At 58.9% G+C, this 57,671-nt stretch carries 48 protein-coding genes (2 of these 48 running past the window's edge); 32 read left to right on the forward strand and 16 right to left on the reverse strand.

All coding sequences use genetic code 11. The features are described 5' to 3' along the window. The 16 genes from hyfB to DESU86_RS02245 all read left to right on the forward strand — a co-directional run. Positions 1-2, forward strand: partial view of a hydrogenase 4 subunit B gene (gene hyfB, locus DESU86_RS02175; protein WP_179979548.1) — a 2-nt sliver only. It extends 2,035 nt beyond the left edge of the window; a 2-nt sliver of its 2,037-nt coding sequence is all that appears in the window; its start codon lies beyond the left edge, outside the window; its stop codon straddles the left edge of the window (only 2 of its three bases are visible, at positions 1-2). An 8-nt stretch (positions 3-10) separates the two neighbouring features. Further along, positions 11-988, forward strand: a complete 978-nt coding sequence (locus DESU86_RS02180) for a respiratory chain complex I subunit 1 family protein (protein WP_269474301.1) — start codon at positions 11-13, stop codon at positions 986-988. An 18-nt stretch (positions 989-1,006) separates the two neighbouring features. After that, on the forward strand, positions 1,007-2,503 hold the full coding sequence (locus tag DESU86_RS02185; RefSeq protein WP_179979549.1) for a hydrogenase 4 subunit D: 1,497 nt from the start codon (positions 1,007-1,009) through the stop codon (positions 2,501-2,503). A 2-nt stretch (positions 2,504-2,505) separates the two neighbouring features. Further along, a complete protein-coding gene (gene hyfE / locus DESU86_RS02190; RefSeq protein ID WP_179979550.1) occupies positions 2,506-3,165 on the forward strand; it encodes a hydrogenase 4 membrane subunit in 660 nt (219 codons plus the stop codon). Between the two features lie 3 nt (positions 3,166-3,168). After that, complete coding sequence (locus DESU86_RS02195; RefSeq protein ID WP_197957528.1) at positions 3,169-4,800, forward strand: hydrogenase 4 subunit F; 1,632 nt, start codon at positions 3,169-3,171, stop codon at positions 4,798-4,800. 1 nt (position 4,801) lies between these two features. Beyond that, positions 4,802-6,541, forward strand: coding sequence for a hydrogenase large subunit (locus DESU86_RS02200; RefSeq protein WP_197957529.1), 1,740 nt, complete (start codon positions 4,802-4,804; stop codon positions 6,539-6,541). Between the two features lie 17 nt (positions 6,542-6,558). Next, positions 6,559-6,693 carry a hypothetical protein gene (locus tag DESU86_RS14595; RefSeq protein WP_269474302.1) on the forward strand — a complete coding sequence of 45 codons (135 nt, stop codon included), beginning with the start codon at positions 6,559-6,561 and terminating at the stop codon, positions 6,691-6,693. Next, positions 6,687-7,211 (forward strand): formate hydrogenlyase complex iron-sulfur subunit, encoded by a 525-nt coding sequence (locus DESU86_RS02205; protein ID WP_179979551.1) that lies wholly within the window; start codon positions 6,687-6,689, stop codon positions 7,209-7,211. The genes DESU86_RS14595 and DESU86_RS02205 overlap by 7 nt, the downstream gene beginning before the upstream one ends. Before the next feature lie 2 nt (positions 7,212-7,213). Continuing rightward, on the forward strand, positions 7,214-8,032 hold the full coding sequence (locus DESU86_RS02210) for an NADH-quinone oxidoreductase subunit B family protein (protein ID WP_179979552.1): 819 nt from the start codon (positions 7,214-7,216) through the stop codon (positions 8,030-8,032). Continuing rightward, positions 8,025-8,444: a formate hydrogenlyase maturation HycH family protein gene (locus DESU86_RS02215; RefSeq protein WP_179979553.1), complete on the forward strand. Its 420-nt coding sequence runs from the start codon at positions 8,025-8,027 to the stop codon at positions 8,442-8,444. The genes DESU86_RS02210 and DESU86_RS02215 overlap by 8 nt, the downstream gene beginning before the upstream one ends. Beyond that, complete coding sequence (gene hycI / locus DESU86_RS02220; RefSeq protein WP_179979554.1) at positions 8,441-8,914, forward strand: hydrogenase maturation peptidase HycI; 474 nt, start codon at positions 8,441-8,443, stop codon at positions 8,912-8,914. Before DESU86_RS02215 ends, hycI begins: the two co-directional genes overlap by 4 nt. A gap of 253 nt (positions 8,915-9,167) precedes the next feature. Beyond that, positions 9,168-9,674, forward strand: a complete 507-nt coding sequence (locus DESU86_RS02225) for a 4Fe-4S dicluster domain-containing protein (protein WP_179979555.1) — start codon at positions 9,168-9,170, stop codon at positions 9,672-9,674. 104 nt (positions 9,675-9,778) lie between these two features. Then, positions 9,779-11,977 (forward strand): formate dehydrogenase subunit alpha, encoded by a 2,199-nt coding sequence (gene fdhF, locus DESU86_RS02230; RefSeq protein ID WP_179979556.1) that lies wholly within the window; start codon positions 9,779-9,781, stop codon positions 11,975-11,977. A gap of 39 nt (positions 11,978-12,016) precedes the next feature. After that, positions 12,017-12,760: a formate dehydrogenase accessory sulfurtransferase FdhD gene (locus DESU86_RS02235; RefSeq protein WP_179979557.1), complete on the forward strand. Its 744-nt coding sequence runs from the start codon at positions 12,017-12,019 to the stop codon at positions 12,758-12,760. A 1-nt stretch (position 12,761) separates the two neighbouring features. Continuing rightward, complete coding sequence (locus DESU86_RS02240; protein WP_179979558.1) at positions 12,762-14,048, forward strand: molybdopterin molybdotransferase MoeA; 1,287 nt, start codon at positions 12,762-12,764, stop codon at positions 14,046-14,048. A 63-nt stretch (positions 14,049-14,111) separates the two neighbouring features. Beyond that, the gene (locus tag DESU86_RS02245) at positions 14,112-16,328 is read left to right on the forward strand and encodes a sigma 54-interacting transcriptional regulator (protein ID WP_197957530.1); all 2,217 of its coding nucleotides are present in this window, start codon (positions 14,112-14,114) and stop codon (positions 16,326-16,328) included. Positions 16,329-16,402: 74 nt separating this feature from the next. Here the strand turns inward: DESU86_RS02245 and DESU86_RS02250 are convergent, their stop codons facing one another. Next, the gene (locus DESU86_RS02250; RefSeq protein WP_179979559.1) at positions 16,403-16,756 is read right to left on the reverse strand and encodes a transposase; all 354 of its coding nucleotides are present in this window, start codon (positions 16,754-16,756) and stop codon (positions 16,403-16,405) included. Positions 16,757-16,838: 82 nt separating this feature from the next. Here DESU86_RS02250 and DESU86_RS14655 point away from each other — a divergent pair, with 82 nt between their 5' ends. Continuing rightward, the gene (locus DESU86_RS14655) at positions 16,839-17,246 is read left to right on the forward strand and encodes a molybdopterin-dependent oxidoreductase (RefSeq protein ID WP_332068194.1); all 408 of its coding nucleotides are present in this window, start codon (positions 16,839-16,841) and stop codon (positions 17,244-17,246) included. Here DESU86_RS14655 and grdA read toward each other — a convergent pair. The 9 genes from grdA to DESU86_RS02295 all read right to left on the reverse strand — a co-directional run bounded on the left by grdA (position 17,179) and on the right by DESU86_RS02295 (position 26,399). Then, entirely contained in the window at positions 17,179-17,655 is a 477-nt protein-coding gene (gene grdA / locus DESU86_RS02255; protein WP_179979560.1) for a glycine/sarcosine/betaine reductase complex selenoprotein A, read from the reverse strand. The two genes, DESU86_RS14655 and grdA, sit on opposite strands and share 68 nt — an antisense overlap. 102 nt (positions 17,656-17,757) lie before the next feature. Beyond that, positions 17,758-18,075, reverse strand: a complete 318-nt coding sequence (locus DESU86_RS02260) for a thioredoxin family protein (RefSeq protein WP_179979561.1) — start codon at positions 18,073-18,075, stop codon at positions 17,758-17,760. A gap of 43 nt (positions 18,076-18,118) precedes the next feature. After that, the gene (gene grdD, locus DESU86_RS02265) at positions 18,119-19,285 is read right to left on the reverse strand and encodes a glycine/sarcosine/betaine reductase complex component C subunit alpha (protein WP_179979562.1); all 1,167 of its coding nucleotides are present in this window, start codon (positions 19,283-19,285) and stop codon (positions 18,119-18,121) included. An 8-nt stretch (positions 19,286-19,293) separates the two neighbouring features. Next, positions 19,294-20,871 carry a glycine/sarcosine/betaine reductase complex component C subunit beta gene (gene grdC, locus DESU86_RS02270; RefSeq protein WP_332068183.1) on the reverse strand — a complete coding sequence of 526 codons (1,578 nt, stop codon included), beginning with the start codon at positions 20,869-20,871 and terminating at the stop codon, positions 19,294-19,296. Next, a complete protein-coding gene (gene trxB / locus DESU86_RS02275) occupies positions 20,852-21,766 on the reverse strand; it encodes a thioredoxin-disulfide reductase (protein ID WP_179979564.1) in 915 nt (304 codons plus the stop codon). Before trxB ends, grdC begins: the two co-directional genes overlap by 20 nt. Before the next feature lie 130 nt (positions 21,767-21,896). Then, on the reverse strand, positions 21,897-23,132 hold the full coding sequence (locus DESU86_RS02280) for an SLC13 family permease (protein WP_179979565.1): 1,236 nt from the start codon (positions 23,130-23,132) through the stop codon (positions 21,897-21,899). A gap of 79 nt (positions 23,133-23,211) precedes the next feature. Next, positions 23,212-24,495, reverse strand: a complete 1,284-nt coding sequence (locus tag DESU86_RS02285) for a glycine/betaine/sarcosine/D-proline family reductase selenoprotein B (RefSeq protein WP_179979566.1) — start codon at positions 24,493-24,495, stop codon at positions 23,212-23,214. A 125-nt stretch (positions 24,496-24,620) separates the two neighbouring features. Then, positions 24,621-25,868 (reverse strand): glycine/sarcosine/betaine reductase component B subunit, encoded by a 1,248-nt coding sequence (locus tag DESU86_RS02290; RefSeq protein WP_179979567.1) that lies wholly within the window; start codon positions 25,866-25,868, stop codon positions 24,621-24,623. 42 nt (positions 25,869-25,910) lie between these two features. Further along, complete coding sequence (locus DESU86_RS02295; protein WP_269474303.1) at positions 25,911-26,399, reverse strand: glycine/sarcosine/betaine reductase complex selenoprotein A; 489 nt, start codon at positions 26,397-26,399, stop codon at positions 25,911-25,913. A gap of 191 nt (positions 26,400-26,590) precedes the next feature. On the opposite strand from DESU86_RS02295, the gene DESU86_RS02305 reads away from it, so the two are divergent. Both DESU86_RS02305 and DESU86_RS02310 read left to right on the forward strand, forming a co-directional pair. Beyond that, positions 26,591-28,348 carry a sigma 54-interacting transcriptional regulator gene (locus DESU86_RS02305; RefSeq protein WP_179981687.1) on the forward strand — a complete coding sequence of 586 codons (1,758 nt, stop codon included), beginning with the start codon at positions 26,591-26,593 and terminating at the stop codon, positions 28,346-28,348. 15 nt (positions 28,349-28,363) lie between these two features. Then, positions 28,364-29,260, forward strand: coding sequence for an aldehyde dehydrogenase family protein (locus tag DESU86_RS02310; RefSeq protein WP_232088231.1), 897 nt, complete (start codon positions 28,364-28,366; stop codon positions 29,258-29,260). Between the two features lie 459 nt (positions 29,261-29,719). On the opposite strand, the gene DESU86_RS02315 is transcribed toward DESU86_RS02310, so the two are convergent. From DESU86_RS02315 to dsrO, 3 genes are read right to left on the reverse strand one after another with little or no spacing between them, the layout of a single operon-like run. After that, on the reverse strand, positions 29,720-32,842 hold the full coding sequence (locus tag DESU86_RS02315) for a molybdopterin dinucleotide binding domain-containing protein (protein WP_179979570.1): 3,123 nt from the start codon (positions 32,840-32,842) through the stop codon (positions 29,720-29,722). A gap of 12 nt (positions 32,843-32,854) precedes the next feature. After that, complete coding sequence (locus tag DESU86_RS02320; RefSeq protein ID WP_179979571.1) at positions 32,855-33,847, reverse strand: polysulfide reductase NrfD; 993 nt, start codon at positions 33,845-33,847, stop codon at positions 32,855-32,857. A gap of 1 nt (position 33,848) precedes the next feature. Continuing rightward, a complete protein-coding gene (gene dsrO, locus DESU86_RS02325; protein WP_179979572.1) occupies positions 33,849-34,562 on the reverse strand; it encodes a sulfate reduction electron transfer complex DsrMKJOP subunit DsrO in 714 nt (237 codons plus the stop codon). 819 nt (positions 34,563-35,381) lie between these two features. Between dsrO and kdpA the strand changes: the two genes are divergently transcribed. The 6 genes from kdpA (at position 35,382) to DESU86_RS02355 (ending at position 44,582) form a co-directional block, all read left to right on the forward strand. Next, complete coding sequence (gene kdpA / locus DESU86_RS02330) at positions 35,382-37,133, forward strand: potassium-transporting ATPase subunit KdpA (protein ID WP_179979573.1); 1,752 nt, start codon at positions 35,382-35,384, stop codon at positions 37,131-37,133. Positions 37,134-37,162: 29 nt separating this feature from the next. After that, on the forward strand, positions 37,163-39,250 hold the full coding sequence (gene kdpB / locus DESU86_RS02335) for a potassium-transporting ATPase subunit KdpB (protein ID WP_179979574.1): 2,088 nt from the start codon (positions 37,163-37,165) through the stop codon (positions 39,248-39,250). An 11-nt stretch (positions 39,251-39,261) separates the two neighbouring features. Continuing rightward, entirely contained in the window at positions 39,262-39,927 is a 666-nt protein-coding gene (locus DESU86_RS02340) for a potassium-transporting ATPase subunit C (protein ID WP_179979575.1), read from the forward strand. Positions 39,928-39,960: 33 nt separating this feature from the next. Then, the gene (locus DESU86_RS02345) at positions 39,961-42,864 is read left to right on the forward strand and encodes a sensor histidine kinase (protein WP_179979576.1); all 2,904 of its coding nucleotides are present in this window, start codon (positions 39,961-39,963) and stop codon (positions 42,862-42,864) included. A gap of 3 nt (positions 42,865-42,867) precedes the next feature. Further along, entirely contained in the window at positions 42,868-43,635 is a 768-nt protein-coding gene (locus tag DESU86_RS02350) for a response regulator transcription factor (RefSeq protein ID WP_179979577.1), read from the forward strand. A 650-nt stretch (positions 43,636-44,285) separates the two neighbouring features. After that, entirely contained in the window at positions 44,286-44,582 is a 297-nt protein-coding gene (locus DESU86_RS02355; RefSeq protein ID WP_179979578.1) for a pseudouridine synthase, read from the forward strand. A gap of 328 nt (positions 44,583-44,910) precedes the next feature. On the opposite strand, the gene DESU86_RS02360 is transcribed toward DESU86_RS02355, so the two are convergent. Then, positions 44,911-45,717: an exodeoxyribonuclease III gene (locus DESU86_RS02360; protein ID WP_179979579.1), complete on the reverse strand. Its 807-nt coding sequence runs from the start codon at positions 45,715-45,717 to the stop codon at positions 44,911-44,913. A 173-nt stretch (positions 45,718-45,890) separates the two neighbouring features. Here DESU86_RS02360 and DESU86_RS02365 point away from each other — a divergent pair, with 173 nt between their 5' ends. Continuing rightward, a complete protein-coding gene (locus DESU86_RS02365; RefSeq protein ID WP_179979580.1) occupies positions 45,891-46,481 on the forward strand; it encodes an IMP cyclohydrolase in 591 nt (196 codons plus the stop codon). A gap of 251 nt (positions 46,482-46,732) precedes the next feature. Further along, positions 46,733-48,259 carry a GTPase HflX gene (gene hflX, locus DESU86_RS02370; RefSeq protein ID WP_232088397.1) on the forward strand — a complete coding sequence of 509 codons (1,527 nt, stop codon included), beginning with the start codon at positions 46,733-46,735 and terminating at the stop codon, positions 48,257-48,259. Positions 48,260-48,499: 240 nt separating this feature from the next. Here hflX and DESU86_RS02375 read toward each other — a convergent pair whose 3' ends face one another. Further along, entirely contained in the window at positions 48,500-49,198 is a 699-nt protein-coding gene (locus tag DESU86_RS02375) for a hypothetical protein (RefSeq protein ID WP_179979582.1), read from the reverse strand. 787 nt (positions 49,199-49,985) lie between these two features. Here DESU86_RS02375 and rfbF point away from each other — a divergent pair. From rfbF to DESU86_RS02395, 4 genes are all read left to right on the forward strand, one after another. Then, entirely contained in the window at positions 49,986-50,750 is a 765-nt protein-coding gene (gene rfbF / locus DESU86_RS02380; RefSeq protein ID WP_179979583.1) for a glucose-1-phosphate cytidylyltransferase, read from the forward strand. Between the two features lie 96 nt (positions 50,751-50,846). Continuing rightward, positions 50,847-51,962 carry a CDP-glucose 4,6-dehydratase gene (gene rfbG, locus DESU86_RS02385; protein WP_179979584.1) on the forward strand — a complete coding sequence of 372 codons (1,116 nt, stop codon included), beginning with the start codon at positions 50,847-50,849 and terminating at the stop codon, positions 51,960-51,962. After that, positions 51,962-52,459 (forward strand): dTDP-4-dehydrorhamnose 3,5-epimerase family protein, encoded by a 498-nt coding sequence (locus DESU86_RS02390; RefSeq protein WP_179979585.1) that lies wholly within the window; start codon positions 51,962-51,964, stop codon positions 52,457-52,459. Before rfbG ends, DESU86_RS02390 begins: the two co-directional genes overlap by 1 nt. A gap of 2 nt (positions 52,460-52,461) precedes the next feature. After that, complete coding sequence (locus tag DESU86_RS02395) at positions 52,462-53,439, forward strand: prenyltransferase (protein WP_179979586.1); 978 nt, start codon at positions 52,462-52,464, stop codon at positions 53,437-53,439. A gap of 425 nt (positions 53,440-53,864) precedes the next feature. On the opposite strand, the gene DESU86_RS02400 is transcribed toward DESU86_RS02395, so the two are convergent. Then, positions 53,865-56,831: a diguanylate cyclase domain-containing protein gene (locus DESU86_RS02400; protein ID WP_179979587.1), complete on the reverse strand. Its 2,967-nt coding sequence runs from the start codon at positions 56,829-56,831 to the stop codon at positions 53,865-53,867. Between the two features lie 244 nt (positions 56,832-57,075). Here DESU86_RS02400 and DESU86_RS02405 point away from each other — a divergent pair, with 244 nt between their 5' ends. Then, positions 57,076-57,671 carry the 5' portion of an MBL fold metallo-hydrolase gene (locus DESU86_RS02405; protein WP_179979588.1) on the forward strand. The gene runs 31 nt beyond the window's last position, so only the first 596 of its 627 coding nucleotides appear in the window; it begins with the start codon at positions 57,076-57,078; its stop codon lies beyond the right edge, outside the window.

The following is a 57,671-nucleotide window of genomic DNA, read 5'->3' on the forward strand; positions in this document are numbered from 1 at the left end:
AGGGGGAACCATGTTTACCATGCAATCCTTGTCCTGGCCGGTATCCTTGCTGCTGGCCGCCGTGCAGACGCTGCTTCTGCTTTTGCTGGCCCCTCTGCTGTCCGGCATTTCCCGTAAAATCCGGGCCAGAATGCACTCGCGCCTTGGGCCTTTGGGCGCCGCAGGCGTGCTGCAGGATTACCGCGACCTGGCCAAGCTCATGACCCGGCAGGAAGTGACTCCTGCGCAATCGGGCATCATTTTCCGCATCATGCCCTTTGTGCTCATTGCCAGCGCTGCGGCCATAGCCATGACGCTTCCCGTGATCGTGACCGGTTCGCAGATGGCGAGCGCGGCGGATCTCATAACCCTGCTGTATCTTTTTGCTCTTTACCGTTTTTTCTTTGCCCTTTCCGGGCTGGATTCGGGCAGTCCCTATGCCGGTACGGGCGCAAGCCGTGAAATGCTGCTGGGCGTGCTGGTGGAGCCCGTGCTCATGCTGGCCCTGCTGGTGGCGGCCCTTATTGCGGGTTCGACCAACCTCGGCGTCATCAGCGAGGTGTTTCGCCAGAACTGGGGTGGATCCATGCCCACGGCGGCGGCACTGGCCATGGCGGCCTGCGCTTTTGCCGTATTTATTGAAATGGGCAAGATCCCCTTTGACTACCCCGAAGCGGAACAAGAACTTCAGGAAGGCCCGCTGACCGAGTATTCCGGCCCCGGCCTTGCTCTGGTCAGCCTGGGCGTAAAGTTCAAGCAGGCGGTCGTTGCCAGCGTGTTCATCAGCGTGTTTCTGCCCTTTGGCAATGCAACGCCGGAGAGCCTGAACGCTGTAACCTTGCTGGCCGCAGCCGTCGTCTTCGTTCTGAAGCTGCTGGTCATCTTTGTGCTGGCATCGCTGTACGAAAACAGCCTTGCCCGCGGACGCTTTCTGCTGACGCCGCGCGTCACGTGGTCCGGTTTTGGCGTGGCGGCCCTGGCATTCGTCTTTTACTTCAGCAAGCTCTAGGGCGTCGAGGAAGAAGTCATGGATAAAATTGCACTGGCAACAATCCTGATACCGTTCATCGGCGCGTTGCTCGCCGCCTGTCTGCCGTATCGCGCGGCACGGGCGCTGGCGCTGGTGGTTGCCCTTGCCGCTTCGGCGGGCAGCGCGGCCCTTGGCCTGGCATACCTCAATGCAGGCATGCCCGAAAACTGCACATTCAGCCTTGTAAGTTACAGCTCCACCCTACTTGGCGGCGCTGGACACACAGTGGAAATATTCGGCGTACTCATCGACAGGGTAAGCACGCTCATCTGTTTTGCCGTGGTTTTTCTCGGATTTCTGGTGGTGCTGTACTCCACAGCCTACCTGACCAAGGGCAACCGCGAGCATCCGCATGAGGGCACTACCCGTTTTTACGCCATCATGCTGGCCTTTATCGGCGCCATGGCCGGGCTTACGCTTTCCTCCACTCTCTTTGGTCAGTTGCTGTTCTTTGAAATCACCGGCGGCTGTTCCTGGGCGCTCATCGGCTACTACCAGACTCCCAAGGCGCTGCGCTCGGGCATGAAAGCCCTGCTGGTGACCCACCTTGGCGCGCTGGGCCTCTATGTGGCTGCAGCCTGGCTGTACCATGAGACCGGCTCCTTTGCCCTCTCCGGCATGGCCGGGCTTGGGGATACCGCCAAGATCATCATCGTGGGCGGCGTGCTCTTTGCGGCCTGGGGCAAATCGGCCCAGATTCCCATGCACATGTGGCTGCCCGACGCCATGGAAGCGCCCACCCCGGTGAGCGCCTACCTGCACGCGGCCTCCATGGTCAAGGTGGGCGTGTTCATTTTTGCCCGCGCCGTCATGGCCGCAGGAGACGTCCCCCCGGTTGTGGGTCATGTGGGCATGGTCATGGCCGTGATAACCCTCATCTACGGCTTTATCATGTACTTGCCGCAGACCGACATGAAACGCCTGCTGGCCTATTCCACCATTACCCAGCTCTCATACATCTTCTTTGCCATTTCGCTGGCCATCCTGTGCACGGATCCTGTTCTGCGCAACACGGTGCTGCTTTTTGGCGCAGTCGCCTACATTTTCAACCATGCCTTTGCAAAAAGCCTGTTTTTCCTCGTGGCTGGAGCGCTCAGCTACACCTGCGGCACGCGCACCCTCACCCAGTTGCAGGGAATCCTGTCACGCCTGCCTCTGCTTGGCATAGGCTTTTGTGTGGCGGCACTGGCCATCACCGGCGTACCGCCGCTCAACGGCTTTTTCAGCAAATACCCCATCTTCACCACAGGTTTTGCCCTTGGCTCGAGCCACTGGTTTGTGATGGTGCTGACCATACTGGTCATGATCGAATCCGTGGGCAGCTTTGCCTGGTTCCTCTACTGGTTCGGCAAGACTGTACCCGGCAAACCCTCTGAGGTTGTGGCGCAGGCGCAGCCTGTTCCCGCCGCCATGAAGCTGGTGCTGGCCATCCTTGTTTTCATGTCGTTCTCTTCCAGCATCATGGCCGTTTACTGGTTGAACCACGGAGGCTAAGCATGTTGAGTTCAAGCATAATCATCAACAATCTCGCTGGGCTTTTGGTGGTCACATCGCTGATGGTGGTCACCTGCAAAAAAGCCACCACATCCGCGCTGCTGTATGCCGTGCAGTCTGCCGTGCTGGTGCTCTCGTTCATTGCGCTGGCCGGCCTGATGCAGGCGCACGAGCTGTACACCTGGGCCGGAACCGCCGTTCTGACCAAGGTCATCCTTGTGCCGCTGATCATGTACAAGGCCCTTGGCGCCATGAACGACCCCGAAGCGCAGGGAATGGTCATTCCCACATCCGTGGTTGTCATTCTTGCCGCAGTTCTTCTGCTCCTGTGCCACTTTGTGGTGAGCACTGTGCAGGTGCCCATTATCACGCAGCACGGGCTTGAACCTGTACTGGCCGTATCGCTTGGGCATTTCATGATCGGCGTTATGTGCATTGTTGTGCAGCGCAACATCATCAAACAGATATTCGGCTATTGCCTGATGGAAAACGGCGCGCACATGACCCTGGCCCTGCTGGCCAATCAGGCCCCGCATCTTGTGGAAATAGGTATTTCCACAGACGCCATCTTCGCGGTCATCATCATGGTTTACATGGTACGCCGCATTTTCACCACCATGAACACGTTGCGCGCGCATGATCTTTCCGCGCTGAAGGGGTGAGCCATGAATGCCATGACCAACAGCAGCCCCATGCTTTTTTGCCTGCTGCTCGCAGCCCCATTGGTCACATCGCTGCTGTGCTTTGCCTGCGCCTTTTGCGGGCGCGGCATACGAACTGTGGTCAACATCATTAACACGGCAGGCTGTGCGGCCCTTCTGGCCACCGCTTTTGGACTGGTGAGCGCGGTCTACGAACATGGCCCGCTCTTTGCCGCCGGCAAGTGGATGTACCTCGACAGCCTCTCGGCCATCTTCCTTGCCGTACTTGGCGTGCTGGGGACGATCACAGGCCTGTACTCATACGGCTACATGAAGCAGGAAGTGGATCACGGCGAAGTTTCCGTAGCAACACTTTGCAACTATTACGGATTTTTTCACATGTTCATCTTCACTATGGTTTCGGTGATCACCACCAACAACCTCATCCTCATGTGGGCGGGCGTAGAAGCCACCACCCTGGCATCGGCATTTCTGGTGGGCATTTACGGCCAGAATTCTTCGCTCGAAGCAGCCTGGAAGTACATTATCATCTGCACCGTGGGCGTGGCCTTTGGCCTCTACGGCACAGTGCTGGTGTATTCCAACGCCTCCGCAGCCATGAGCGCCCAGGGGCTCGACCCCTCGGACGCCATTTTCTGGACGGAAGCCCTGCGCTATGCTGGCGGTCTTGACCAGACCCTCATGTATCTGGCCTTTGTATTCGTGCTTATCGGCTTTGGCACCAAGGCCGGGCTGTTCCCCATGCACGCATGGCTGCCCGATGCCCACAGCGAAGCCCCCAGCCCCACCAGCGCCCTGCTCTCCGCCGTGCTGCTCAAGGCGGCCATATTGGTCATCCTGCGGTACTACATACTTATCAGCCGCAGCATCTCAAGCACGGTGCCGCAAAACATGCTGCTGGCCCTTGGCCTGCTTTCCATACTTGTGGCCGCATTCAGCATGGTCTCGCAAAACGACATCAAACGCCGCTACGCCTATTGCAGTGTTGAAAACATGGGCATCATCGCCGTGGGCCTTGGCTTTGGCGGCCCGCTGGGCATCTTTGCCGCGCTGTTCCACGTTATCAGCCACAGCCTTGCCAAAGGCCTTGTGTTCTGCGTGTCGGGCAACGTGCTGCTCAAGTACAGCTCGCGCGACATGACCACCGTGCGCGGCATGCTCAAGATCATGCCTGTCTCCGCCGTGTTTCTTGCGGCAGGAACCCTGGCCCTGAGCGGCCTGCCGCCGTTCAGCGTATTTTTGAGCGAATTCATGGTGGTCGTTTCCGGCATCAGTTCCGGGCACATGTATCTGGTGGCGGCTCTGGCCGTGCTGCTCATGGTCGCCCTGGGCGCGCTGGTGCATCTGGTGGCGGTGACGCTCTCCGGCCCGCCGCCGGAATCCATCGCCAAAGGCGAACAGGGCTGCATGACCCTCATCCCCGCAGCCGCGTTGTTGGGCCTGCTGCTTGTCATGGGCACATGCACGCCAGCCCCGGTGGTGAACATGCTCAACGCAGCCACCAACATCGTGCTGGACAAGGATACCGCCACTGCCCAGGTACAGCCCGCCCTGCGTGAAATGGTGCGCACCGCCTCTCAGGAGGCTGTTGCAACCGACGCAGCCAGGCAAACTTCTTCCCGCCAGGAGATATAACGTGAGCACTACCACGAAACAGACCCAAAACCCCACCAGCGGCAACCGCGGCACGGGGTATGTGGCAAACGTGCGACAGCGCTTTCCCTACGCCGTCCTTGATGAAGAACGGCAGACCAGCAACCAGCTCACCCTCACGGTCAAGCTGGATGCCCTGCCCGACGTGGTTTCATATCTTTACTACGATCAGGGCGGCTGGCTGCCGGTGGTTTTTGCCAACGACGAACGCACGCTCAATGGCAGTTTTGCCATCTACTACGCCCTTTCCATGGAAGAAGGCGAAAAATGCTGGATTGTGGTGCGTGCCTTTGTGGATGCTGACCGGCAGGAGTTCCCTTCCGTAACGCCAAGGGTTCCCGCAGCCGTGTGGGGCGAGCGCGAAATTCGCGACATGTACGGCCTCACCCCCGTGGGTCTGCCCGACGCGCGCCGTCTGGTGCTGCCCGACGACTGGCCGGACAACCTGTACCCCCTGCGCAAGGACAGCATGGACTATCGCCAGCGTCCCGCGCCCACCACGGACACGGAAACCTACGATTTCATCAACGAACTGGGCAGCGGAAAAAACCGCATCCTGCCTCTTGGCCCCATGCACGTCACTTCTGACGAACCCGGCCACTTCCGGCTCTTTGTGGACGGCGAAAATATCGTAGATGCAGACTACCGCATGTTTTACGTGCATCGCGGCATGGAAAAAGCCGCCGAAGTGCGCTTGGGCTACAACGAAGTCACCTTTCTGGCCGAGCGTGTGTGCGGCATCTGCGGCTATGCCCACAGCATCGCCTATGCCAACTCGGTGGAAAACGCCCTTGCCATTGACGTGCCCATGCGCGCCCGCTGGATACGCACCCTGCTGCTGGAGACGGAGCGCCTGCACAGCCACCTGTTGAACCTCGGGCTTGTCTGTCACTTTACGGGCTTTGACGCGGGCTTTCAGCAATTCTTCCGCGTGCGTGAAAAATCCATGACCATTGCCGAACTGCTGACCGGCTCGCGCAAGACCTACGGCCTCAACCTCATTGGCGGCATCCGCAACGACATTCTGGCCGACGCGCGCAAAACCACCACAACCCTGCTCAATGCCATAGAAAAAGAAGTGGCCGAACTGGTGGACATGCTCCTCAGCACCACCAACTTTGACCAGCGCGCCAGGGGCGTGGGCATTCTTGATCGCAAGGTCGCCCGCGACTACAGCCCCGTAGGCCCCATGATCCGGGGCAGCGGCTTTGCCCGTGACGTGCGCGGCGACCATCCCTTTGAAGCCTACGGGCATATCCCGGTCAACGTTTTCTCCTTTGATGGCTGCGACATCTTTTCCCGTGCCCTTGTGCGGGTGAAGGAAGTGTTCGATTCCATCGCCCAGTGCCGCTACGTGCTGGACAACATGCCCGGCGGCCCGGTGCTGACCGAGGGTTTCACTTACACCCCCCACAAGTTCGCCCTGGGCTTTACCGAAGCGCCGCGCGGCGAAGACGTGCACTGGAGCATGACCGGCAACAACCAGAAGGTTTTCCGCTGGCGCTGCCGCGCGGCCACCTATGCCAACTGGCCGGTGCTGCGCTACGCCCTGCGCGGCAACACGATCTCCGACGCCGCCCTCATTATCGGCAGCCTTGACCCCTGCTACTCCTGCACCGACCGCGTAACCCTTGTGGATGTGCGCAAAAAGAAGGTCAAAACCGTGCCGTATCAGGAATTTGAGCAGTACGGCATTGACCGCAAACATTCCCCTCTGCCCTGAAGCATGTGGCAAAGCGTATGAAAACCATGAACTTTCACCAGAACCGCTCACAGCAGCGCAGCACGGTCTCTGCCGCCACGGCGTCCCGGCACAGCGCCGCTGCAACGGCCACGCATCTGCGCAACATGCTTGAGGAGGCGCTGTCATGCTGAAATTACTCAAAATAATCCGCGATGCGGGCGAGGTAACGATCAAGTATCCGTTCGCGCCTGCCGAGTTCACGCCCACATTCCGCGGCAAGCCGGAATACGATCCCAAGCGCTGCATTGCCTGTGGAGCCTGTGCCATCGCCTGCCCGCCCAATGCCCTGACCATCGAAACCGATCTGGAAAAGGGCGTGCGCACCTGGCAGTTCTCCGCCGGGCGCTGCATCTTTTGCGGCCGGTGCGAAGAGGTTTGCCCCACCAGGGCCTTGCATCTCTCGCAGGAATTTGAACTTGCCGTCATGCGCAAAGACGATCTGTACGAGCGCTGCACCTTCAGCCTGTGCCACTGCAGCCAGTGCGGCACGGCCTTTGCCCCGCAAAAGGAAGTGGACTACGCCCTGGCCCTGACCATGCAGGCGGACGGCATTACGGAAGAAGACCCCGACCAGCGGCGGCAGTTTGAAACCTGCCCACAGTGCAAACGCAAGCAGACCCTCGGCCTCAAGCCCCGGCAGGAGGTATAGCCATGTCCATTGTTCCCTATGCCTACGCGCCCGGTGTCTCGCACTACAAAACCGAGCCTGTCAGCGTGGAGGATTCCGTAGCGGCGCTCAAGGCGGCGCTTTTGCAGCGCATTCAGCGTTCCGCCTACGTCTACCGTATTGACTGCGGCGGCTGCAACGGCTGTGAAATTGAAATCTTCGCATCCATCACGTCCATCTTTGACGCGGAGCGCTTCGGCATCAAGGTGGTTCCCTCGCCCCGCCATGCAGACATTCTGCTGTTTACGGGCGCAGTGACCCGCGCCATGCGCATGCCCGCCCTGCGCGCCTTCCACAACGCGCCAGATCCCAAGATCTGCGTATCCTACGGCGCGTGCGGCTGCAGCGGCGGCATATTCCACGACATGTATTGCGTATGGGGCGGCAGCGACAAGATCGTGCCCATAGACGTGTACATTCCCGGCTGCCCACCCACCCCGCAGGCCACCATCTATGGCCTTGCCGTGGCCCTCGGTCTGCTGGACCAGAAGCTCAAGGAACGCAACCACGAGGAATCCGGCGCAGCAGCCCCCGCCCCCCTGCTGCCCGACGCTCCGCTGGACATCCGCGTGCGGATCGAACGCGAGGCGCGCCTGCTGGCGGGCTACCGTCAGGGCAGGGAAATCAGCGACCGCTTCTTCACCTGCCTGGAGGCGGGCAGCACGGCGGCCCTTGAAGGCAACCTGCAAAAATGGATTCGCGATGCCGATGACCCGCGCCTGACGGAGATTCTCTTCCGTCTGCGCGAGATGTTTTTCGACAGCCTGAACATGAGTCAGGATCAGGGGATCTGCCATGACTGAGATGGTCCGCTTTCACGCGCTGCGGCGAAAATTTCTGGATACCCAAAAGGATCTTCCCGAATCAGACGCCACAAAGCAGGTCATGTACTATTCCCTTGCCATCGGGCATCACGTGGGGGTTATCGACTGCCTCGTCAAGGTGCTGGAATGCCCCAAAGACGCCTATGAGACATGGGTGGGCCTGCTGCCGCAGGGCGAGGCCCGCCGCAAGATGTCGGGCTTGCTGACCTTTGGCGAAATACACATTGACGCGAACCATGCGGGCATGCTGGGCAAGGCTTTTGCCCAAGCCATGCCTGGCATGGACGAACCGTACAGGGGCTGGAGCGCCGCCCTTATGGAACAGCTGGCCGCCATTCAGCAAGAACCAGCACTCTACCTCATGGTGCAGTTGCCCCGGAGGATGGAATGACCGCTCCTGCACCCCAGACCTGCAGCGTGGTGCTGACAGTGGGCAACAGCCTGATGGGCGACGACGGCGCAGGCCCGCTTTTGTGCGAACGCCTGGAAGCCGCGCCCGTCCCGGGCTGGACTGTGGTAGACGGCGGTTCCATGCCCGAAAACGTCACGTATGCCGTCAAGGCCATGAAGCCGCAGCGCCTGCTTATTGTGGACGTTGCCGCACTGGGGCTGCCCCCCGGTGAAATGCGCTTTGTGGACAAGGAACGCATCCGGGTCATGGGCATAGCCAGCACACATAACATGCCGCTTTCATTCATTATGGATGAACTGAAACAGGAAATCGAGCAGGTTGTGTTTCTGGGCATTCAGCCACAGGAGGTGGGCTTTTGCCTGCCAGTGACCGATGCCGTGCAGCAGGCGGTGGATCGCATCCACGCGGGGCTGGCAGGTGGTCTTGCCGACATTCCCTGGCTGCCCTGATGTTTCGTCAAAAATGTCGAAACAGAAAAAGATTGCTAACTATCTGGTGTAATAACGATTGCCACAGCTTCCGCACCAACCTGCGCTGTGATGCTTCGTCAATTTTGACGAAGCAAAGACAACCGTACTTTGTACAACAATCGTAAGACAACAGAATACCAGACTATTTTTGCAAAACTCTGGCATCCTTGTTGCAAATTAACGAAAACCGCATGGCCACACGCCGTGTCGGACAAACAAGCAAGGGCTTTCCATGAAAAAACGCATAGCGGCCAACCCGGGGCGGTGCATAGGCTGCCGCACCTGTGAGATAGCCTGCGCCCTGGCGCACAGTGAACTGCGTATCGAAGACATGACCGCCTCTGACTTCAAAGCCAGAGTTGCCATCCTGAAGTACGAAGACATCAGCACGCCGGTGGCCTGCCGCCAGTGTGAGGACGCCCCCTGCGCCGCCGCCTGCCCCTGCGGAGCCATTGTGGTGAACAGCGAAAGCGTCACCGTGCTGCGTGAGAAGTGCATAGGCTGCAAGGCCTGCATCATGGCCTGTCCTTACGGGGTCATGCGGGTCACAAGCCACAGGGTACGCCGCACAGTTTGCGGCAAACCGCTGGGCTACAGCCAAAAGGCCCTGGCGCAAAAGTGCGACCTGTGCGCCAGCGTGCCCGAAGGTCCCTCCTGCGTGCGGGCCTGCCCCACCAACGTGCTGTTTGTGGTGGAGGATGAAACGGTGCAGCCCGCAGGAACTGTCGCATTTCAATGAAAACTTTTTGGGCGGCACGCCAGATTCGTGTTGCAGTGCGGCCCCACATGTCTGCCGGAGCAGCGGAGTGCCCGCCGCTGTTTAAATGAATACAAGAGGACATCATGAAAAAAGTAATAGAAGTCTGCCCCTACTGCGCTTCGGGCTGCAAGATCAACCTGCTGGTTGAAAACGGCAAGGTCGTGGGCGCTGAAGGCGCCAACGGCCTGACCAACCAGGGGGCTCTGTGTCTCAAGGGTCTGTATGGCTGGGACTTTATCAACGACACAAAAATCCTGACCCCAAGGGTCAAAAACCCCATGATCCGCCGCAAGCGCGGCGGCGAGTTTGAGGCTGTCTCGTGGGATACGGCCATCGACTACGCCGCATCGCGCCTCACGGCCATCAAAAATGACTTTGGCCCCGACTCCATCATGGTATCCGGGTCCTCGCGTTCCACCGGCAACGAAACCAATTACATAATGCAAAAATTCGCCCGCGCGGCTCTCGGCACCAATAATGTCGACTGCTGCGCGCGGGTCTGACACGGCCCATCGGTTGCAGGTCTGCAACAATCTGTCGGCAATGGCGCAATGAGCAACTCCATTGTGGAGATTGAAGATACCAAATGCATATTCATCTTTGGCTGGAATCCGGCAGATTCCCATCCAATCATCGCCCGCAGGGTGGTGAAAGCCAAAGAAAAAGGGGCGACCATCATTGTCTGTGACCCGCGCAAGATTGAAACTGCGCGCATCGCCGACCTGCATGTGCCCCTGAAAAACGGTTCCAACGTGGCCTTCGTCAATGCCCTGATGCACGTCATCATCCATGAAGATCTGGCCGACAAGGAGTTCATAGAAAAGCACACCACAGGTTTTGAGGAACTCAAGGCCATTGTGGACAACTATGCTCCCGAAACGGTCACGGAAATAACGGGCATTGACGCGGAAACCATTCGCAAGACCGCCCACATGTATGCCACTGCCCCCGATGGGGCGGGCATATACTGGGGCATGGGCGTATGCCAGTTCTATCAGGGCGTGGAAACCGTGCGGGCACTGACCTCCATGGCTCTGATTACCGGCAACCTGGGCAAACCCCACACCGGCGTTGCGCCGGTGCGCGGGCAAAACAACGTGCAGGGCGCCTGCGACATGGGCGCGCTGCCCAACGTGTTTGTGGGTTACCAAAGCGTGCTCGACCCTGCCATGCGCGAGAAATTCGCCAAGGCCTGGGGCGTTCCTGTGGAGCGCATGTCGTCAAAGGTTGGCCATTACCTGAGCGAAGTCGCCTCAAGCGCTGCCTCAGGCAGGCTCAAGGCCTTCTACTGCATGGGTGAAGACCCCTTGCAGACAGAACCTGACCTTCCCGGCGTGCGCAGTGGTTTCAGCAAGCTTGACCTGCTCATCGTGCAGGACTGCTTTATGACCAAGACCGCAGCCGTGGCCGACGTGATCTTTCCCACGACCACGTGGGGCGAACACGAAGGCGTGTATTCGGCTGCCGACCGTGGTTTCCAGCGCTTCTACAAGGCTGTGGAACCGCAGGGCGACGTAAAGGTGGACTGGGACATCATCTGCCGCCTGTCCACGGCCATGGGCTATCCCATGCGCTACAACAATACCAGGGAGATCTGGGACGAACTGATCTCGCTTTCGCCCAAGTATGCGGAAGCTACCTATGAAAAACTCGATGCAGACGGCGGGCTTGGCTACATTCAGTGGCCCTGCACCAAGGATGCCCCAAACGGCACCCAGGTGCTTTATGCCCAGCCTGACGGAAGCATCAGGTTTGAAACTGCCGACGGACTGGGACACCTGTTTACGGTGGACTGGGTTCCGCCTGTGGAAAAAACCAGCTCCGAGTTCCCTCTGGTGCTCTCTACAGTGCGCGAAGTGGGCCACTACTCCTGCCGCTCCATGACAGGCAACTGCAAGGCGCTGGCGGCACTGGCGGACGAACCCGGCTTTGTGCAGATGAACGACAAGGATGCGGAAGCCCTTGGCATCCGCGACCATGAACTTGTATGGGTGCAGTCGCACCACTCCAAGGTCATCACCCGGGCGCAGGTCAGCCCGCGCACCAACCAGGGCGCGGTGTACATGACCTACCAATGGTGGGTCGGCGCATGCAACGAATTGGTGGGCGAGGTGTTAAGCCCCATCACCAAAACGCCGGAATACAAGTATGTGCCTGTCCGTGTTGAAAAAATAGAGGATCAGACCTGGGCCGAAAGCTATGTTGTGCAGGTGTACAGCGAACTGAAGCAGCGCCTGCGCAAAGAAAAGGCCGACGGCTCAGCCCAGAAAGTCCCTGCCTGATTGATATAACCCTCAGCAATCCCCCGCGCGGATGCGGCCATGCCAAATCCGCGCGGGGGAACCACAACCATGAAGCAGCCCATTGCTCCTTCCATAAGCGTTGACCGTATCATCACCCGCATCGGGCCATTGGGCCGCCGCGAGGTTGTAGACGTGCTGCTGCGCGAAGAACGCTACGAACTTGTCTGCAATGGCATTGCCGTGGCCGAAATGCACTGTATGCCAAGCTTGCTGCGCGAACTGGCCGTGGGGCGGCTGCGCACTCTTGGCCTTTTGCATGAAATTTCTGCCTTGCAATCACTTGATATTGATGAAAAAAACTGTGTCATCGAGGTTTCGGTAGCAGCATGCCCCACGCCTGCCGCTGAAGCCTCCGGTGATGTGCGCCTTGCCCCGGCGCAGGTGCATGCCCTGCAACAGGCATTCAATGAACGCTGCGATCTTTTTCGCGCCACTGGCGCAGCCCACAGCTGCGCTCTGGCCACGCCCGACAGCCTGCTGCTTTTTTGCGAAGATATTGCCCGTCACAACGCGCTGGACAAGGTCATAGGGGCCATGTTGCTGCAAGGCCTGGACCCAAACGGCAAAATACTCATCTTCAGCGGGCGGCTCGCCTCGGACATGCTTTCAAAGGTTGTGGCCTGCGGGGTCAAGCTGCTCATCGCTCCGGGGGCCCCCTCGCTCACATCCGTGAACATGGCCGAAGTCTGCGGCATTACCCTGCTGGGCTTTGTGCGCCGCGACAACATCAATATTTACACGTGCCCGCAAAGGATATGCTGAGATGAACCGCACCCAGCAACTCTTTACGGCGGGTGGGCATGCCCAACTTGCCGCCTTTCAGCCAGAGCGGGAAAGTTTGCCGCTGGAAGAAGCCCTTGAGCTGCTTTTGCGGCACGCGCCCACAGTAACCGCGTCGGAAGAAGTACCCCTTTTTGATGCCGATGGCCGCATATGTTTTGCCCATGTGCGCGCCACGTTACCCCAGCCTCCTTACGACCGGGTTCAGGTGGATGGCTATGCCCTGCGCAGTGCCGACATTGCCGGCGCCTCGCCAGAACGCCCCGTTATCCTGCTGGTTACCCAGCATCTTTATGCCGGGGACGCGCCGGGGCTCCCCCTTGAACCCGGTCAGGCGGCACGGGTCACCACCGGGGCCGTGCTGCCGCAGGGTGCAGACTGCGTTGTATGGCAGGAGGACACCCTGGCCGACAGCCAGACCGTGGTTATTTCACGCAGCCTGGCCGCCCTGCGCAACTGCCGCATGCGCGGGCAGGACATGGAAGGCGGCAGCCTGCTTGCCGCGAGCGGCGATGTGCTGCACAGCGGTACGCTCAGCCTGCTGGCGGGTCAGGGGCATGCCCATGTGCGCGTTTTTTGCCGTCCCAGGGTCAGCCTGCTGGCAACGGGCAGCGAACTTGTTCTGCCCGGCGCGCCGCTGCCGCAGGGCGGCATTTACAACATCAGCAGCACCCTGCTGGGTCTGCGCCTGCGCAAAATGGGCGCGCGCATCGTGCGCATGGCGACAAGGGGCGACAACCGGATGGAATTGCAGGCATACCTGGCAGAAATGCTGGCCGGGAGCGATCTTGTTATCACCACCGGCGGTGCTTCGGTGGGGCCAAGAGATCTTGTGCCCGCCATAGCCGCAGAGCTTGCGGCGCAACAGGGCGGCAGCCTGCTGTTTCAGGGTTTGCGCCTCAAGCCTGGCTCCATGACGCTAGGCGCAGCCCTGCCGCAAACACTGCTGCTGGGGCTTTCGGGCAATCCTGTGGCGGCAGCCGCCACCTTTGGCTTGCTGGCTGTTCCGGTGCTGAAAAAAATCAGCGGCGCGACACGCTTTGCTCCGGTGCGGCAAAAGGCCGTGGCCCGCAACGACTTTGGCTCGTTCCGCAAAGACGAACGGCGCATCGTGCTGGCGCGCCTTGAGGGCAAGGACGTGTATTTTGCCAGAGACGCCCGGCGCATGGGGCAACCGGCCCTGTGCGACGACTGCAACTGCTTTGTGGATATTCCCGCCGGCAGCAACCCGGTGCGCAAAGGCATGGAGGTAGACATCATTTTGCCCTGATCCTCATAGGTACTGTCTGTAGACAGAGATATAATCATACCCTATGCTACATGGAGGAATGTTGTGGTTATCCCTTCCCCCGTCCCCCCCGGATACACACCTCCAGCAGGGTTCTTTACAGCCACCACCACTGAAATGGTAAAAAACACAGCCATTGTCTGGCAGGAAGCCCTGCTCGCCGCCAGCCGCACACTGCCCCTGCAAAAAGACATTCCCAGCCTTTTGCGCATGCTGAAACACTGCTGTGATTCGCTCATGGCCTTTCAGCGCATCCACATCGTCGTTGCAGCACCCATGCAGGAAAGAGCGCGGCTCTTTATGCTTGATGAAAGCGCTGGCCGCTCTGCCCTTTCAGAAGAAGACCTGATTCCCCAAAAGGGCCAGCGAGAATTCTGGAGCCAGACCGATGTGGTCTGCCTTGATGCGGAGCAGTTGCAGCGCGATTTTCCCGCCATTGCAAATCTTGACCAGTACCGTAATGCCAGCGGCTGTCTTTTTGTGCCCGTTTCCACACTGGGCGGCAGCCATTGCGTCATGGATTTTCTCAAAACGGACGGCAGCGTTTTCAGCCCTGATTCGCTTGTTTTTTTCCGGGTGCTGGCCGGGGTGGTCACGGCTTCTGTAACGTCCATTATCAACATGGAAAGCGTGCGTCTGGAAACAGAAAACTTGCGCCGCGAGCGGGACCACTTCAGCATTCTTGTGGACGTGACCAACACAGCCATCGGCACACTTGAAATGAATGACATGGTGGAAGTGGTCGCCAGCGAGATACGGCGATTTTTTGGCATACGCGACTTTGCCCTGCTGCTGCGCGAAGCCGACGACATGTTTTCCTTCCACTGCGCACGGCCGCCGTTGTCGAAGACTGCCCCCACAGCGCCCGCAGGAACGTTTCCGCTGCCGGGAAGCCTGTTCAACCGCTGTAACGACATCAACGAACCCCTGTTGGTGCGGCAGGGCGACATCGCAAAACTTTCACGCAAAGACCCGGCCTCGGACTTCATTCTTGGCAACGGCAACCAGGCGGCGGGACTTTTTCCCCTGTATTTTGGCCAGTACTGCCTAGGGGCCATGCTGTTGGCGCACAGCCACCCCGATGTTTTTACCCACGAATCGGTCAGCCTGCTGGGCCAGATAGCCTCGCGCGTGGCCATTGCCGTGCGCAACGCCCTCGACTATGCCACGGTTACTGTTCAAAAAAACTATCTTGTCCAAGAAAACCTGTATCTTTCAGAGCAGATACTGCACCAGTCGGATCCTGGCGTCATCATTGGGCAAAGCCCTGCCATCATGCGCGTGTTGCAACAGGTGGATATGGTGGCCGCCAGCGACAGCACCGTGCTGCTGCTGGGTGAAACCGGTACGGGCAAGGAACTTTTCGCCCAGGCTGTTCACAATCGCAGCCCGCGCAAATCCAAACGCATGGTCAAGATGAACTGCGCTGCGGTTCCTGCCGGTCTTTTAGAAAGTGAGCTTTTTGGGCACGAAAAAGGCGCTTTTACTGGTGCGGCCACGCAACGCAAGGGACGCTTTGAACTGGCCCACGGCAGCACTCTGATGCTGGATGAAGTGGGGGATATTCCGCTGGAATTGCAGCCCAAATTGCTGCGAGTGCTGCAATCGCGCGAAATTGAGCGCCTTGGCGGCCATAAGGTCATACCCGTGGATGTGCGCCTGGTGGCGGCCACCAACAGAAACCTTCAGGAGATGGTGCTCGACGGCACCTTCAGGGACGACCTGTTCTATCGCCTTAATGTTTTTCCCATCGCCATTCCGCCGCTGCGCGAGCGTCGCGAGGACATTCCCCTGCTGGCCAAGCACTTTACCCAGCAGATGGCGCGTCAAATGAAAAAGAATATCACAAATATTCCCTCAGCCGCTCTGCGCTGGCTTTGCGACCAGCCGTGGCCCGGCAACGTGCGCGAACTGGCCAATGTTATCGAGCGCGCCGTGATTCTTTCCAGTGGCCCCAACCTGAATATCTGCCCGCTGGAAGTTCCCGCCCCTGTTGCAGCGCATTTTCAGCGCAGACACGAGGCTTCTGCTCAGGTTGCGTCCGCGCATCCCATCCACCCTGCCCATACGGATACCCACCACCAACCTGGCGAGACCAGCAGCGAACGCGACCGTATTGTGGCCGCCATTCTGGCCTGCAACGGCGTCATGGCTGGTTCGCGAGGGGTAGCGGCCATGCTTGGCCTCAAACGCACAACCCTGCTCTCGCGCATGCAACGCATGGGCATTGATATCAAGGATGTGCTGGAAACACGCGGGTAAACGCAGCCCGTCTGACTCCGCATCGCCGCTTCCATATTTGAACTTCAGAAGGTGGCCGCCTGGCTGAACAGTGATTAAACTGAATCACTTGGCAAGCCCGCCGCGCAGAGTAGCCATGCCCAGTACGAATGTAATGCACGGCTTCCCTGTTGGCTGCGGGCTTCAAAAGTTTTTGAGAGCACATCCTTCAGGACGACAATATCAAGAGCCTGCTCGCCTACGAGTCTTTTCAGCCGGGCGTTCTCATCCGCCAACTGGCACAGCCGCTTTACATCAGAAATGTTCATCCCACCGAACTTGCTGCGCCATTTGTAAATGGTCGCATCCGAAATGCCATTCTGACGGCACAGATCGACAACGCGCACTCCAGCCTCGCCTTGCCGCAAGAACGCGATAATTTGTTCTTCGGTGAATCTGCTACGTTTCATTCTTGTGCTCCAATGTCAGGAACACTAACTTTTCAATGGCATACTTTTAGGGGGGAAGGTCAGAGCCATGTGCCCTAAAGGGATGACTATCGTCGAACTGGTCAACAGCCCCTATCGCATCACCGAACCCATGCGTCGAAAGCCTGATGGACAGTGGGAACGCATAACCTACAAGCAAGCCGCCGATATGGTAACCGAACGCATGCGGGCTGTGCTTGAACGCCATGGGGAAAAAGCTGGCGACCACGTTGCCCTGACCATGCCGCTTTGGGACTGTCGCGAAAGCAAAATAGCGGCGCTTATGGCCCTACGCACCGTGGGCAGCGTTCATGCCATGCCCCCGGGGGAATCCTGCGTTTCCAGCGCGTCAAAAATTGCTATCGCGGCATGGATCCGCTCCATGCCGCGATTTTTCCTACTGCCTACAATGCATATTTGCTGTTGGCGTCGCGCATTTTATGCACCGCTTCTGCCAGGGCGTCCACATTGAGCACCATTTCCATCATGCTGATCTGTTCTTCCCACTTGGCGGGGTCGGCCTCCGCCTTCATCTCGGGTTCAAGAACGTGATACACACAGAGTCCCAACGGGACTCCAGCCAGGGATCCAGCGTAGGTGGGGTCGCCCAGAGTGACGGTTTCGGCATAGATTTCCGCACCTTCAGGGTCGGATGAGCCGAGAATCACCACTATGTTCTCCGCACCACACTTTTCAGCCGCGTCCTTTACGCGTTGCTGATTTTCCAGATCCATGGCTCCGGCGGCAGTTCAAACAAAGCACTCGGTTGCCGAAAACAGGATTTCGGCTCCCGAGTTGGCGAAAACATCCGCCATTGCTGGCCCGGGGACACCGTCCCGTTCGCCCAGCAGTAAAAGTTTTTTCCCAGTAAGTTTGCTCATCATGTACTCCAAGATAGTTAAGCGGGTTCTCATGTGAAGGCTATGGAACCTGCTCTCGCAGGCCCGCAGCCAGCCCGGCACATGCGGGGCTGGCTGAGCGCATCACAACAATTTTTCCGTTTCGCTCTTGATGGCCTCAATTGACACATTGTCGCCCGAGAGGCGCGCCACAACCTCTTCCCCTTTATAAAAGAGGATGGTAGGCACGGCCATGACCCGTAAACTGATGACCAGACGACGATTTTCCGCAACATTGAGTTTGCAGAACTTGATCCGCCCTTCGTAGGCAGCTGCGAGCTTTTCTACTTCGGGCATGAGGGCCAGACATGGCCCGCACTGGGGCCCCCAGAGATCCACCACACAAGGTGTGCTGCTCTGCAGCACTTCCGCCTCAAACGTTTCCTTATCCACAACAATCATGATGCATCCCTTACTATTTTCTGCTGATGCCACATGCAGGTTTTTATAGATACCCGGACTCGGCCAAGATACTGTGCGCTTCGTCCGTACTGACGCCCGCCAGCTTGATGACGGGGCCGGTGCAGCCCATGGCGGCTTCCGCGTAGATGCCCCGCTTCCACAGGGCGCGTACCGCCACCTCCAAATCAAGCACATCTATGCCGTGTATTTCCGCGTCGGTTGGCACCACGGTCGGCGCGCGCACCTCTTCCGCATGAGCTGGTTTTGCCGCTGTAAGGATTGCCAGCTCCTCATCCAGTCCGGCCTTTTTGGCCAGACGCAGCTCGTTTGCCACCACCTCCGGCAGCCTGGCCCTCACACAAGCGGCTGTGTAGAGCAAAGCGTTGGATATGACCGAAGCGCCCGAAGCCCGGGAAACAATACACACCACTCTCTTCCAGCCAATTCCCACAGAGGGGCCGTACCCCCATCCGCTGGCTTCGTAAGAGCCGCCGGAAGTGAACGCTCCGAAGACCTTGATGAGCGCGTTGCCCGTCAGGGTGTCGGTGACGCACACGTCCACAACTCCGCGCAACAGGTCGTTGCCGCGCAGCAGCGAGCCGCCGTCCTTCCGTGAACTTGCCCCCAATTGCAATGGATATCCTTTTTCAACGAGGTGACAGAGCGCCCGCAACACCTGCGGGGCGCCATCCAGATTGAGAACCCCCACCCGGGGGGAAGCCGTACCCATTGCCCTGGCTACAGCTCCCCCCAGCACCGCATTGAGCAGCATGGCTTCGGCCCGGTGGGCAGCGCTCATGCCCGTGCAGGAAGCAACGAACATGGGCTTGCCCAGCGCGGGCGTTTGCATGCGCCCCACGGTTGTCACGCCCATCGGAAAGGGATAATGCAGGGCCACAGCCCCTTGAATGACGCCGGAATCCAGCGCATGTTCCATACCGGAGGCTAGTTCTCTGTCTTCACGACCGGTCTCTATCCACTCCATACCATCGGGAATCTGATTTATGGGCCGAGGGCCCACCCCCACGACAGTGAGCGCCGCATCCGCCTTCATGGCGGCCCTGGCTGCGGCCAGAAACTCCTCATCGCCGTGTTCGCCACCTGCGGCCATCAGGCCGACACGACACCCTTCGCGGCCAGCGCGGGCTCTTGCCACCAGGTTTTCAAGAGATTTGCCAATGACGGCGCGTCTGTTGTCTTGCGTACCCATAGCGCCCTCTAGTTCTTTTGCAGGTTGGCCGCCACATCGGAGAGCGCGGCAAGCAATTCCTCCAGAACCTCTCTCTTGCTCGCCATTTCCGCCGGATGCGTTTTTTCGCTGGGCATTTCCACCATAAAGGACGCGCCGTCGGCAAGATTTGTCAGGCGGCCCAAAAACAGGCTGCCCTTGCCGATAATCATGACCCGCCGCAAGGTTCCCGCCTTGAGCGCTTCCAGGGCATGCCCAATATAGGGCACTCCGGAAGGGATATGCCCCTGCGTGGGGACAAAGCCCGGCATTCCGCGCTCCGTCGCGAATTTGGGAATATCCGCCCTCTCCAACTGCCCTTTCATCACCGCAAGCGCCGCAATCATCTTGTAGTTGGCCTCGGGTACGTTGCCTGCACCAGCAGGCAACGTAATTTCGGCGTTGTGCAGTTCCGGCGCGTACTTGTCGATATCCGTCAGTTTGAGCCCGGCACGAGTCAGCGGCTCAAACGTCAGGGCCGAGGTTATGGCCTGCGGCGCCGCCCCTGCAGCCACAGAATGCTTGCCAAGGCAATCCAGACGGATGACCGGCGTCTGCCCATCATCGGGCGTAATCAGCAGGGCAAAGCTGCCGACGCAGTTTTCCAAGGCAGGCAATCCCTTTTTTACATGATCGCGTGAGTTCATGTAGAGTTTTGGCACAGACCCGCCACTCACCACCGCCACATTGGCGCGTGCGCCGCAAGCCACCATACTTGCGGCCACAATGGTTGACGCCACAGGCCCGGCGCAAAAACCGCGCACATCAAGCCCGCTGGCGTTGCCGCACTCAGCGATTTCGGCAATGGCCTTGGCCATGTTGCCGCCGCCGCGCTGCATGGCGTCGCCCACGGCTTCCTCTGAGCATTCAACTACAAAATCAATCTCTTCAGGTGACATCCCGGCATTTTTCATGAGATGCAGCAAAGCCAGGACGCCGCTGGCCTTGCAGGCGATATTTTCCAGCATTATGGACGCTTCAAGATTTTCATCCGTGTCGTGGGCGCGGCGGCAACACCCGACCACACGGTCTTCGTAATACAAAGGCAGGGCGTGGTGTTTTTCAATTGTTTCAGCCAGCTCAGCCGCAGGATGCCCTTTTTCCAGGCGGGCCAACTGCTTTTCACCCAATACGGGGCTTTGGGCCATCCTCGTCGCCACATGCTGCGCAAAGCCTTCTTCCAGCCATATGAGATCAAAAACATCGCAGATGTCCATAAGCCCGATGAATTCATCCTCGGGCATGATTTCTCCGAATTTGCCGAACCGGGTCGGGGTCCCGGCATGTTCCGTCCAGGGAGCGGGAACATTTACCAGTTCCTCAATACTCATGGCTCCGATATATGTTTTGTTTGGCGCATATGCCTGAGCCTGTGCAAAGGTTTGAGCGTGCCGGGGCAGCGCGCGAAGAAACTCGGAATCCCCCTTTGCCATACGTTCCTGTGCCGGGGTGCCCCCATGGTGCAATGCCAGCTCGGGTGCGAAATTCAGGCAATACGCTGCTGCTTTGATACCAGCGGTATTCATGACTGTGTTCTCCCTGATGCGCTTAATGATGCAGGTATGCATAGGCCGACATGGCCGCCCTGGCCCCATCGCCTGCCGCTGTGACCACCTGCCGCAACGAGGTGCTGCGCACGTCGCCAGCCGCGAAAATGCCGGGGACGGATGTTTGCAGATTTTCATCCGTGGCCAGCCAGCCGCCATCAACCCTTTTCAACAAACCGTTCACAAAGCCGTCATTGGGCAGCATGCCTATGAATATGAACACGCCGTTCAGGGGTATCTCGCTCCGGGTATCTGTTTTAACGTTACGCACCACTATTTTATCAACCATGTCGGCGCCTTCAATGGATTCCAGCACACTGTCCATAACTGGCACTATTCGCGGGTTGGCCAGGGCACGCTCCACAACCAGCTTGTCGGCGCGGAACTGGTCGCGGCGGTGCACCAGGTAAACCCTGGAAGCAAATCCTGTAAGATAACAGGCTTCCTCCACAGCGGTGTTGCCGCCGCCTATGACCGCCACGTCCATATCTTCAAAAAAGGCTGCATCGCATACCGCACAGTACGAAACCCCCATACCCGTGTACTTTCCCTCTCCCGGGCAGCCCTGCTTGCGAAAACTGGCCCCGCTGGCCACAATGACGGCTCCGGCCTCAAGCTCCGTGCCATCCCTGAAAATGACAATCTTGCTCTTGCCGCGAACTTCAACCTTATGCACAAAGGCTGTTCTGAACTCGGCCTTGAAAAACTCGGCATGAGCGCGAAAGGCGTCCGCCAAGCCAGATCCGGTACTTTCCAGAAGGCCGGGATAGTTTTCTATTCTGCTGGTGGTCAAAATCTGACCACCAGCACGTCCCTTTTCCAATACAAGCGTATCCATCCCGGCGCGCTTGGCGTAGATGGCAGCAGCGAGCCCGGCTGGCCCAGCGCCGATGATGATCAGTTCACGTTTTTCCATGTCTCTTCCTGCTGTTCTCCGGCATCCCCCCCAGGGCGTGCCAGACAAGTACGTTCTCCATCCCTGCGTGTTCTCCGTGACGTTTCAGAGATGCGCGCAGTCGCCCTCCTCTCCAAACATGCCTGCGCAATTACAACAGGAAGGTGATAAACGGCATAACGAGGGTGAGCCCCAAAACCCAGAACAAAAGCTGCTTGAACGTATGATCGTAGTCTTCCGCTTCAGACAGGATGAGAGCGCCGCCGATATGAAAAGGACTGGCGCACATGACCACCAGGCAGCCCGAGAGCACGCCCAGATAAATGCTGTTGGAAAGGATGGTTGTAACCCCGACCATGGATTTTACAGCCACGGGAATGACCAGCCCCAGAACGGCGATCGATGAGGATTCAAAGTTGGCCAGAATCGTACCCACGATGGTCACGCTGAACCGTACCAGCGAGGGGTGCTGTATGCTCACAAGGTAGTCGCCTATGGAGTGCAGCACGCCCAATTTTTCCAGTAAGCCCACATAGATCAGTACGCCAGCGATCATGATGGAAATGCCCCAGGGCAGTTTGCTCAGGGCCGCTTTGGATTTGATGCGGAAGGCAATTTGCAGGACCATGCCGATTGTAAAAGCGGTCAGACCGACATCATACTTGAAAAGCACCAGAACGATGAAGGCCACCATGCCCAGGAACGAGCAGATTTGGTATGGCGTAAGAACAGTTTTTTTAGAGGTTCCTTCACTTTCGGCCATGGTTGTGCTTATGGGACGGCGCAGCAGCTCCAGACCGCCAAAGATGAAAAAGGCCGCCACGGCCACGGCCACGGCAATGACGCCCTGAGCAAGGAAAAGATACAAAGCGTCCAGGGGGATGCCAGCCTTGGCGGCCTGCTCGGCCACGAGGTTGCCCCAAGGGTTAAAAGGCGTGAAGCCGCCTACGCACGATCCCTGAATAAGGATAATACCCATAAGTGTTGGGCTGATGCGTTCGCGTTTGGCTATTTCCAGCGCCACGGGAACAGTGATGGCAAAGGCGGCGGCAGGCAGGGCGCCCACAGCGCAGATGAAGGCCGCCAGCACGTGGATGATCCAGGGGAGGAGGTAGACCCTGCCTTTGGCCAACGCTACGGCTTTTTTAACGATAATTCCCGCAAAGCCGCTTTCCTGTACATGGTTCCACAAATACATGACCCCCAGCACCAGCAGCACCAGTTTGGCGGGAAAAGCGGAATACAGATCTTTGAGCGGAAGACCCGTGAACAGAACAAGGATGAAACTGGCCGGAATCATGATCAGGCCAAGGTTGATGTGCTGCCACAGACTCAGGCTAAACACAAAGGCAAGCCAGACAAGCGCGCAAATCTGAAGAGTTGTCATAAACACTACTCCTGATGGGATTGTAGTTTGTGATCATATTCATGATATTGGCACGGGAAGTGCTGCTTTGCTTACGGGGCTAGGCTGGCTCTCTGGCGACAGCCTCCAGCGCCTTGAGCACAATCTGTCTGCGCAGATTTTTTTCAGGAGCGGGCGTCAGTGAAGGATTGCCCACAGGGTGCGGAATGCCGACCCCTGGGACAATGCGCGACACGCCAATGGCCGAGGCTATGGAGGTTATGGTACAGATTTGCGCTGTGGGGATGCCACACCGCTCGATTTCTTTGGTGATCGTTGCACCGCAACGAGTTCCGGTTCCTCAGGTGGATGTGAGGATGACGCCTTGCACATTGTCGGCCAGCAGGGCCGAAGCAATAGCCGCGCCAAAGTTCTTGCTGTTCTGGTATGATGTGCCGTTGCCGGTGGTTGTAAAACAATACTCGGCCAATTCGCCAATAAGCCCCTCGCTCGCCAGGTCGCGGCAGACATCAAGGGGCACCAGCCTGTTGGGATCTTCGTTGACAAAAGCGTTATTGTAGCCACCGTGTACGGTCTGAAAGGCATCAGGAGACAGCGTCTGCAGGCCTTCCAGCGAAAGACGGAAAAACTTGCTGGCGCGGGAGGATTCCAAACCTTCAGGGTTCCCCTTATGCACCAGTCCGCCTTCCGTCACCAGCGCGATGCGCGCTTTGGACACATCCGCCACCGGGGCTGCGGGAGCCACCTCGTCAAAGACGGGCATGGGCAGTTCCGTTGGCACGTCCTTGCCATCAGTAACGGCAAGCAGCATCTCCACTGCACGCCGGGCTCCGGTCTCGGGACTCCAGATATTCTTGCGGAGGCCTGAGGGCAGGTAGCCGTCCACAGCGGCTGGCCCCAGTGGCTCGCCGGCAGCCAGTTTGCGCGCCAGAGCGCACATGGCGGCAATGGCCGGGCGCATGCCCGCCACGGAATTGCCCGTCTGCGCAATGAGCACCTTATGACGGTACATTTCCGCACCGGGGTTTTCTGAATACATTCCCGTAATAACAGGGATGTGCAGCTCTTCCGTCACTGCAGCGCAGATGGCTCCACAGGCGGGGCCATACCTGCCGGCATTGAATGCCGGGCCTGCCATGAACAGATCCGGCTTCTCGGAACGGATAAAGGTCAAGAGGCTTTCAATGGCCTTGTCCTGATTCTCGGCCATATAGTTGTCACCGCAGACCACAGTGGCGGATACGGTGCCAATGTCCTTCAACTGTACGGCAAAAGCCTGGGCTGGGCCGATGGGCTCATGCCTGATCAGCGGGGGAATGTCCGCCTTGTCTTCTCCACCGATCTGACCAAAAAACTGATTGAGATAGTGGACGATCTTCATCATCGCACTCCGTAGTGGTTGGAGTTTTATTTCCCATTTCGGTCTGTGGATGGCGTGTGCACACCCTCAGGGCGCTTTCAACAAAGCCGCGTTACTTTCTGGCAGAAGGCTTTTCACCCCACCGCGGTTCAGAACGCGGCGGCCTGCAACCTGTAAGCCCCGAGCTGGTTGGTGGCCGTATACATTCTGCCCAACGCCGTTTTGAACGACTGGGACGCATCGGGAACATTGAGCAGGGAAGCTCCCCCCAAAAGGGTGGACACAGGCGGCAGGACGACAACCTGATCATTGTTGCCTGTGCTGATCACATGTTTGGCCAGGGGCGTCGTATCCACCAGCGAGGGCTGATCACCTTCGGGTCCGGCAAGTTCATTGATGAGCATTACCGATGCAATGCCCTGGGCCGCGCACGCCTGGGTGCAGAACATGAGATCCGAATCGGCGTGGCCGCCGCCTTCCTGCGTCATGATTACGCCGTGGGCGCCCAACTGCCGGGCCAGTTTGGCGGCAAATTCCGCCGTGCGCTTTTTCTCGAAAAGCGTGCTGTGTTCGTTGGCGATGACCACACCGGCAAACTCAAGGGTTTTGCCGTGGTTGGCACACAGTTCCAGCACCACAGGATTGTTGAGGTGCAAATAGGTGGGATTTTTTTGGCAGGCGATAATGTAGTTGGCGCTAACAATGGCGCCATCCAGTACTTCATTGGGATGCAGCAAGGTGGGAAGCAGCGCGGTAACGTTTTCACCATACACAAAGGTGCTGCGTAACGGGCCCTGCGATTGGAGATAATAGATGTAAACGATTTTCTTCAGCGGCGTTTCAATGGGGGCGTCCATGCAAAAATGGCGGATCTTTTCCGGCTGCATACCCCGCGTGGTTTCACCGAGGTACAGGGCCGCCGCCACAAGAGCCTTGCGCGTGGCCTTGTCAAACTCCACATTTGAAACCTCACGCTCCGTGACGCAATTGAGGACAACATTATGGAGCGCGCTAAAAAGGGAATACTGCGCGCCGGGGCCGGACATATCAATGATGCCTTCCTGAATGCCCTGACGATTGCCAGTCTGCATGACGCTGACGCCCTCAAGCACGTGGGTGCGTCCACTGCCTGCCAGACTCATGGGCGAGAATACGCCCGGATAAGGGTTCAGGCCCGCGTCCTCCTTGATGCGGGGCTGCATCACATCCATGACATTGATGATCCGTGCGGATTCACCGGGCCGGACAACGTTTATCCGCACTTCTGAAAAAAACTGATCGTCATTGACCCGGCGGGCCATTTCCTCTCTGTCGATTGTAAGAACGGCACCCGACAATTCCGTCCGTGCTCCGAACCGAACCTCTTTAACTGGAAAGTCGCACAATTCAAGATTCATGAACAACTCCTCAATAAAGGTCTATGGTAACGCCGCCGATACTCAGCCATGCATAGGCCTGGGCTTGGACTGCACCATCTGCCCCCTCAATTCATGCATACGCTGTCGGATTGCCTCTGCATCCACAAGGGAGAGAAAAGGTTCGATATGCCGGGCAAAAGCCTCTTTTGAGAAAAACCCCCTGACTTCCGGCTCGGATACGTGGTGCACCTGCAGATAAAACTGGCTGTCGGTCAGCGGACCGGACAACGAAGGATCCCCGCTGGAGACGGTATCCCCCTGAATTTGGCTGCTTTCGGCGTCGGGGCAGCCGAGGAGCACATGAAGATTTTCATTGCCGAATTGCTTAACCACCGTCACCAATTTCCATTGATCTTCCAGATCCATGGCTCCTGCCATCATTCAGACAAAGAACTGGTTGATGGCAAAAACCACGGTGTGCCCGCTTTCTGTCAGGGCAGCGGAAATGGCTTCGGACGGTACGCCGTCCATGGCTCCGATCACGATGATTTTCCGGGCTGTAGTTTCCATATGTCATCCTCCGGTTGCACTTGTGATATTTATAGCAATAGGAATGCCACAACAATTTCTCATGTTTTTCAGACAATTATGATTCATTCTTTACAATTTGTATTAAATTTGAGACAGTATTTTTTAAGAATATTTAAATAATATTAAATATAAGTATGTTATAATTTTTCAAAAATAGGACACTTTTTCTCATGAATAATACACTCAATCCCAAAGCTCTGCTGTCCAGCCCGCAACTGCTGGACAACCTCGATGACGCGCTCTTCCTGCTCGACCGTCAGGGGGCCGCCATCCCCGGCAATACCGCCGGGCGAGCGGTGCTGACCCATGCGGGCGGGGCTGTGCGCAAACTGGCGGATTTTTTCTTCAACGAGCTTTCCCTTGGTGATATTTTTCTCAAAAAAGACGCAACTCCCATCCAACTCAGGAAGTTGAATGTCGGAGACCATGCCTATGTGGTGCGGGGATTTTTCAACGGGGACGATCTGATTCTCATTCTGTCGGAAATCACAGATCTCAAGCGGATGGCGCAGGATCTGAGCCTACAATTGACCCAGTTGCTGCGTTTCAAGATAGCCATGCAGTTTCTGGCCGACGGCATCGTCCTCACGGATGTCTTTGAGCGCATAGTGTTCATGAACAAAGCCATGTGCGAACTGCTCGCGGCCAGAAATGCCGGCGCCGATCTGGACAACCTGGAAAAACTGGAAAACCTGTTCGGACACTTGCCCACCACGGAAGCACCCGTCTGGGTCCTTGATGAGCATGAGGAAGGAACGGCAAAACCGGCTGACGGCATGCGCCTTGTAATCGAAAAACGCGCGCTGTTTTTGTCTGACAACAAACTTCACGGTTTTATGCTGCGCTTCTCAAGCGAGACCGAATCCGCCCAACACGCCGACGTTACAGACCACGGCATGAAAAAGGACGCCAGCGTCGGATCCGCAACATGGTTGCCAAGGACGGGCAAGTCCGAGACTGTGCGGCCCCAGCCTTCAAACCGGAAACAACTCGGGAGGGCCGCGTTACGAGACTTCGTTGGGCAAAGCAAGGCGGTGCTGCAAATCAAGGAAATCATCAAAAAAGTGGCCTCGTCATCGTCCACGGTACTGCTGCAGAGCGAAAGCGGCACGGGAAAAGAGTTGCTGGCCCGCTCTCTTCACGAACTCAGCGACCGCGCCAATGGGCCCTTCATCAAGCTCAATTGCGCCAGTTTGCCCGAATCCCTGCTGGAGGCCGAGGTGTTCGGCTATGACTCAGGCGCGTTCACCGGGGCCAAAAAAAGCGGAAATCCCGGGCTATTCGAACAGGCCCATACCGGCACTATCTTTCTAGATGAAATCGGCGAGATGTCGCTCCCCCTCCAGGCCAAGTTGCTGCGGATCATCCAGGAACGCGAAGTTCAGCGCATAGGCGGGCAGGCATTAAAACGGCTGGATGTGCGCGTGGTCTGCGCCACGAACCGCAATCTTCTGCACCTGGTGAAAGAGGGGCAATTTCGCAGTGACCTGCTGTTCAGGCTCAATGTGGTCTCCATCACCATTCCACCGCTCAGAGAGCGGAAAAGTGATATCAAGTCACTGATCATCCATTTTTTACGTGAATGTTCACACACATTTAAGAAAAACGTCAGTGGTGTTTCCAAGGATGTGTACTATCACTTTATGAATTATGACTGGCCGGGCAATGTACGAGAACTTGGAAACATCATTGAATACGCTTTTAACATCATAGATGGCGGAACCATAGAATGCAAACACCTTCCCCAATATTTTTTAGAATCATCATCTGATATTCGTAGTTATTCTGAAAAATTCAGCAATATTATCTCGGAATACAGCCGTAAAGTCGTCATGAACACTCTTGAGCAATATAATGGAAACAAACTTGCGGCTTGTGGCGCATTGGGAATATCGCGGTCAAAACTGTACAGAATCATTTCAGGATAAGATCCGAAGGCAGTAGTGAAAAACACTCCCGGCATGTCCACTTACTGCCATGCCTTGCCCCACTACGTGTTGCCGCAAATCCGCTCCTGTGGCCGGACATGGGAGGCATGGGGGACAGCCGCTCAGAACGTTCACCAGTGCCTGGGCGAAGCAAAAAACCATGCCCTTGTGCTTAATGATGCCGTGCTTGACCGCACGGCGGCAGGAATTATCAACGCCTTCTGCGGTTGCGCCGGCGAGCGCTGCATGGCTTTGCCAGTAATTGTGGCCCAGGAGGGCATTGCCGACGCCTTGGTACAGAAGCTGGTGGAAAAAGCCGGCGAACTCCGCATGGGGCCGGCATGGAACAAGGCAGACACGACGCTTGGACCGCTGGTCAACGCCCGCCAGAAAGAAAGCGTGCCCAAGTGGATTGAAACCGGCCTTGCGGAAGGTGCGGTTATGGTGCTGGATGGCCGGAACCCCTCGGTGGCCCCCGGCTGCGAAAACGGTTTCTTTGTCGGACCGACCATTCTTGACCACGTAAAGCCCGGTATGGCCGTGGGCGACCGCGAAGTGTTCGGCCCGGTGCTGTGCATCAAGCGCGTCAAGACCTTTGAAAAAGGCCTGGCCGTCATGAACGCCAACCCCTTTGCCAACAGGTCTGTGATCTGCACCTCGTCGGGCTATTATGCGCGCCAGTTTGCACGCGACACCGATGGCGGCCAGGTTGGCATCAACGTCGGCATTCCCGTGCCTGTCTGCTGCTTTGGCTTTACCGGGCACAAGCGGAGCTTCATCGGCGATCTGCACGTGATGAGTTCCGACGGCGTTCGGTTCTACACCGAATCCAAAAACGTCACGTCCACCTGGTTTTTGCCTGACCACCAGGGTAGCGTGGACACATGGGACGGCATGCTCTCTATCCATTAGAGCCATTTCGCTAGAGTGATAATCATTGAGAATGCATATTCTCAATGATCGGGCCGCGCCCGTTGCGGCATACACAGTGCTGGCATACCGCGCGCACTCCTCCACGCGAACGCAACCCGCGCAGTGGCCAGAGCAATTCCATAGCGGGATTGCTCTGGCCGCCACAGCGTGGCAGCCCACCGCACACCACCGCTTGATGTACGGCGCTCTCCCTCCTGCAATATCCGATTTGAAACTGAAAGTAGGGATGGACTGTTGCTTACTTGACAGGTTCAATCATATCAAAACTCTTATGGTGTTACAGTGTGCTACAAAGAGTTTTCTGACCGGAAGCGCGGGGAGTTGCAGAACCAGAGATGTAAGGCATCACGCCATTTCAACGTTACCCTGAACAGTAAAAGCCCCAACGGTCGCCGGTTTGGCAGCCGTTGGGGCTTTACGCTTTTATGAGCAGGGCAATCAGGCCAGTTTTTCAATACGCAGGGGGATGCCCTGGCGCACGGCACTGCCTGTGTCGCTTTCCGTCAAGGCAGAAAAGCCCTTGCGACTGGGGTCGTCCGGCACAAGATCATTGAGGTTGATGCCCGCCGCAGCCCCTTTGAGCGCGACAATGCGCTCGCCGTCCACCACGATGTCGCCAGCGCCAAGAGCCTTGTGCCCAAAGCCATGCTCAACCCCCACAACGCCGCGCATGATGCCGTCCGACACGGTGGCCTGCGCTGTTTCCGCGCCGCCGGGCGTGACCAGGCGCACCATGTCGCCATGGGCAATACCCAGCGCATGGGCGTCGTCCTTGTTGACCATCACCATATTGACCGGCTTGATGGAACGCAGACGCGGCGAAATGATGGCGTAGGAGTTAATGAGGTTGGACTTGAAGGACACCATGAGCAAGGGATACTCCTTGTCCGTCCAGCGCGCGCGCAAGGGCGTTCCGTCCGTGAACTCCGCATCGCGCAGTCGCGGAATGCCGCTGTAGTGCCTGCCAGTCTGCGAATGCACCGCCGTGGCCGCTTCTTCATTATAAATGCACATGGCCCGCGTCCAGCGGCTCTTGGTCGTATCGCCCTCATAACTGTCGGCAGCAGGCTCGTAGCGCCCGCCACGGCTGTAAAGATAAGCCACAGGCCCCTGCTCTTCGGGCTCAAGCACCTTGATAATGTCGGCCATTATGCGGCCGATGCCCGAAAGCTTCACGTCCTGATCCGTGGGTGAAGGCAGGGTTTTGCCTTTGAAAAAGGCCATGTTCGCGGCAAGGCGCAGATAGTAATCCTGAGGCGTGTGCAGCGGGTGCAGTTCGCCTGAGGCATCAGGAATGGCCTTGTCGCCAAAGCCGGGCAAATTCATGCGCTTGGCGGCCTCGATCAAAAAAAGCTCCATGCACACGGGCTGCCCGGAGGCCGACTTTTGCTGGCGCGGCTCAATGGCGGGCCAGCGCGCCGTGGACATGCGGGTCAGCACGCCGCTCCATGCTTCGGCAAAGCCGCCCCATACCTCGTACAGACAGGGGTCTGGCACAAGATAGTCCGCATAGGCGTTGGTTTCGTTATGAAAAGCGTCGATGCCCACAATGAGGGGCAGATCCTTGGGGTCTTTCAGCTTGGCGTCCAGCGCCCGCTTGAGTCCGCCATGGCCGTAAATCACGTTGCCTGTCCAGTTGATCCAGCACTTGAAGGTAAAGGGATACCCGTTGGCGTGGCCCAGCAGATGCTCGGCGGGCAGATTGGGCGCAGTGAGCGGAAACCACGGCATTGCGGCGGGATACGGGGATTCCCCGGCCTCAACCTTCTGCTTGTAGGCAGTGGATTTTTCGTACGCCGCCTTGCAGCGGTTGGCCGGAAAGCCCTTGGGTTCCTTTTTGCCGGGAAAATCCGCCAGATTGTAGCGCGGACCGGGAAAAGCCGGGTTGTGGAAATTGCCGGGCGCGACGCACAAGCCCCCCTTGGCGTTGAGATTGCCAATAAGCGTATTGAGGGTCAGCACGGCAAAGGTGGCGTTCATGCCAGTGGCGGTCATCATGCCGCCGTGAGCGTCCGCCGCCGCTTTTTTGCCGTGGGCCGTGAACTCCCGCGCCAGATCAATCATGGTCTCGCTGGCAACGCCGCACAGGGCCGCATATTCCTCCAGCGTGTGCGCCAGGGCTTCTTCCTTGAGCAACTGCAGGGTCGTGGCGGCCTGAACCCGCGCGCCGTCCGGCAGCGTCACTTCACCGTTGAAAAACAGCGCCGCTTCCGCGCATTTGTCCGCAGGCAGCAACGCGCCAGAGGGCGAAAGCACAAGCGCTTCACCGGGCAGGGGTTTTCCGTCCGGACCCTTGCTCCCGGCCTGCGGCGGCATGCGCAGTATCTTGCCCTGTTCAGGGCCGGAAAGACACACAAGGTGCGTGGCGTTGGAAAAAGCGGCCTCTCCGGCATCCGTGGCCGCCTTGAGCGTGGGCCGGCAGAGAAAGTGCGCGTCGTAACGCTCGTTTTCCAGTATCCAGCGGATCATACCCAGAGCCAGGGCCACATCCATATCGGGCCGTACAGGAATCCAGCGGGCCTTGTCGCGCACGGCATCGGTGGTGGAAAGCCGCAGTACCGGGTCCACCACGGCATAGTGCAGCTTGCCGTTGGTGCGGGCCTCCGCCACCATGCGGGCCGAATGCTTGAAGGGATTGCCCGCCTGCGCGGGCGCTGTGCCCCAGAACAGGGCAAACTCGCAATTTTCAAAATCCGGTTTTGCGTGCGTGTTGGTAGCCATGTCATTCAGCACAAGGCCGGAGCCCATGCGGAACGACAGCCCGCAATACGCGCCGTGCTTGCCGAAATTGCGCGTACCGTACGACTGCACGCCAAAACGCTGAAAGAAAAAGCGTTCGCGGCCATCGTCCAGAGCATAGGTCAGCAGCAGCCGGTTGGAGTGCGGCCCGAATTCCGGGTTCTGGGGACTGGCCGGGCCGGGGGTTTCGCGGATGGCCCGCAGCCCGTCCACATGGCCTTCGCCAAAAAGGTCGCCGCCCTCAACCACTTCTTCAACAAGCTGCTCAAAGGGAATGGTCTTCCAGCGGCCTTCACCGCGCTTGCCCACCCGCTTGAGGCAGTGGGTAACGCGAAAAGGGCTTGCCGAGGCGTCAATCATGGCAGCGCCGCGCCCGCAAACGGTCGAGCGGCGTTCATGCCCCGTGGACTCTTCGTCGTCCGGCCCTCTGGCGGAAAGCCCGACGAGCGCCTCGCGCACAGGCATGCTCATGGGCACGGCGTGTGACGCGGAAAGGGGGTTGTACGGATTGCCCGCCACGCGAACGACCTTGTCCTGCGCCTCGTCAATGTGCAGGCGCACGCCGCACATGGTGCAGCAGCCCCAGCAATGGTTAAAGGCCACGCGACTGCCCTTGCTCAGAGCCACAGCGCCGTCTTCGGCCACCGTAAATTCCGGCTGCAGGGCGTTTTTGTTGATGGGGTCGCGCACCGGCTCACCGGCGGTGCCGTTCACGATGCCATTAATAATTTTTTTGCCGGCGCCCGCAGTGGCGGCGGCCACCGCGCCCGCGCCAAGAATCACCGCGCCTGCGCCCAAAAGTTTACGTTTTTTGGTATCCATCAGTATATCCGTCTAAATTTGTTTGGCCTTGGAGGAGGAAGGCAGCAGGAAGGGCAGAACCGTCGCCAGAACAACCATCAGACCAACAGTGCCGCCAAAAGCGGCCAGCGCGTCCAGCGTGAGGAGGTCGGCAAAGGCTTCGCGCGCGGGATACAGGGAAGCGTTGCGCCCGAATATTTCGCCCATGTGAATGATCTTCCACAGCAGCAGTACGGCGGAAAGCAGCGCAAACGAACCTCTGGCCGCAAGGCGGGCCAGAGTGCCGCTGCCCAGCAGCAGAGTGCAGAGGGCCAGCAGGGCCGACAGAATCTCCGGCGCGTGCCACCACACGCCCACAAAGGCGGCATACCCTTGCGGAGCGCGCACCAGCAGGGTCAGCACAGCGCACAGCATTTGCAACACCAGGCACAGGCCGCCAAGCTTCAGTAATGGCGCAGCATGACTGCCCGCGCGATCGAAATCGTCAAGACGCAGGCGCAGCCAGATCAGCAAAACCAGTCCGCTGGCAGCCGTAATCCCGGCGGCAATCAACTCCACCGACGACCAGTACCCGGCCCAGAGAACCCGGCCAACGCAGGCCCGAACTTCGCCCGTGGCATAGGCCAGGGCCAAAATGCCCAGGGCTGCCGCAGCCAGGGCCACGGCGCGATTGACGGTCTGTTCCTTGCCGCTCTGCCAGAGCACCGCCAGAACGCACACAAGGCACAGGGGAAGAATATAGGCTCCCCAGGCTGTCCAGGAACTGAATGAAGGATGTGCGGCAAACTCCCACACGCGGAAGGGCTGCTCAAGCGGCACAAATACGCCCATAATCCCGCAGGCCAGAGCAATGCAGCTTGCCAGCGCCAGCACATGCACCATAAAGGGCTTTGCGCCACGCAGGGCGGCCAGCCCCGCGCCAAAAGCGCTTACGCCGCCCGCAAGGATCATGATCAGGGCCAGCGGTTCCCACGCGCCCCACTCCGGCCTGTTGACAAAGGGCACAAGGTCAAGAATGTCGTGCATGCTACGTCCTCTCCAGCGGTGTGATAGGCATTGGCTGCGGAATGGAGTCCGAGCGGGTAAAGAACCTGTCCAACCCGAGATAAAACACATGAGGATCGGTAGATTTTTCGGGATACAAAACGACAACCTTGCCCTTGTAGGCTGCCAGCATTTTGCTGGCAGAACTTTTGGGATCGCGCAGATCGCCAAAAATTCGCGCGCCGCCAACACAGTTTTCCACACAGGCGGGCAGAAGCCCGGCGGCAGTCCGGTGCGCGCAAAAGGTGCACTTGTCTGCGGTGTGGGTTTCCCGGTTCAGGAAGCGGGCGTCGTACGGGCAGGCCTGCACGCAGAACCCGCAGCCGATACAGGTTGTGGCGTCGATCAAGACAAGGCCGTCTGCCCGCTTGAACGTGGCCCCCACAGGACACACGGGCACGCACGGGGGATTTTCGCAATGGTTGCACAGGCGGGGAATGACCGCCACCGAGGGCTCTTTGTGCTCAGAGGGCGCGCCGCCCATGGCGTATTCGCTCACTGTGGTGCGAAAGTTCCCCAGCGGCACGGCGTTTTCCGCCCCGCACGAAACCGTGCAGGACTGACAGCCCACACAGCGCCTCAAATCAATCAGCATGGCGTATCGGGATTTACTCTCACCTGCCTCAGCTAACGCGCGGCCCGGAAGCAGCGAGGCCGCGCTGACGCAGCAGAGAGAAAGAAATGTTCGACGTTGCATCAAGCCTCCAGTTTTTAACACAAGATATGCTTTGTCAGGCAAGTCGCTATGATATACGCGAACCCAGCCTGACGCATAAGAGTATAGCCTAGTCTTGTATGGAGAGGGGGTTGCCGTGTCAACATTGGTATTTTGTGCACAATCATGAGGCTGCAGGCGTCACCACGGCGTCACCCTCACTCAGGTGGTCATAAAATACAGACCTGCCTATGCGCTTACGATGGCTTCATAAATATTTTATCTGTATTCCCAGGTGGATATAAACAGTGCGAAGTACAACTGACGATGGGACCATGATGCCGACAACAATATTTTTCTTGTGACGTTGCTCGCGAGCAGTGGCATGCCTTATTCTTTTTGACGGATTTTTTTGTGATGGGACGAGGCTCCCGCCACATCCAGTCTCCACTCTGGCCGCCGCTCTGAACGCCGCTCTGGCCACCACTCTGGCCGCAGATTCACGTTGCAGCCACCACACCATTTTCCCCCGCCTGCAACCCCACAGGTTGACATTTTTATCACTGCATCCCCTTTCCTTCATTCGACTTGTTGTTGCGGGACAATCCGGGCTTTACCGTTTTGAGGACGGGTAGGCAGCTTTTTGGAAGAGCACAATCAGCGCTGGTTCAAGGTACCGTTCCAGAGCCTCCGCTTGGGTCAGGCTGGTATCCGCCGAAATCTAAGCTCTCCATTGGTGGTGCGGGGACCGCCTGCAATTTAAGACAGATTTAATACCATCTGCCCAAATTTAACACCAATTTCATGCTGTTTTTCATACCGTGCTTCTGCGGGAACGGTTCACTACCGCAGGAGGATTTTATGGAAAATGTCATTCTTCAATGCGCATTGTACCTTTTATTATTGGCCGTGCTTGCATGGCCCCTGGGAATATACATGGGCAAGGTCATGGACGGGGAACCGCTTGGCATCCTTGCCGTCCTTGTGCCCTGTGAACGCGCGTTGTACCGGATTCTGGGGGTGAACCCCACAGAACAGCTGGGCTGGAAGCGGTATCTGGGCTGCGTGCTGGCCTTTAGCGCTGTCAGCACCGTGATTCTTGTTCTTCTCCTTATGGTGCAGCACACGCTGCCCCTGAATCCGCAAGGCATACCCGACACAAGCTGGGATCTTGCCCTGAATACCGCCGTGAGCTTTGTCACCAACACTAACTGGCAGGCATACTCCGGCGAGAGTTCCATGAGCTATCTGGCGCAGATGGCAGGGCTTACAGTGCAGAACTTCGCTTCTGCCGCTGTGGGCATTGCCGTCCTGTTTGCGTTAATACGGGGCTTGCGATCTTCGGGCACTGCGGCATTGGGGAACTTTTGGGCTGATGCCACCAGGGGCACGCTGTATATCCTTTTGCCGTTTTCTCTTGTGCTGTCGCTTCTGCTTGTGTGGCAGGGCGTGCCGCAGAATTTCTCAGACTACAAAACTGTTGCCCTGCTGGAGCCGCTTTCCACAGAAGACGGAACAGCCGTTACCGGGCAAATGGTTCCCATGGGGCCGCAGGCTTCGCAGGTAGCGCCCAAACAGCTGGGCACCAATGGCGGCGGTTACAACGGCGTCAACTCTGCCCACCCGCACGAAAACCCCACTCCCCTGTCGAATATGCTGGAAATGTTGAGTCTTTTGCTCATTCCCGCCGGGTTGTGCTTCACCTTTGGCCAGAAAGTAGGCGACATGCGCCAGGGCTTCGCCGTGTTTGCCGCCATGTTTCTGCTGCTGGCAATGGCTGAAGGTTTCACGGTGTGGGCCGAGCAGGAAGCGACGCCGCAGCTTGTCCAAGGCGGACTGATAAATCTGTCCCCGCAAGGCGGCTCCATTGCCCAGCCCGGCGGCAATATGGAAGGCAAGGAAGCGCGTTTCGGCATAGTTAACAGCGCCGTATGGGCGGCCGCCACCACAGCCGCGTCCAACGGCGCGGTCAATGCCATGCACGACAGCTTCACGCCCATGGGCGGTCTTGTGCCCATGGTGCTCATGCAACTGGGAGAAGTGGTGTACGGCGGCGTGGGCAGCGGACTGTACGGCATGTTGGCCTTTGTATTGCTGACCGTGTTCCTGGCCGGACTTATGGTGGGCCGTACCCCGGAATACCTGGGCAAGAAAGTTGAACCTTTTGAAATGAAGATGGCTGCAGTGGTTTGCCTGGCGACTCCTGTGATCATCCTGATCGGCAGCGGCGTCATGTGCCTTGCGCCGCAGGTTGTGGAAAGCCTCAACAACCCTCTGCCGCACGGATTCAGCGAAATCCTCTACGCAGCCACATCCGCCGGAGCCAACAACGGCTCGGCGTTTGCCGGATTGAACGCCAACACGCCGTTCCTCAATGTTCTGCTCAGCGCGCTCATGCTGGCCAGCCGGTTTGTGCCCATTGCCGCTATTCTCGCGGTCGCGGAAAGCCTGGCACGCAAAAAAAAGATGGCCGCCAGCGCTGGCACGCTTTCGACCAGCAACGGCATATTTGTTTTCCTGCTGGTTTTTGTGGTGCTGCTTGTGGGCGCACTGAGCTTTTTTCCCGCGCTGGCTCTCGGGCCTGTGGCCGAACATTTACAAATGGCGCGGTAGCCTGAATATCGCGCATCAAGGATACTGGTATGTCCACAAAATCAGAACAAACCACGAATGGCAGCCGCATGCTGCAAGCGGCGTTGGCAAGCTCGTTCGCCAAGCTGGCCCCGCGCTCCCAGGCCCGGAACTTTGTCATGTTTACCGTGTACCTTTCCGCCATCATGACCACGCTTCTGGCCGTTCTTGCCGTTCTGGGCGGTCCGGGCGCAATTTCGGCCCGCACCGTGCAAGCCGGATTTGCTGGCGCTGTGGCCGTCATCTTGTGGTTCACGGTACTGTTCGCCAACTTTGCCGAGGCCATAGCCGAAGGGCGGGGCAAGGCGCAGGCAGACAGCTTGCGCAAAGCGCGTAAAAACGTCACCGCCCGTCGGTTGCCGAATCCCGCCACGCGCGATTCGCACGTCATGACGCCATCCACCGACCTGAAGCCCGGCGACTATGTGCTGGTGTACGCCGGAGAGCAGATCCCCGCTGACGGCGATGTTACGGAAGGCGCGGCTTCGGTGGACGAAAGCGCCATCACGGGGGAATCCGCCCCTGTCATCCGTGAAAGCGGCGGGGACCGCAGCGCCGTTACCGGCGGCACCACGGTTCTTTCCGACTGGCTTGTGATCCGCGTTACCAGCGAGGTGGGCCGCAGCTTTCTGGACAGGATGATCGCCATGGTTGAAGGGGCCGCCCGGCAAAAAACCCCCAACGAAATAGCCCTGAACATTCTGCTGGTGGCGCTCACCATTATTTTTCTGCTGGTTACGGGTTCTCTGTGGTGCTTCGCGCGCTTTGCTGCGGAACAGGGGCACGCCGCCAACCCTGCTGACCTTACTTCGCTGGTGGCGCTGTATGTGTGTCTGGCCCCGACCACTATCGGCGCGCTGCTTTCGTCCATAGGGATTGCGGGCATGAGTCGTCTGAACCGGGCAAATGTTCTCGCCATGAGCGGACGCGCCATTGAAGCGGCGGGCGATGTGGATGTGCTTCTGCTGGACAAAACGGGCACCATCACTCTTGGCAACCGGCAGGCCGTGGCTTTCAAACCCGTGGATGGGCACAGCGAACAGGAACTAGCCCACGCGGCGCAGCTTGCCTCGTTGGCGGACGAAACCCCCGAAGGGCGCAGCATTGTGCAGCTTGCCGAAACCATGTCGCCCCGGCGCACCACAGAGCACAATGACGGCCAGATGATTTTTGTGCCTTTTACAGCCCAAACCCGCATGAGCGGCGTTGACGTGCAGAATTCTTCCATCCGCAAAGGAGCGGCCGATGCTGTTGGACGCTTTGTTGAGGGCATGGGCGGCTACATCAGCGAGCGCTGCGCGGAAGAAGTCAGCGCCATTGCCCGTCAGGGCGGAACGCCGCTGGTGGTGGCCCGTGACGCTGCGGTGCTTGGCGTTGTCCATCTCAAAGACGTCATCAAGGACGGCGTCCGGGAAAAATTTGGCGAACTGCGCCGCATGGGCATAAAAACGGTCATGATTACCGGCGACAATCCGCTTACAGCGGCTGCCATTGCCGCAGAGGCCGGTGTGGACGACTTTTTGGCCGAAGCCACCCCGGAAGCCAAACTGGCGCTCATCCGTGAGTTTCAGGCAAAAGGCCATCTGGTGGCCATGACCGGCGACGGGACCAACGACGCCCCGGCTCTGGCGCAGGCGGATGTGGCTGTTGCCATGAATACGGGAACCCAGGCGGCCAAGGAAGCGGGCAATATGGTGGACCTTGATTCGTCGCCCACAAAGCTGCTGGACATCGTGCGCATCGGCAAGCAGCTGCTCATGACGCGCGGCAGCCTCACAACCTTTTCCCTGGCCAACGACGCGGCCAAATATTTTGCCATCATCCCTGCCCTGTTTATGGGATTATACCCCGGCCTGGGCGCGCTCAACATCATGGGTCTGCACAGTCCGCACAGCGCCATTCTTGCTGCCACCATTTACAATGCGCTTATCATTGTGGCGCTTATCCCCTTGGCCCTGCGGGGCGTGAAGTACCGTGAGGAGTGTTCCGAGCACCTGCTGCGCCGTAACCTTTTTATTTACGGGTTGGGGGGATTGGCCGCACCCTTTGTGGCCATCAAGCTTATTGATTTGTGCCTGGTCGGCCTTGGGCTGGCTTGAGGAGAATACACATGCACACCTTGACAGTACTACGCCGCGCTGTGGTTTTTCTGGCGCTTCTGACCATTCTTACATGTGCCTACACCGTGATTGTCACGGCTGCAGGCAAGGCTCTTTTTCCCTTTCAGGTCGGGGGCAGCATCATAACAATCAACGGCAAGGCATACAGCACCCTGCTGGGCCAGCCCTTCAACGCCCCCAACCACTTGTGGGGCCGCCCCGTCAGTGTGGACGTTTCCACATATTCCGCCAACAGCAAGCCGCTGCTCTATGCCGGGCCCAGCAACAAAAGCCCTGCCACCGCAGAATACGCGGCAAATCTGCAAACCCGGCTTGACCATGTCAGGAACGCCCACCCGGAAAAAGCGGGCACGCCTGTGCCGGTCGATCTCGTGACGGAATCTGCCAGCGGCCTTGACCCGCATATTTCGCCCGCAGCGGCAGAATACCAGGCGGAAAGGCTGGCCCGCGCCACGGGCTTTACGCTTGTTGAGGTACGCCGTACCATTGCCATGTATACTGAAGGACGAACCCTGGGGCTGTTGGGTGAACCCAGGGTGAATGTGCTCAAGGTCAATCTGGCGCTTGACGGGCTGCTGCCCAGTGGGCGCGCCGCTTCCCGCGATGGCGGTACTTCGCCGCAAACCGGGGCCAGGGCGACGGCGGTTGCGCGCTAACCCTTTCACCCTTCAGCCAGTTACGGAAAAGTCATGGCAGAAAGCTATTCCCGTCCATCTCCAGACGCATTGCTGGCGCAGTTGCGACAAGCGGAACCCGGCAACACCCCGCTTACAGCGGATGCTGCGCGGCCTGGAGGCGCTTTTCCGCCACGCGGCACGCTCAAGATATTTTTCGGCTACGCGGCAGGGGTGGGCAAAACATACGCCATGCTCCGGGCGGCCCACACCGCCGCAGAACAAGGGCAAAACGTGGCTGTGGGATACGTCGAGCCGCATCCCCGGCCTGAAACTGCGGCCCTGCTGGATGGGCTGAAAAGTGTTCCGCCGCTGGTTCTGCCTTACCGGAATATGTCGCTCAACGAGTTGGACGTGGACGCAGTGCTGTCCCTCAGGCCAGAAATAGCCCTCGTGGACGAACTCGCGCACTCCAATGCCGAAGGTTGCCGCAACCGCAAACGGCATCAGGATGTGGAAGAGCTGCTGCAAGCGGGCATATCCGTCTGGACAACCGTCAACGTGCAGCATCTGGAAAGCCTCAATGATGTGGTGGCCGCCATGACCGGCGTTATGGTGCGCGAACGCGTGCCCGACAGCGTGTTTGACGGCGCTGACCATGTGGAACTGGTGGATCTGGAGCCAGACGAGCTCATGGCCCGGCTGCGCAGAGGCAAGATCTATGCTGAATCTCAGGTGCAGCGCGCGCTGGGGCACTTTTTTCTGCCCGCGAACCTCATAGCCCTGCGTGAACTGGCGCTGCGGCGCATGGCCGACCGCATCAACCGGCGCGCACTGCCCGCCGACATCAACGGTGGCGGGGCAAAACGGCAGATCAAGGAACATATTCTCATCTGTCTTTCGGGCGCGCCCAGCAACGCCCGCGTCATTCGCACCGCCGCGCGCATGGTGGAGGCTTTTCACGCCGATTTTACCGCCCTGTTCGTGCAAAACGAATCCGCAAACCGTGACAGCGCCAAAAGCCGAAAGACCCTGCGAGAAAACACCCGTCTGGCCGAAGATCTGGGCGCGGCCATCGTCACCTTGCAGGGTGAGGACATTCCAACGCAAATTGCCGAATACGCCCGCTTGAGCGGCGTGAGCAAAATTGTGGTGGGCCGTTCACCCACCGGAGGCTGGCCCCCACGCAAGGGGAAAACCCTGGTGGAACGCCTGGCCGAACTCGCCCCGGAAATGGAAACCTATATTATTCCCGACGCAAAAACTGCCGGGGACGGGCGGCAGCACAACAGCCCCATGGGTGCGGCCCTGCGCACCCTGCGGAACACCATTCCGCTTTCGTGGCGGCAATGGGCGATTACCGCGCTCCTGCTTTCTGTATGCACCTGCGCCGGATTTTTGATGTTTTCATTGGACATGCCCAATTCCGGTATCGCAGGACTGTATATGCTGGGCGTGCTGGGCGTTTCCATTCTTACTTCTGGCCCATGGTACGGTGTGGCCGCATCCATTGCTGGCGTGGCCCTGTTTGATTTTCTGTTTGTAGCGCCACGGTTCAGTTTTACCGTGTATGACGTGGACTATCTGAGCCTCTTCATAGCCACGCTCATGGTTTCGGTGGCGACCAGCGCCATTACCACCCGAGCCAGAAGTCAGGCCCGGCGCAGCGCGGCCAGGGCACTGCATACAGAACTGCTCCTGGGCAATAGCCGCAGACTGCAAAAAGCGGCCAATGAAGAAGACATCCTTGCGGAAGCCGCCCGTCAGTTCAGCACCCTGCTTGCTTGCGAGGCAACCATATACCCCGTCCGCAATGGCCGCCTGGAACCAGGAATCAACTTTTCACATGGCATGAATGCAGGTCCGTACCTTGAAAAAAAAGCGCTCGTGGCTGGTAAAAAACGCCGTGATGACAGAGTGGTAAGCGCCGATAAAAGCCCGACGTACGGCAAGGATGAGCGAGCCGTGGCGGAATGGGTTGCCAAAAACGGACGCCCTGCAGGGGCAGGAACGGATTCCCTGCCTGGCGCGCAACGGAGTTTTGTTCCCATCCGCAGTCAGACGGAGGTTCTTGCCGTCGCCGCACTGGATTTCCACGCGAACCATCCGGGATCACTGGCGGATGCGGCCAGCAAGAATCTTGTCCTGGCATTGGCGGGCGAATGCGCCATGGCCCTGGAAAAAGAGCGCCTTGGCCGCGCCAATGCCCAAATAGCCGCCCACGCCCAGCAGGAGAAGCTGCGGGCGGATGTGCTGCGTTCCATTTCGCACGATCTGCGCACGCCTTTGACCAGTATTTGCGGCAACGCGGCTATTCTGGCGGGACGCGACAGCCTTGCGGAAAACCCGGAACAACGCGCGCAACTGGCAACGGCCATTGAGGAGGACGCCCGCTATCTGGTGGGCATGGTGGAAAACCTGCTGGCTCTGACACGCCTTGAACAACAGGGCTTTACCTTGCGCCTTGAGCCGGAACTGCTTGAGGACGTTATCTGCGAGGCCATGAATATAACAAACCGCCGCGCCGCTCGGCACGTTCTACGGGCGGAAATCCCCGACACGCTGCTCATGGCCCGCATGGATGCGCGACTTATGGTGCAGGTGCTCGTCAACCTGCTGGACAACGCGGTCAAATACACCCCTGAGGGCACTGCCATACATGTACGCGCTCTGGCCGACGGGCCATGGGCACGCGTGGCAGTGGCTGATGACGGGCCGGGCATTTCCAATGAAGAAAAAAATCGTATCTTTGACATGTTCCATGCCGCAGCAGTAAAAAAAGGCGACGGCAGGCGGGGCATGGGGCTTGGGCTGGCCTTGTGCCGCAGCATTGTCCGGGCCCACGGCGGCGACATACAGGTGTTCGACAATACGCCCCGTGGCGCCGTGTTTTCGCTGACGCTGCCAAGAGAGACGGGCTACGGCGAACAAACGACAAATTCCGCTCCACCGCTTGCAACAGAACCCAAACAGGGCTGACCCATGCCGCACGATTCGCCTTTTCAGACTACCCCAAACGCGCAACAGGCCATTGAAATTCCAGAACGTATCCTTGTGGTGGAAGACGACAAGGCCATTCGCGCTCTTGTGACGGCCACCCTTGAAAGCCACGGCATGTCCTTTCTTGCCGCCGCAACGGGACGCGAAGCCCTTGCAGCAGCTTCTGCCTCGAATCCCGATGTAATCCTGCTTGACCTGGGGCTGCCCGATATGGATGGCGTGGATATTATTCGCGCCGTGCGGCAGTGGACCATGACGCCCATCATTGTTCTCAGCGCCCGCAGCGAAGACGACGACAAAGTGGCCGCGCTGGATGCCGGCGCCGACGACTACCTGACAAAACCTTTCAGTGTTGATGAACTGCTGGCGCGACTTCGGGCCGCCCTGCGCCGCATCCGCTATGAACGCGGCAACATGAACCGCGATCAAAGCATCTTTGAAAACGGCCCCCTGCGCATTGACTTCGCGGCGGGCTGTGTGACCGTTGACGGACAGGACGTGCGCCTTGCCCCCATGGAGTACAAACTCTTGTGCCTGCTTGCCCATAACGCGGGCAAGGTGCTGACGCACAGAACAATCCTCCAGGCCGTCTGGGGCTCCACCCTGCCCCAGAATTTACCTTCCCTGCGCGTATTCATGGCTACCTTGCGCAAAAAGCTGGAAGCTGTCTCTCCGCAGTGCAACTGCATTCATACCCATGTTGGGGTTGGCTACCGCATGGGACGCCTTGAAGCCCCACCGGAAGTGTAGCTGTCCAGCGGGTAAGACTGTCGCCAGCAACATCGCACCCCCATTTGACGGCATTCCGAAGGCATTGTGCAACCTTGCTATGCTGCGCTGCCTGTTCATGCCAAAATTCTCGGCCACCATTGATGTAGAAGCCTTTGGCATGCATGCGGCGGCACAGGGTATGCGCCCACGCAGATCAAACGCCGCGCGAACAAATTGACAGTTCCGCGCTTTTCGGCTGGTCGTAGGTGTACATTCCAACAGGCAGATCACTCTACAAATCCTGGAGCTTGAAGAGGCTCAACGCGTTGCCGCGCTGCATCAAAGCAGGGCGGTTTTTTTGCGTAAAAAAATTGGCGCGTTAGCGTCAGGCGCGTTTTCCCTCACAGGATAACAGCGCCGTCGTAACGCCCCGCGCTGCCCTGTCCTCTCCAGCGCGTCTTGCGACAAACGGCCGCTCCGTCCCGCGCGTCTTGCGACAAACGGCCGCTCCGTCCCGCGTCGCAGACGCCGTGGCGTTCCACAGCCCCGTGGTGGGCATGCTTGCGATATCCTTCAAGGCACAAATTTTGCTTAAAAAGCTGCGCACGACCCCGAAGGGTCAATTTTGCCGCCCATCGTTTCCGCACTACCCCGACAGAACAGGAAACGCCAGCATAAGGAGAAAGCCTGTGGAACTGGAATTCCGTTTTCGCAATAATGACATGGGAATGTTGTTCCCCACATTTCAGGAAAGGGTGAACGCCATGCTGCCCGCCCAAAAGGCCGAGGCCGGAACCGAAGCATCCGCTGCGCCCGAGTTGAAGCCCCCGGTCACGGAAACGCCGCACATGCTCAACAATGAAGAAATGACCCAGGCCCTTGCCCAGGTGGAAGAAGAAGCCGCCCAGCACAGCCAGGAACTGATGCAGGCGCACTCCGGCCTCAATGAGCAGCGCGTGGCGCGGCTTCTGGGGCTGCTCGACTAGAGCGGATTCCCTTTGAGATGCTTCACATTTCAAAGGCAGTCTTGCTTAGAGCATTTTTACTTTGAAAAAGTGCAAATGCTCTAACGCTGTACGAAAGTACAGCGCGCCACAACGTGGCGTGGATTCAGCCGGAAATCGCATTTTTCGGCTGAATGAAAACTTTGAAATGTGAAGCATTTCAAAGTTAATCTGCTATAGAAGTCCATTATTTTGACGGTGCGTTTCTCTTTGCCCAGAACGCAAGAACCGCCTTTGCCTCCCCTTTCGTACAGGAGAACAAAGGCGGTTCTTGCGTTCTGGGCGGTGTTATACGCCCTTGCGGGCAGCCCTACACCTCAAGGCTCAGGCCCACAGGGCAATGGTCCGAGCCGTACACGTCCTGCTCGATCCAGGCGTCGCGGATGGCGGGCGCAAGCTCCTGCGACACGAAAAAGTAGTCAATGCGCCAGCCCACGTTCTTTTCGCGCGCTCGGCTCTTGTACGACCACCAAGAATAGTTGTCGGGCGCGTCGCCGTGCACATGACGGAACGTGTCCACATAGCCCATGGCAAGAAAACGATCCATAAAGGCCCGTTCTTCGGGCAGAAAGCCCGTATTTTTTTCATTCTGCCTGGGGCGGGCCAGATCAATGGGCCGGTGCGCGATGTTGAAATCGCCGCAGACCACAATGGGTTTTGTTTTACGGCATTCTTCGGCATAGGCCAGAAACGCCTCGAAATAGCCCATTTTGTAGGACACCCGCTTGAATGCGCCTGTGGGTTTGCCGTTTTCGTCCAGCTCTTCAGCGCCGCCGTTGGGGAAATAACCGTTAAAAAAATGAAATGCCGGGTATTCCAGATGCAGCAGACGCCCCTCACCCTGATATTCGGGCTGCGGCAGTTCCGCGCTGCACGACAAAAAAGGTCTGCGGCTGTATACGGCCACGCCGGAATAGCCCTTTTTTACACTGCTGGACGCCCAGCGGGATTCCCAGCCCGCAGGCTCGCGCACGGTCTCGTCCAGTTGTTCGGGGTGGGCCTTGGTTTCTTGCAGGGCCACCACATCCGCATCGGTCTGCGTGAACCAGTCCCATTCAGCCTTGGCGGATACCGCACGCAGGCCGTTGACGTTCCAGGATACAAGTTTGAACTGCATAAAACCTCCGGCCAAAGCATAGCCTTGCTGGGCCGACCCCGCAAGCTCGCCGGAAACGGATACAGTGTTGCCGATTGCGCAAAAAGAAGCTTTGCTGTAGTAATAAGCCTGGGTTGCATCACGCAGCGCCGGGCTTTCCGGCGCATGAGCCCATGAAATTTAGGAGTCGCTTCATGGAAATTTTGCCCATCAGACGCGCCATATTGAGCGTCACGGACAAAAGCGGCCTTGTGGAATTCGCCACTTTTCTGACAGCCCGCGGCGTGGAGCTTATCTCCACCGGCGGCACCCAGAAAGTGCTGGAGGCGGCGGGGCTGCCCGTCACCGCGGTAAGCACGGTAACCGGTTTCCCCGAAATTCTCGGCGGCCGGGTAAAGACCCTGCACCCCAAGATTCACGCAGGCATTCTAGCCAACAAGGACGAAGAATCCCACATGCAGACCCTGACCGAAAAGGGCATACGTCCTTTTGACCTTGTCTGCGTCAACCTCTACGACTTTGCGGGCGCGGTGGAGCGGCACCTTTCGCTTGAAGAAGCCGTGGAAGAAATCGACATCGGCGGCCCGTGTATGCTGCGGGCTGCGGCTAAGAACTTTCACAGCGTTCTTGTGCTGTCCTCGCCCCAGTGGTACCCAGTGGCCATGGACGAAATGCGCGCTCACAATAACGGCGTTAGCCTGGAATTTCGCCAGATTATGGCTTCCAGGGCCTTTGAGGCCACTTCGCGCTACGACGCCCTCATCACATCCTACCTTCGTCCCTAACCGTCATGCCACGGGGCGGCCCCGCCGCCCCGTTTTTTCCAAGCCACGGCCGCCGAACCAGTCCTCCGGCCGCAGGAAATGCAAAAACACACGCCCGTCAGGAGCCGACCATTCCAAAACCAGAAGGCAATGTACAGGGGCTGAAACCGAGCCAGCTTACCGCCCTCAACCGTTTGTTCAACCGCCGTTTTCCGGCGGAAGACGTCTATACGGTGGAGCAGGCGCGTGAACTGGCCCTGCTTTCACGCGCCGTGGGACGGCAGGTTGGCCTGCTCATAGACCGCAAGGGCCGCGTGCAGATGGTCATTGTGGGCGAGCCGGGCAGCATATTGATTCCCGAACTGCCCAGAGGCCGCAGCGGCAATGAACGCCTGCGCGGCCTGCGTCTCCTGCACACGCACCTGACCCCCGGCGGCATCAGCCAGGAAGACCTCATGGACATGCTCTTCCTGCGGCTGGACGCCGTCATCGCGCTTACGGTCAATCCCGTGGGCGACCCAGTGCAGTGGCAGGCGGCGCACCTCCTGCCCTCCAGCGTCAACGGCCAGGCCTATCACCTTGACCAGCCCCGCCCCTGGGACCGCACGGCAGCCCATATGACGGACACGGCCGAAGCGCTGGAAGAAGAACTGTCCCGCAGGGCCGAAGACGCCAAGGAGGCGGACGGCAGCCCGCGAGTCCTGCTGGTTTCCGTGGCTGCTGTGCCCCGCATCATTCAGGAGCGCAATCTGGACGAACTGGGCGAGTTGGCGCGCACCGCCGGCCTGACCGTGGCCGGGCGCATGGTGCAGCGCGTGACCCAGGTGAATCCGCGCCTTATCATGGGCAGGGGCAAAGTGGCGGAGCTTGAAGTGCTGGCCCTGCAAGGCAGAGCGGGCATGCTGATCTTTGACGGCGAGCTTTCGCCCTCGCAATTGCACAATCTGGCTGACATCACCGAACGCAAGGTCATAGACCGCACCCAGCTTATTCTTGATATCTTTGCCCAGCACGCCGTAAGCCGCGCGGGCAAGTTGCAGGTGGAACTGGCCCAGCTGCGCTACACCCAGCCGCGCCTTGTGGGCAAAAACCGCGCCATGGACCGCCTCATGGGCGGCATCGGCGGACGCGGCCCCGGCGAAACCAAGCTTGAGACCGACCGCCGCAAAATACGCGATCGCATGGCCCGCATCCGCAAGGAACTTGACCAGTTGCGCCGCCAGCGCTCCTTTACCAGGGCGCGCCGCTCACGTCAGGGCATCCCCCTGGCCGCCCTTGTGGGCTACACCAATGCGGGCAAGTCCACCTTGCTCAATACGCTCACCCGCTCCGAGGTACTGGCCGAGAACAAGCTTTTCGCCACCCTTGATCCCACCACGCGGCGGCTGCGCTTTCCCGCCGAAAAAGAGCTTATTCTGGCCGACACCGTAGGGTTCATCCGCAATCTGCCCAAGGAACTTATGGACGCCTTTCGCGCCACCCTTGAAGAACTGGAGGCGGCCCAACTGCTTCTGCATGTGGCCGACGCCTCGCATCCAGACCTTTTGCAGCAGATCAACGCCGTGGAAACCATACTGGCCGAAATGGAGCTTGACCGCGTGCCGCGCCTGCTCATCCTCAATAAATGGGATCAGCTGGAAGCCCCCGCCAGGGCGGAACTGGCCGACGCCTTTCCCCTTGCCCTGCCCATCACCGCCAAAACAGGCGAAGGTTGCAAGGTGCTGCTGGAAGAGCTTGAAATGCGCCTGCTGCACGAGGCCACAACCATTGTTGAAGACGTTCCGTACAGTCTTAACTAGATCAGAGTAGCATTTAACCTAGAGAGCCCTTGAAATGTGAAGCATTTCAAGGGCTCTCTGCTCTGTCTGTTTGATCTACATCTTTCTAAGGAAGCACTGATTAAAGAGCCTCCTGGAAACGCGCAGTTATTTCGTTTGGCAAGGCGCGATCTTTTTTTGAAGCAGGAGTGGACTCTTCCGTCCTCGACTGCTTCAAAAAAAGTGAAGCAACGCCGCCAAACGGAATAAATCAGCGTTTCCCTAAATTTTGGTGACGCCCTGCGTATCGCCAGCCATAGTGTCCTGCCCGGGAGCGGGTTTTTCCGGCGCGGGCTGCGGCTTGGGTTCATCAGGCGTGGCAGGCGCAGCGGGGACGGCGGGGGCATCAGGCGCGCTTTTTGCGGCGGCATATTGGCGGGCCGTGCTTTCCATCACGGCCCGTCCCACCACCAGCCATTTGTCGCCAACCTTGCGCAAGGCAAGCCAGCTTGTCATGCGGGCGGGGGTGGTCACCTGGGCCACGGCGGCGGCGGAGCCGATTTCCGTAATCTTGGCGTTATTCAGGCTTTCAGGCACCCAGGGGCAGTTGGGAGTCTCAACCTCACGGCATTGGGCCATAAGCTCTCCCGTGCTGACGCCACGGTTGAACTGGTTGTGCAGACGAGACTCCATATCCACGATGCTGCCCAAAATCTCATCCATACCGCCAATGCCGAGCGAACGGCCCAGGCTGTCCAAAAGTCCCAGTGGGGCTTCTTCCTTGGCAAGATTCTTCATTTCATTATTGGCAAAGCTCTTCATATCCATACCAGCCAGAAAGGCGGCACTATCATTCTTTTTCAAAGCCTCGGCCATGCCGTCAAGCGCTTTTTGCGGCCCGGAGGCTACGCAGGCGGCCACCAGCGCCGCCAGGATAATCAAGACAAAGAAATAACGCGAGGAACGGCTACCTATTTTCATACATACCCCTTGGCAAATATACAGCATTTCAACTTAGAGCATTTAACACTTGAAATGCTCGTGTACGGCAGGCAAAAGCCCGCCTACTCGCATTTCGTGGCAAGGATTTTCAGAAAAATCCTTGCAGAGCATTTAACTCATTTCATTCGTAAACTGCTCTAGAGCGATTTCACTTTGAAATTGCTCTGGCGGCTGCGTGAGCAGACGCCCGCCGCGAAGGCGCAAGCGCAATTTATTTGCGCTGTTGCGCGCCAACGCGGGCGGCTTGGAAGCATTGAGAATAGATATTCTCAATGCTAAAATATTCTAGAGAACAGGCATCCCCAAAGGTTCACGTTGGTTATCTTATTGCGCAACAGCGCCGGAAAACAGCGTCATAAAACAGCACTTGCGCCTTTGCGACTACTGCCCGCATGAAGACGTGCAGGCAATGTCTTTTCGAGATTGCCCGGTCACACGCCAGACTGCATCAACAGCGAATCTGGAACGCCACAAGCTTTCTATACCCTTTCGCGCGCGACAGAGCAAATCAACTTTAAAAATATATCTTTGCAACGTCTCAAAACGGCCACTTTGGCGCGTAACAGCGCGGCTACACCGCCTTTGCGCAGCCACGGCGCGCCCCTGCGCACGCGGCGGACGGGCAGCCTTGCAAGGTGAAAGCTCTCCAACGCAAGGGGGCCGCCGCCCCGCCACAGGGCTTTTTTTCCTCCCGGCCTTCTGCTACACATGGGCCACGAGCAGCGCACGGCATTGTGACTGAGGCGCAGCGTCAGGAGGCACTTACATGAAAGTCATTATTATGTGTGGCGGCAAGGGCACGCGCTTGCGCGAAGAAACCTCGGTCAAACCCAAGCCAATGGTCGAGATCGGCGGACGGCCCGTGCTGTGGCACATCATGTCCATTTATGCCCGCTTCGGCTTCAAGGATTTTGTGCTGCCGCTGGGCTACAAGGGGCAGGTCATAAAACAGTATTTTCATGACTACAATATCCGCAACACGGATTTTACCGTTGATCTGAAAAACGGAGACATCACCACCTACCCCAGTCACATTGAAGACTGGCGCGTCACCCTGTGCGACACCGGCGAGGACACCCTCAAGGGCGGCCGTCTCAAACGCGTGGCCAAATATATTGACACCGACAGCTTCATGGTCACTTATGGCGACGGCGTGGCCGACATCGACCTGTACAAGCTCATCGAGTTCCACAAGCAGTCCGGCAGCATCGGCACCTTCACGGGCGTGCGCATGCCCTCGCGTTTCGGCACAGTGCGTACCGACGACCAGGGCAAAATTCTTTCATGGGAAGAAAAGCCCGTGCTGGACGAATACATCAACTGCGGCTTTTTTGTCTTCAAGCGCGAATTTCTGGACTACCTCACCGAGGATGAAAGCTGCGACCTTGAAAAAGAACCCCTGCAAAAGCTCGCGGCCGAAGGGCAGCTTTCAATGTACCCGCATCCCGGCCAGTGGCAGTGCATGGACACGCTGCGCGACTCCATCAAGCTCAACGAGCTTTGGGACTCCGGACGCGCTTTCTGGGTGTAAACCCGCGTTTCACGTCAGGCGCGTCAGGACGGAGCGGAGCATCATCGCGCCAGCCTCCATCCTGTCGCGCTGCAACCATTTCTGAAGGAGCAAACCATGTTTGCCAACGCATATAAGGGACGCCGGGTTTTCGTAACCGGGCACACGGGCTTTAAAGGCTCCTGGCTGGCGGCATGGCTGAGCCAGATGGGCGCGGTGGTGGGCGGCTTTTCCGACGACGTGCCCACCCACCCTTCGCATTACAGCGCCATGAACCTTGGCGCGCACCTTGAGGCCGACCTGCGCGGCGACATACGCGACCGCGACGCCATGGTGCGGGCCGTGCGCCAGTTCCGCCCGGACGCGGTCTTCCATCTGGCCGCCCAGGCTCTGGTGCGCAAATCCTATGACGATCCGGCGCTCACCTTTGAGTCCAACATGATGGGCACGCTCAACATGCTGGAAGCCGTGCGCGCCTGCCCCGACGTTGGCGCTGTGGTCATGATCACTTCGGACAAATGCTACCGCAATGACGAATGGGTGTGGGGCTACCGCGAAACCGACCATCTTGGCGGGCACGATCCCTACTCCGCCTCCAAAAGCTGCGCCGAAATCATCGCGCATTCCTACTTCGAGAGCTTTTTCAAGGACGGCCCGGCCTGCGCCACGGTGCGCGCGGGCAATGTCATCGGCGGCGGAGACTGGGCCACAGACCGCATTGTGCCCGACTGCGCCCGTGCCTGGGCCGCAGGCCAGCCGGTGCAGATCCGCAGCCCCTGGGCCACCCGCCCCTGGCAGCTGGTTCTGGAGCCGCTTTCTGGCTATCTGTGGCTGGGCGCGCGTCTTCTGCTCGGTCAGAACAGCCCCTTTGACCTGCGCGGCCAGGCGTACAACTTCGGCCCCGCCGCTGATGTGAACAATACCGTGGCCGAGGTGGTTGAAGCCCTGGCCATGCACTGGCCCGGCTTCAACAGCGAAATGGACAAGGCCGGACAGGCCGGCATGAAGGAATGCACCCTGCTCAAGCTTTGCTGCGACAAAGCCCTGGCCCACCTGGGCTGGAAGGCCACGCTCAATTTTGAAGAAACCATCCGCTACACTGCGGAGTGGTACCATTGCTTCTATCAGGGCGAGGGCGGAAAAAAACCGCAGAACATGCTGGACTTCACGCTGGGCCAGATTTCGGCCTATGTGAACGCCGCCGAACAGCGCGGACAGGTGTGGGTAAAGTAATGGAAGCCACAGAAAGTATGGCGCAGGATGTGGGCATTGAAGGCGCATTGCTGCAACCGCTGGCGGTGATCCCCACTCCCGGCGGCCCTGTGATGCATATGCTGCGCCCCGAATCCGCCCTGCTGCCCGATTTTCACCAGTGCTTCGGGGAAATATATTTTTCCGAAGTTCTGCCCGGCCACGTCAAGGCATGGAAGCGCCATACCCGCCAGGTACAGCATTTTGCCGTTCCTTCCGGCCTTTTGCGCATCGTGCTGTACGATGACAGGCAAGGCTCCGCGACGAGGGGCGTTTTGTGCGAACTGGCCCTGGGCAGGCCGGACAACTACGCCCTGCTGCGCATCCCCACGGGCGTGTGGTACGGCTTCACGGCCATGGGCGACGCGCCTGCCCTCATCTGCAACTGCGCGGACATTCCCCACGATCCGACAGAAGGCCAGCGCCTGCCCGTGGATGATCCTTCCATTCCCTACGCCTGGAGCGCGGAAAAGGCATAGCCATGGCATACAGCAATCTGTTGCGGGCCGCCTGGCAAGGGCGGCCCGACGACGCTCCTCGCCTGTCGGGCGCAGCGACGTTGCGCGCATGGTGGCAAGCCTGCCGACCGCCCTTCTTCATCACGGCGGCCATACCGGTAACCTTGGCCCTGGCCTTTGCCTTTCGCCTTGAGGGGCAGATCAGCCCACGGCAGTGGACCGTTTACGGACTTCTTCTGCTCGGCTGCTTTATGGGGCTGACCATAGCCAACTTTGCCAATGACCTTTTCGACCATATTCTTGGTGTGGACGGCGGCGACAATATCGGCGGATCGCGCGTTATCCAGAACGGTTCCATCAGCCCCCGCCAGCTTTCCGTGGCGCTTCTGCTGCTTACCCCCGCCACGCTTGCCGTGGGCGGACTGCTCATAGCCATGACGCCCGCAGGTTTGCGCTGCGCTTTGTGGGCCGCGAGCCTTTTTGCCGTGGCCTCGGCCTTTTTTTATGTGGCCCCGCCCCTGCGTTACGGGCACAGGGCGCTGGGTGAACTTTTCGTCTGCCTGAACATGGGCTTTATCATGGTCTGCGCCAGCACGTCCCTGCTGCTGCAAAGTTTTGACCCGCGCAGCATGGCGCTGGCGCTTCCCATAGGGCTTATGGTGGCGGGCGTGTTGTATTACCAGAGCCTGCCTGAAATCGAAACAGATTTTGCCGCCGGCAAACACACTCTGGCCAACACGCTGGGCAAGGACAAGGCCGCGCTTGTCTTCCGCCTGTGGTGGCCCGCCGTGTGGCTGCTGCTGCTCAACCTGTGGGCGGCCGGGCTGGCGGGCTGGCCTGTGGCGCTGGCCCTGCTGGGCCTGCCCTTCTATTGGCGGGCCTGCCGCCATATCGAGGCGGCGCAGTCCGGCGATTGGCTGCCCCTGGACGCATACGGGCATCTGGTGCGCAAGTGCTACCTTTTGAGCGGCGCGGCGCTCATTGTGGGTGTGGCCCTTTAGGCAATCCTCCGTTGAGGATGGATATTCTCGACGTATCCTCGCCTCGACTCCTGACCGACTAAAAAATCCCGCTTACGCCATTAGAGCATTTAACACTTGAAATGCTCGCGTACGGCAGGCAAAAGCCTGCCTGCTCGCATTTCGTGGCAAGGATTTTTCAGAAAAATCCTTGCAGAGCATTTAACTCATTTCATTCGTAAACTGCTCTAGGGTGAACGCCTACCCCCCCTGTAGCCTCCAGAGCGCTTTCCACATGAAAATGCTCACCAATGAAGGTTTTAGGGGGTGGGGGCGTGGGGGAGGAGACCCTTTTGCAAAAGGGTCCCTCCCCCACAAAACACCACACAATAATAGCACCCTGAAGCACGAAAAAGGGGCGGCACAGGCCGCCCCTTTTTTCGTAAAAAAACAACTCGTTTTGCTTCTCAGCCCAGCACGGCTCTGGCTTCGGCCAGCCGGGCCTCGTCTTCACGGTCCAGGGCTCGCAGGGCGCGGGCCAGGGTCTGCCATGCCTCAGGTCTGTCGTGCAGACCCGCGCTCTTGCGAGCCAGCAGTTCGGCCATGGCCGGGTCTTCGTTGCCGTCAAGGTAGATATTGGCCAGCAGCAGCATGGAGGCTGCGTCCTGCGGATTGCGCAGCAAGGCTTCGTGCAGCAGTTCACGGGCTTCGCCGCCCTTGCGCTGCCGGGCGGCCACACGGGCCAGATGCCGCCTGGCCACGCCGGGACGTCCGGGGGCGGCGTCTTCAATGGCGGCGGCCAGTTCGTAATAGCGGCGGGCTTCGGCCCTTCTGCCGCTCTGCTCGCACAACTGCCCGAGACGTATATGGGCAAACAGATGGTCGGGCGCTGTCTTGACGCACTGGCGGTAATAGCGCGCGGCGGCGCGGCGCTCACCCAGACTTTGGCAGACATTGCCAAGATTGTAGTTGATTTGCGTGGCTGTGCCTTCGTCCGGCTTGTGGCGCAGGGCCTCAAGAAAATGCCTGCGCGCCTCATGCCTGCGACCCAGGGCCGCCATGCACACACCAAGGGAGTTCCAGGCCATGACGTTGGTTTCGTCCGCCAGCAGGGCCAGCTTGTATTCCTCAAGCGCGCCGAACACGTCGCCAAGGCTGTAACGCCGGTCGGCGCTGATGTTCAGGGCCAGCGAGTTGCATTGCCCCACTCTTGGGTGCGGCAGAAGAAGGGCATATTCCAGAGCTCTGAGGGCGCAGTCGGGCATTTCGGCTTTGCGATATTGCAAAAAGGGAAAGGCGGCCAGACCCGCAGCGGCATCGACACCTGCGTCTTTCAGGGCCGAGCACAGGGATTCATACAGGGGCACGACGTTCTGCGGCTCTGAACCGGGGTGGAAAAAAATCAGGCTGTTGCTGCCATAAAGCCCGGCCAGAGGGGCGGCCCCCGCATCGTGCGGGGCGGCCCTGCGCAGCAGCTTTTCCCACAAATGCAGGGCTGTTGCCGCTGTGGAGCTTGACGCGCCTTCCATGCGGACGATGGCGAGCACAAAACGGGCGCGGCGCTCGCTTTCCTGCGCAAAACGGTTGAGAAAATCACCGTGACCGCACAGCGCCGCCTGTTCGGCCTGCGCGGCGTCCACGGCAGTCTCTGTGCCTGGGGCTGTGGCAGTATATGGGGCAGCAGCGGCAGCTGGCGCACGGGCGGCGGACTCGGCGGCAGCCTGGGCATGCCCTGTTGCGACGCTTCCTGAGGCTGCGGCAGGGAACGCGGCAGGGAATGCGGCCTTGCCAGCGGCCGACGCGGCACTGCCCGCCGGGGCGGGATTGGCCACCGGGGCGGGACTGGCCGCCGTGACGGCGGAACCCGTTTCCATCGGCTGCCGCGCGTGCCCAGAGGTTTCGTCAGGCGGAGCGGCTGCGGCATTCTGTTGCCCAGCAGGCACGGATGGTACGGACGGCACGGATGGCACGGATGGCACGGATGGCATGCCTTGGGCGTCGGAAAAATGCAGCACGGGATCGTGTCCGTCGAGATCTGGACTGAGCACCGGACTTTGCCCAAGGAGCGCCAGACTGTCGCCGGGCGCGGGCAGAAACGTGGTGTCTACCAGATGCAAAATTTCGGCTATGGAATCCCTGTCGCCCACACGCAGCAGCACGACTTCGCCCTTGTGGCGCGCCTTCTGGCCGGGTTCGGCGCTCCAGACCGCAAAGCGCATGCCTTCACGGGCCTTGGCCTGTCGCCCAAGACTGATGCGCAGACGGCCCACCGGCAATGCTTCCAGCACAAGCCCACCCTCTTGCAGGATGCGGGCAAAAGGCATGACGCGCCCCTCGCAAAAACGGTTGCCCGCCGCCCCGGCAGCGGTCTGACCAGCGACATCCGCAGCCAGCCGGGCTCTGGCCATGAGCAGCCGGGCCTGCTCATACATGCCAAGCCGCATTTCCGCTCCCTGCATATCTTGCGGATACAGGGCGTGCCCGGCGCACAGGCGTGGAGCTACCCCCTGTTTTGTCAGGGTCGGGGCGGGACGCAGCGCCTGCATGCGGGCCAGAACGGCGCAGGCCAGCTTATGGCACGCGCCACGCCCGCTGGCGGAAAGCAAAAGCGCCATTTCGTGCGTTCCCACCCGCGCGGCAAGCACGTCTGAGGGCAGAACGGCGCGGCAGGCGGCGGCAAGCTGTCGCATGACATTCTCGCCAAAGGCATAGCCATACCGCCGGATCATATCAGGCCCGTTGCTGAGACGCAGCAGCACGATGCCCATACACATGCGGTACATGGGGGCGGCAAGACCTTCCGGCGCGGAAGGCTCTTCAAGATGGGCGCGCACCCTTTCAGCCTCGCCTTCCATACGCGCAAAAAGGCTTTCCTCCGTGACAAGGCCGGTAACGGCGTCTGTGCGCACGGCCTTGGCGCGGGCCAGATTTTCCAGACACAGGGAGGCAAGGGCAGGCAGCACCTTCAAAAGAGGCCGCACCTCACGGACGCGCACGCCGTGCAGCATGACCATGCCAAGCTGATGCCCGCCCCAGTGCAGGGGCAAAAGCAGCCTGCGCTCGCGCGTCAACAACCGTGGTTCTTCCGGGGTGCACTCTCTGGGAAAATAGAGCGCGTGACCGCTGAAGCTCAAGAACGCCGACAGCTGGCGGCACAGCAGCCCTTCCATTTCCATAAGGTCTTCACGGGCCAGCTTTTGTATGGCCCGCAGTTCAGACCATTCCCGCGTGAGGCCGCTGTCGCCAGGCGCTGACGCGCCCCAAAAATTCTCTGTCCCGCCCGTCCATTCCATCCAGCCTGCCCAGTCCGGGGGTTGGGGAGTCCCGGTGGACGGTTCCGCCTGGACAGCGGTATCGGGTCGGGAATCCGGCATGTCATGGCCCTTGCCCTTGTGGCTTGCTCCGGCGATTTTTCGCTTTGTGTTCCGGGTCATTTCCTGAAATCCTTCTGCGGTCGGCAATATCAGTTTTATGGCGGCAGTGTAGTGCGCTGACAGGAGCTTGTCTAGAAAATATCTTGAAAAGTCGCCTCTGGCGCGTCAAACACCACGCGCAGGCTTGCCCAGCGAAAATTAAGAGGTTAGTATCTGACCAACGCAAGTTGTTGCCGCGCTGCCGCTCCGCAGCGTATCGCCGTCTCTGAACCGCAATCCCCATTTACAAGCAAGGAAAACCCACATGGCAGTTGCTGCTTTTCCCATAGGTCCGTTACAGACCAACAGCTACCTTATCCACAAGACCTCCAAGGCCGTGGCCATCGACGTAGGCGGCGACCCCGCCCCCATGCTGGAATACCTGAACACACACCACCTGAAGCTTGAGGCCATCTGCATAACCCACCGCCATTTCGACCATATGTACGGTGTGGCCGCTCTGGAAGAAGCCACCGGCGCGCTGGTATACATTCCGCAGGACGACGACAGCCTCGCGGGTACGGACTCCGGCAAGGGCGGCGTCTGGGGCTTTCCGCCGGTTCCGGAATTTACGGCCGCCCCCATGCCCATGGGCAATACAATCTTTGGCGACATGGTCTGCCAAGTGCTTAAAACACCTGGCCATACCCCCGGCGGCGTTTCCCTCTATTTCCCCGACGAGCATGCGGTTTTTTCCGGCGACGCCCTGTTCTACCGCTCCATCGGACGCACGGACTTTCCTGGCGGCGACCACGACACTCTTTTGCGCTCGGTCAAGGATGTGCTCTTCAAACTGCCCGCTGAAACCACGGTGTATCCGGGACACGGCCCCACAACCAATATTGGCGACGAAATCGCCAA

Source organism: Desulfovibrio sp. 86, assembly GCF_902702915.1.
In the GTDB taxonomy this organism is placed as follows: Bacteria; Desulfobacterota; Desulfovibrionia; order Desulfovibrionales; family Desulfovibrionaceae; genus Desulfovibrio.

Coding starts and splice junctions, on each gene's coding strand:
- grdD (WP_179979562.1), bottom strand. CDS start 19,285: ATGGGTACGCAAGACAACAGACGCGCCGTCATTGGCAAATCTCTTGAA.
- DESU86_RS02400 (WP_179979587.1), bottom strand. CDS start 56,831: ATGACCCGGAACACAAAGCGAAAAATCGCCGGAGCAAGCCACAAGGGC.
- DESU86_RS02280 (WP_179979565.1), bottom strand. CDS start 23,132: ATGACAACTCTTCAGATTTGCGCGCTTGTCTGGCTTGCCTTTGTGTTT.
- DESU86_RS02185 (WP_179979549.1), top strand. CDS start 1,007: ATGGATAAAATTGCACTGGCAACAATCCTGATACCGTTCATCGGCGCG.
- DESU86_RS02250 (WP_179979559.1), bottom strand. CDS start 16,756: ATGAAACGTAGCAGATTCACCGAAGAACAAATTATCGCGTTCTTGCGG.
- DESU86_RS02345 (WP_179979576.1), top strand. CDS start 39,961: ATGGCAGAAAGCTATTCCCGTCCATCTCCAGACGCATTGCTGGCGCAG.
- DESU86_RS02340 (WP_179979575.1), top strand. CDS start 39,262: ATGCACACCTTGACAGTACTACGCCGCGCTGTGGTTTTTCTGGCGCTT.
- DESU86_RS02360 (WP_179979579.1), bottom strand. CDS start 45,717: ATGCAGTTCAAACTTGTATCCTGGAACGTCAACGGCCTGCGTGCGGTA.
- dsrO (WP_179979572.1), bottom strand. CDS start 34,562: ATGCAACGTCGAACATTTCTTTCTCTCTGCTGCGTCAGCGCGGCCTCG.
- DESU86_RS02260 (WP_179979561.1), bottom strand. CDS start 18,075: ATGATTGTTGTGGATAAGGAAACGTTTGAGGCGGAAGTGCTGCAGAGC.
- DESU86_RS02225 (WP_179979555.1), top strand. CDS start 9,168: ATGAAAAAACGCATAGCGGCCAACCCGGGGCGGTGCATAGGCTGCCGC.
- DESU86_RS02305 (WP_179981687.1), top strand. CDS start 26,591: ATGAATAATACACTCAATCCCAAAGCTCTGCTGTCCAGCCCGCAACTG.
- DESU86_RS02215 (WP_179979553.1), top strand. CDS start 8,025: ATGACTGAGATGGTCCGCTTTCACGCGCTGCGGCGAAAATTTCTGGAT.
- DESU86_RS02315 (WP_179979570.1), bottom strand. CDS start 32,842: ATGGATACCAAAAAACGTAAACTTTTGGGCGCAGGCGCGGTGATTCTT.
- DESU86_RS02350 (WP_179979577.1), top strand. CDS start 42,868: ATGCCGCACGATTCGCCTTTTCAGACTACCCCAAACGCGCAACAGGCC.
- DESU86_RS02365 (WP_179979580.1), top strand. CDS start 45,891: ATGGAAATTTTGCCCATCAGACGCGCCATATTGAGCGTCACGGACAAA.
- DESU86_RS02210 (WP_179979552.1), top strand. CDS start 7,214: ATGTCCATTGTTCCCTATGCCTACGCGCCCGGTGTCTCGCACTACAAA.
- DESU86_RS02205 (WP_179979551.1), top strand. CDS start 6,687: ATGCTGAAATTACTCAAAATAATCCGCGATGCGGGCGAGGTAACGATC.
- DESU86_RS02195 (WP_197957528.1), top strand. CDS start 3,169: ATGAATGCCATGACCAACAGCAGCCCCATGCTTTTTTGCCTGCTGCTC.
- rfbG (WP_179979584.1), top strand. CDS start 50,847: ATGTTTGCCAACGCATATAAGGGACGCCGGGTTTTCGTAACCGGGCAC.
- hycI (WP_179979554.1), top strand. CDS start 8,441: ATGACCGCTCCTGCACCCCAGACCTGCAGCGTGGTGCTGACAGTGGGC.
- DESU86_RS02390 (WP_179979585.1), top strand. CDS start 51,962: ATGGAAGCCACAGAAAGTATGGCGCAGGATGTGGGCATTGAAGGCGCA.
- grdC (WP_332068183.1), bottom strand. CDS start 20,871: ATGCATACCTGCATCATTAAGCGCATCAGGGAGAACACAGTCATGAAT.
- DESU86_RS02240 (WP_179979558.1), top strand. CDS start 12,762: ATGAACCGCACCCAGCAACTCTTTACGGCGGGTGGGCATGCCCAACTT.
- DESU86_RS02375 (WP_179979582.1), bottom strand. CDS start 49,198: ATGAAAATAGGTAGCCGTTCCTCGCGTTATTTCTTTGTCTTGATTATC.
- trxB (WP_179979564.1), bottom strand. CDS start 21,766: ATGGAAAAACGTGAACTGATCATCATCGGCGCTGGGCCAGCCGGGCTC.
- DESU86_RS14655 (WP_332068194.1), top strand. CDS start 16,839: ATGACTATCGTCGAACTGGTCAACAGCCCCTATCGCATCACCGAACCC.
- hyfE (WP_179979550.1), top strand. CDS start 2,506: ATGTTGAGTTCAAGCATAATCATCAACAATCTCGCTGGGCTTTTGGTG.
- kdpA (WP_179979573.1), top strand. CDS start 35,382: ATGGAAAATGTCATTCTTCAATGCGCATTGTACCTTTTATTATTGGCC.
- DESU86_RS02235 (WP_179979557.1), top strand. CDS start 12,017: ATGCCAAATCCGCGCGGGGGAACCACAACCATGAAGCAGCCCATTGCT.
- DESU86_RS14595 (WP_269474302.1), top strand. CDS start 6,559: ATGAAAACCATGAACTTTCACCAGAACCGCTCACAGCAGCGCAGCACG.
- DESU86_RS02180 (WP_269474301.1), top strand. CDS start 11: ATGTTTACCATGCAATCCTTGTCCTGGCCGGTATCCTTGCTGCTGGCC.
- DESU86_RS02290 (WP_179979567.1), bottom strand. CDS start 25,868: ATGAATCTTGAATTGTGCGACTTTCCAGTTAAAGAGGTTCGGTTCGGA.
- DESU86_RS02320 (WP_179979571.1), bottom strand. CDS start 33,847: ATGCACGACATTCTTGACCTTGTGCCCTTTGTCAACAGGCCGGAGTGG.
- DESU86_RS02395 (WP_179979586.1), top strand. CDS start 52,462: ATGGCATACAGCAATCTGTTGCGGGCCGCCTGGCAAGGGCGGCCCGAC.
- rfbF (WP_179979583.1), top strand. CDS start 49,986: ATGAAAGTCATTATTATGTGTGGCGGCAAGGGCACGCGCTTGCGCGAA.
- kdpB (WP_179979574.1), top strand. CDS start 37,163: ATGTCCACAAAATCAGAACAAACCACGAATGGCAGCCGCATGCTGCAA.